This is a genomic window from Pseudomonas sp. SAS7, from assembly GCF_052112345.1.
In the GTDB taxonomy this organism is placed as follows: domain Bacteria; phylum Pseudomonadota; class Gammaproteobacteria; order Pseudomonadales; family Pseudomonadaceae; genus Aquipseudomonas; species Aquipseudomonas putida_Q.
On sequence record NZ_JBEGGO010000014.1, the window covers coordinates 1 to 57,671 of the forward strand.

Below are 57,671 nucleotides of genomic sequence, written 5' to 3' on the forward strand. Positions count from 1 at the left end.
ACTTAATTTCAAGAAATTGAAATATGAGGGGAAAAGACCCTATGAAGGCCACCAGGTGTCCGCCACAACACATTCGGCGCCTGTGAGATCGAGCGCCGCGCGGGCGGCGCTCGATCTCACAGGCGCTGAAAGACCCAAGGCGAACACCCCCAAAAACAAAGCGGGGAGGCCTTTCGGCCTCCCCGCTTTTAGTTACCTGCCTTAAAGGCTAGGGAACGCAAACTGCGACGCTTCATGGCTGGCACGCTGTGGCCAGCGCTGGGTAATCGCCTTGCGACGGGTATAGAAGCGCACGCCGTCCGGGCCATAGGCATGCAGGTCACCGAACAGCGAACGCTTCCAGCCACCAAAGCTGTGATAAGCCACCGGCACCGGCAGCGGCACGTTCACACCCACCATGCCCACTTCGATCTCGTCGCAGAACAGGCGCGCCGCCTCACCGTCACGGGTGAAGATGCAGGTACCGTTGCCATATTCGTGATCATTGATCAGCTGCATGGCCTGCTCCAGGCTGTTTACACGCACCACGCACAGCACCGGGCCGAAGATCTCTTCTTTATAGATGCGCATCTGCGGGGTCACCTTGTCGAACAGGGTGCCGCCCACGAAGTAGCCATCTTCATTACCGGCCACACGCAAACCACGGCCATCCACCACCAGCTTGGCGCCAGCAGCAACACCGTCATCGATGTAACCCACTACCTTGTCACGGGCAGCAGCCGTTACCAGCGGGCCCATGTCCAGGCCGCACGAAGTGCCGGCACCAATCTTCAGTGCCTTGATCTGCGGTTCCAGCTTGGCAATCAGGGCATCGGCCACCTGGTCGCCCACGCATACCGCCACCGAAATGGCCATGCAGCGCTCGCCGCACGAACCATAGGCCGCGCCCATCAGTGCGCTGACGGCGTTGTCCAGGTCGGCGTCCGGCATCAGTACCGCGTGGTTCTTCGCGCCACCCAAGGCTTGCACGCGCTTGCCGCGCTTGGTGCCTTCGGCATAGATGTACTCGGCGATCGGCGTTGAACCAACAAAGCTCAGTGCTTTTACTTCTGGCGCTTCGATCAGCGCATCCACCGCTTCCTTGTCACCGTGCACCACGTTCAGGATGCCTTTCGGCAGGCCGGCTTCCAGCAACAGCTGGGCGATGTACAGGGTCGAGCTCGGGTCACGCTCGGAAGGCTTGAGGATGAAAGCGTTGCCGCAGGCGATGGCCAGCGGGTACATCCACAGCGGCACCATGGCCGGGAAGTTGAACGGGGTAATGCCAGCGACCACGCCCAGCGGCTGGAAGTCGGACCAGGCATCGATGTTCGGGCCGACGTTGCGGCTGTACTCGCCTTTCAATACTTCTGGCGCTGCGCAGGCGAACTCGACGTTCTCGATGCCGCGCTTCAGTTCGCCCGCTGCGTCTTCCAGGGTCTTGCCATGCTCTTCGCTGATCATTTGCGAGATCTTGGCTTCGTTCTGCTCCAGCAGTTGCTTGAAGCGGAACATTACCTGGGCGCGCTTGGCCGGTGGGGTGTTGCGCCAGGCCGGGAAGGCCGCCTTGGCGGAGTCGATCGCTTCCTGCACGGTCGCGCGACTGGCCAGCTCGACCTTGCGTACAGCCTGGCCGGTGGACGGGTTGAAGACATCGGCGGTGCGCTCACCTTTGGAAACCAGCTCGCCATGGATCAGGTGCTGAACAATGCTCATGCAAAACTCCGGATATAAAAGGTAGAAGCAGGCGCGCTATCTATATATGCGCGCGCCTGGCATCAAAATCGGAAAGATCAGTCGATCAGGTTCAGGTTTTCGCCGACGGCGTCGAACAGGCGATCCAGTTCCTGCGGCGTGGTGTTGAACGTTGGGCCGAACTGCAGGGTGTCGCCACCGAAGCGTACATAGAAGCCTGCCTTCCACAACTTCATCGCCACTTCGTACGGGCGGACGATGGCATCACCGTCACGGGCGGCGATCTGGATGGCGCCGGCCAGGCCGTAGTTACGGATATCGACAACGTTCCTGGTGCCCTTCACGCCGTGCAGCAGCTTCTCGAAGTGCGGCGCCAGCTCGGCGGCGGACTGCACCAGGTTTTCCTTCTGCAGCAGGTCCAGCGCGGCGATACCGGCAGCGCAGGCCACCGGGTGGGCCGAATAGGTGTAGCCGTGCGGGAATTCCACGGCGTATTCCGGCGTCGGCTGGTTCATGAAGGTGTGGTAGATCTCGCTGCTGGCAATCACCGCGCCCATGGGGATGGCGCCGTTGGTTACCTGCTTGGCGATGCACATCAGGTCCGGGGTCACGCCGAAGGCTTCAGCACCGGTCATCGCGCCCATGCGGCCAAAGCCGGTGATCACTTCGTCGAAGATCAGCAGGATGTTGTGCTGGGTGCAGATTTCACGCAGGCGTTTCAAGTAACCCTTAGGCGGCGGCAGTACACCGGCAGACCCCGCCAGCGGCTCGACGATCACCGCAGCGATGTTGGAGGCATCGTGCAGCTCGATCAGCTTGAGCATTTCGTCCGCCAGGGCAATACCGCCCTCCTCCGGCATGCCCTTGGAGAAGGCGTTCACCGGCAGCACGGTGTGAGGCAGGTGGTCGACATCCAGCAACTGGCCGAACATCTTGCGGTTACCGTTCACGCCACCCAGGCTGGTACCGGCGATGTTCACGCCATGGTAGCCGCGGGCACGCCCGATGATCTTGGTCTTGGTCGCCTGGCCTTTCAGGCGCCAGTACGCACGCACCATCTTCAGCGCGGTGTCGGCGCACTCGGAACCGGAGTTGGTATAGAAGACGTGGTTCAGATCGCCTGGAACCAGATCGGCAATCTTTTCCGCCAGCTGGAACGACAGCGGATGGCCAAACTGGAACGCAGGGGAATAGTCCAGGGTACTCAGCTGACGGGTCACCGCGTCGGTGATTTCCTTGCGGGTGTGCCCGGCGCCGCAGGTCCACAGGCCAGACAGCGCATCAAAGATCTTGCGCCCTTGGTCATCGACCAGGTAGTTGCCTTCGGCCGCCACGATCAACCGTGGGTCGCGGTGGAAGTTGCGGTTGGCGGTGTAAGGCATCCAGTGGGCATCCAGCTTGAGCTGGCTGGCGATACCGGCGGGAGCGGTTTCGGGCATGTTCATCGGCGGTTCCTCGAAAGACGATTAGGCAACGATGTATGTTGTTGCAGCTAAATTGGCACGGCGATAAAGTCTGAAAAAGCCAACATTTCTAATCTTCAGACAGGCCGTGACTAAACTGATGAGCCGACGCCCCGATCCACTCGCCCAAGTCAGCGATTTCGACATCCGCCTGCTGAAGATCTACCGCAGCGTGGTCGAGTGCGGTGGCTTTTCGGCCGCCGAGAATGTGCTGGGCATTGGCCGCTCGGCCATCAGCCAGCAAATGAACGACCTGGAGCAACGCCTTGGCCTGCGCCTGTGCCAGCGCGGCCGCGCCGGTTTCTCGCTGACAGAGGAAGGCCGCGAGGTCTACCATTCGGCACTGCAACTGCTCAGCGCCCTGGAAAGCTTTCGCACCGAAGTCAACGGCCTGCACCAGCACTTGCGTGGCGAATTGAACATCGGCCTGACCGACAACCTGGTCACCCTGCCGCACATGCGCATCACCCATGCCCTGGCCGAACTCAAGGACCGCGGGCCCGATGTGCGTATCCAGATCCGCATGATCGCACCCAGCCAGGTCGAACACGGCGTGCTCGACGGCAGCCTGCATGTCGGTGTGGTACCTCAAACCAGCCCGCTGTCGGGCCTTGAGTACCAGCCCTTGTACAGCGAACGCTCGCTGCTGTACTGCGCCGTCGGCCACCCGCTGTTCTATGCCGATGACCAGCAGGTCGACGACGACCGCCTCAACAGCCAGGAAGCCATCACCCCCACCTTCCGCCTGCCCGCCGACATCCAGGCCCATTATCAGGCGCTGAACTGCACGGCCAGTGCTTCGGACCGCGAAGGCATGGCGTTTCTCATCCTCACCGGGCGCTACATTGGCTACCTGCCCGACCACTACGCCACATTCTGGGTGCAACAAGGCCGCTTGCGCGCCCTCAAGCCCCAGCAGCGCTTCTATGACCTGAGCCTGAGCTGGGTAACCCGCAAGGGCCGACGACCCAACCTGGTACTGGAAAGCTTCCTCGACAGCCTGGCTGCGACACGTTGATGCCAGTCTGTGCCGCAAACGCTTGTCACTTCGGCGCAGGCAGGTAATCTTGTCCGACAGCCGCAGCCACAGTCCCGTACGGAATCGTCCATGACCCTAGAAGTCCCTGCGCACCGCCTCTCCGCCTCGGGCAAGCCCGCGGGCCGCATCCGCCAGAAAAACGAACAGGCCATTATCCAGGCCGCTGAGGACGAGTTCGCTCGCCATGGGTTCAAGGGCACCAGCATGAACACCATCGCCCTCAAGGCGGAATTGCCCAAGGCCAACCTGCACTACTACTTCACCAACAAGCTGGGCCTGTACATTGCCGTGCTCAGCAACATCATCGAGTTGTGGGACAGCACCTTCAACGCCTTGAGCGTCGAGGACGACCCGGGGCAAGCCCTGAGCCAGTACATCCGCACCAAGATGGAGTTCTCGCGGCGCAACCCACAGGCTTCGCGGATTTTCGCCATGGAAGTGATCAGCGGCGGCACCTGCCTGACCGAATACTTCAGTGCCGACTACCGCGAGTGGTTCCGTGGCCGGGCTGCCGTGTTCCAGGCCTGGATCGAAGCCGGCAAGATGGACCCGGTAGATCCGGTGCACCTGATCTTCCTGCTCTGGGGCAGCACCCAGCACTACGCCGACTTCGCCACCCAGATCTGCCAGGTGACCGGCCGCAGCCGGCTGACCAAGCAGGACATGGAAGACGCAAGCAACAACCTTATCCACATCATTCTGAAAGGCTGCGGCATCAAGCCGGCTGTGTAACCGTCATTTATGCCTTCTACCCTGCTCGACCTCTGCGAATACCGCGAGGACATTCGCAAAAGCCGCTTCATCACCCTCGCCGGGCCGATCAGCAGTGCCGCCGATGCGATGAGTTTCATCGAACGCCACAACGACCTGGCCGCCACTCACAACTGCTGGGCCTGGAAGCTCGGCGGGCAATACCGCAGCAACGATGACGGCGAACCCGGCGGCACCGCAGGCCGGCCTATCCTGGCAGCCATCGAAGCGCAGGACTGCGACCAGGTCGTGGTGCTGGTGATCCGCTGGTACGGCGGTATCCAGCTGGGTACCGGCGGCCTGGCAAGGGCCTATGGCGGCGGTGCCAACAAGTGCTTGCAACAGGCGCCCAAGCGGCTACTGGTGCAACGCAGCGAATTCACCTGCAGTTGCAGTTTCAGCGAACTTGCGTTGGTTAAACTGCGCCTGGCGGAGGTGGACGGCCTGGTACTGGATGAACAGTTCACCGCCAATGGCGTAGACCTGCTGATCGCGCTTGGTGATGCCCACAGGGCGCCACTGCAGCAGCAACTGGCCGACCTGAGCCGCGGGCGCATCCTGCTCGAAGCCTGCTGAACATTGCCCACAACAACTGTGGGCCCGCCTGTGGATAAGCTTGGGGCAGTCGCTTGCAGGCTATTGTTTTCATGGCCTCCAGAGCTTTGATCATATTTTGATCACTGTTTGATGACAGCCGCAAACTGCTGAAAGCTCACGAGTTATCCCCAGCCCGCGGCCAGGCGAGGCTGCCTGCGAGGTACTGGGCTTGCACACAATAACTGTGGATCAGCTTGTGGATAACCCGTGCGCCAACAGGCGAAGCGCCCGGCCGGGCAAGGCCCCGGTGCAGTTGATCGTTTTTTATACAGTCATCGGCAAGGCAGTGAGTGCCGCTGTGGATTATTCTCAAATACCTTTCTCTTTCACCGACCACGGAGCGCGTTCACATGGCTATCGCAAAAACCGCACTTATCATCGGCGCCTCGCGCGGGCTTGGCCTGGGCCTGGTGCAACGCCTGAATGAAGACGGCTGGAACATCACTGCCACCGTGCGCAATCCGCAGCAACCCGGCGCCCTGGCCGATGTAACCGGCGTGCGCATCGAACAGCTGGAAATGAACGACACCGCCCAACTCGATCAGCTGAAACAACGCCTGCAAGGCCAGGTGTTCGACCTGGTATTCGTCAATGCGGGCGTCATGGGCCCCCTGCCGCAAGACCTGGAGACGGTTCAGAACAAGGACATCGGCGACCTGTTCATGACCAATGCCGTGGCGCCGATACGCGTGGCCCGCCGCCTGGTCGGCCAGGTGCGCGAGGGCAGCGGCGTGCTGGCCTTCATGAGTTCGATCCTGGGCAGCGTAACCATCCCCGACGGGGGCGAAATCAGCCTGTACAAGGCCAGCAAGGCAGCGCTTAACTCGATGATCAACAGCTTCGTGGTTGAACAACAGCGCCCCGACCTGTGCGTGCTGGCCATGCACCCGGGCTGGGTGAAAACCGACATGGGCGGCGAAAACGCCGAAATCGACGTGTTCACCAGCACCCGCGGCATGCTCGACCAGATCAATGCACAAAGCGGCAACGGCGGCCTGCGTTTCATCAACTACAAGGGCGAACCCTTGGTCTGGTGATTCACCGGGTCGCAGCCTGGCCGGGCGCAATGCCCGGCCAGCCCCTGTAGAATGGCGGCAACCGTACCTGATTGAGATGCCCCACTATGTATGACTGGTTGAACGCCCTGCCCAAGGCCGAACTGCACCTGCACCTGGAAGGCTCGCTGGAGCCCGAGCTGCTGTTCGCCCTGGCCGAGCGCAACAAGATCGCCCTGCCCTGGGCCGATGTGGAGACCCTGCGCGGTGCCTATGCCTTCAACAACCTCCAGGAGTTCCTCGACCTGTATTACCAGGGCGCGGATGTGCTGCGTACCGAGCAGGACTTCTACGACCTGACCTGGGCCTACCTGCAACGCTGCAAAGCCCAGAACGTGATCCACACCGAACCGTTTTTTGACCCGCAAACCCACACCGACCGAGGCATCCCTTTCGAAGTGGTGCTCAATGGCATCAACCAGGCGCTGAACGACGGCCGCAAGCAACTGGGCATCAGCAGTGGCCTGATCCTCAGCTTCCTGCGCCACCTCAGTGAAGAGGAAGCGCAAAAAACCCTCGACCAGGCCCTGCCGTTCCGCGACGCGTTCATCGCCGTCGGCCTGGACAGCTCGGAAATGGGTCACCCGCCAAGCAAGTTCAAGCGCGTGTTCGACCGCGCCCGCAGCGAAGGCTTTGTTGCCGTTGCCCATGCCGGCGAAGAAGGCCCGCCCGAGTACATCTGGGAAGCGCTCGACCTGTTGCAGATCAAGCGTATCGACCACGGTGTTCGCGCCATCGAGGACGAGCGCCTGATGCAACGCATCATCGATGAGCAGATCCCGCTCACCGTGTGCCCGCTGTCCAACACCAAGCTCTGCGTGTTCGACCACATGAGCCAGCACAACATCCTGGACATGCTCGAACGCGGCGTGAAGGTTACGGTCAACTCGGACGACCCGGCCTACTTCGGCGGCTACGTGACGGAAAACTTCCACGCCCTGCACACTCACCTGGGCATGACCGAAGACCAGGCACGTCGGCTGGCGCAGAACAGCCTGGATGCCCGGCTGGTCTGATTGACCGACGCCGTTGCGCTCAGCCGACCTGCAACGTCGCCACGCGGGCTATGCGATTGATCTGCTGGATACCCAGCGCCGAGATATGCAATGCCCGCGTGTCCTCGGCCTCGCGCATCCAGCCAGATTGCAGAAACAGCCGGAACAAGGCCTGGCCCAGCACGCCACCCAGGTGCGGGGCCTGGTCGTTCCACTCGGTGCAACGGCAGATCACGCAACCACGTTGCTGGTGTGGCGCCAGGGCATCGATGTAGACCCCGACCAAGGCCAACTGCGCCCGCCCCTCGTCACTTACCATCAACTGTCGGCCGCTGCCTTCCAGCCAGCCGGCCACCACCAGGCGATGGTACAGCTCACTGGCCAGCTCCCCACCCAGGTGATCGCCACAACGGCGTGCCCGGCGCATCGACATGGGCAACGGTGATACCGGCGCCTTGGCCTGCTCCCCCCTGGCGCTCTCCAGCTGAACGCTGGCCAAGGCCTCCACGGCGGCCCCGACCTGCGGTGTCGCCAGGCGGAAATAGCGCTTGCGGCCACGTGCTTCATGCCTGAGCAAACCGGCCGATGACAGCAACGAAAGGTGCGCGCAGGCCGATGAAGAAGTCAGGCCGGTCATAATCGCGAGCTCATTGGCCAGCCGTGGCGTGCCGTCGATCAATGCCCACAACATGGCACTGCGCTTCGGGTCGGCCATCAGGCTGGCAATCTGGCTGATACTGCTGGCTGCGTTCATATCCCTGTAACTCCCTGCAAGTTCACGGTGTGGATGCGATGGCCAACCCTGGCAGGGAAGCACCTCTCGCTGCCACTGGCCTGGTTCGCCAGTATAAGCCGCAGAAAACGCCATCCAGGCGGCCACGTGCCGACGTACCAGCGGCGAAAAACCACTGGGTATACCTACCCTTGGAAATTAATGAAGCAACCTGGGAAAACGACCCGGAACCCGGTCAGCAAAGCGCCGACACAGGTTTACAGCAGCGCAGAAATATCTTGATGAAAAATTACTTGCTGCAATTTCAGATACGGCCCACAGCCATGTTCCACAAATAGCGCGCTACGAAGCGAAGGTTCTGCGGGTTTGCGGGCATTACGCCCAAAGCGGGAAACAAAGAGAGGAAATGCGCCTGTCGACCGTCAGTCAGGACACTGATGCAGCCCGTGGCAGCCACGAGGGGCGGCGCTACACTTGAGCGGCTCCCCCTTCTGGAGGTTTGCCGCGATGAAAATTGTCGTCAGTGCATCGAGCCGAAACCCTGCCTGCCCCTGGCAGGTCCAGCTCGATCAACACGTGGTCAGTTTCCGCAGCGAGGCCGAGGCGCGGGCCTTCGTCGCCACGCTCGAAACCCGCCTGCAGGCACCTCACCCGCTTATGCGGGACGCCTGGCCTGCAAGCGTCGGGTCAGCAGCGCGACACTGACTGCCAATGCACCGCACAAGCTGATCACCATCGCCATCGGTACCGCGCTGCCATCATGCAGCAGGCCGACCAATGCCGCCGCCCCTGCGGCGACGCTGAACTGCAGGCAGCCCATCAGTGCCGAGGCGCTGCCAGCCCGTGCGCCCTGCCCGCTCATGGCGCAGGCAGAGGCGTTGGGGATGATGCAGCCCAGGCTGGCGATGCAGATGAACAGCGGTACCAGCAGCGGCCACAACTGTGTCGGCTGCAAGGCTGCCACGCCCAACAGCGCCAGGCCTGCCGCCAGGTACACCCACACCCCGCGCGCCAGCAGGAACGCCGGGCCACGCTTGGTCAGTAGGCGTGCATTCACCTGTGCCACCAGGATGAAGCCGGCGGCGTTGGTACCGAACAGCCAGCCGTAGTGCTCGGCCGGCACGTCATAGAGCTTGATGAACACGAAAGGCGAACCGGCGATGTAGGCAAACATGCCGGCAATGGCGATACCACCGGTCAAGGCATGGCCAAGGAACACACGGTCTGCAAGCAAACGCAGGTATTGGCGCAAAGCCCCAGACAGCGGCTGACGCGGCATGTGCTCAGGCAGGCTTTCCGGCAGGCCGAGGCTGACCGCCAGCAGGCAGGCGGCACTGAACAGGCTCAAGGCCAGGAAGATCGACTGCCAGCCCGCCAGGTTCACCAGCACTCCGCCCAGCATCGGTGCCAGGATCGGCGCCAGGCCCATGACCAGCATCAGTTGCGAAAACACCTTGGCCGAGGCCACCGGGTCACACTTGTCGCTGACGATGGCCCGCGACAGCACCATGCCGGCACAACCGCCCAATGCCTGTACGAAGCGCGCCAGCACCAGGGTGTCGAGGTTGGGGGCATAGGCACAGGCCAGCGACGCCAACGTGAACAGCGTCACCCCGAACATCAGCGGTATGCGCCGGCCAAAGCGGTCGGCTACCGGGCCATAGGCCAGCTGGCCGATGGACAGGCCGAGGAAGTAGGCGGCCAAAGTGGCCTGGATGTGTTTTTCATCGGTGGCGAACGCCTGCGCCATGGCCGGGAAGGCGGGCAGGTAGAAGTCGATCGCCAAGGGCCCGAACGCACTGAGTGCGCCCAGGATGAGCACCATTCGCAGGTTCATCAGGAATCCATAGCAGGCTAAGCAAGTGATTGATTCTACCTGCTGTGGACCCTATCGGTATGAAAACATTTGCAACAATCCCAAGGGCTGGCGCGATCCCTGTAGGAGCGGCCTTGTGCCGCGATGGGGCGCGAAGCGGCCCCGGCAATTTCGGCGGCGAAGCTGAAACCCCGGGGCCGCTCCGCGGCCCATCGCGACACAAGGCCGCTCCTACAGGTGCACTGCCAAGTCTTCAGGCGAGTTCGGCCTGATAACCTTCATCCCGAATGGCCGTAAGGATCTGCTCCTGCCCCAGCTCACTCTGCACCCGTACCTGCCTGGCTGCCAGGTCGATCTCGACCTTGGCCGCTGCATCCTGCTCCTGCACCGCCCGGGTCACGGCTTTCACGCAATGGCCGCAGGTCATGCCTTGTACATTGAACACTTGCATGGGGGTTGCCTCCTTCAGGTTTTCAACGAGTCTCAAGCTTGCCATCGGGGCAAGGTCAAGCCCTGCCAGCACCACCTGGGGTGGAAATCCGCGCCCGCGTCGGCCAAGCTTCGCGTTTGACGATCAGGCAAGCAGGAGATTTTTCATGTTCAGGGCAGCATTGGGCGTCGTCGGGCTATTGAGCGCGCTGGCTGCGGTGCCACCGGCCAGCGCCGAGGGCAACTCGGACTACAGCGTACTGATCATTTCCCGGGAACGCCTGGAAGTGGCCACCAACTGCGAAATCGGTGTCTACCTCAACGATCAGCTTTCCGGGCGTGTGTTCCAGGAGCAATCCACCTCGTTCAACCTGCCGCCCGGCCCGGTAGATGTGCGCCTGCGCCTGCTGCCGGGGCAGATGCCAGGCTGCGCAGCGGGCATCGAAGACCAACGCAGCACACGCTTGAACCTGCAGGCGGGCCAGATCAACAAATACCGCATCGCCATGGGGCAATATGGGCTGGAGTTGAAGCGAGCCGGCCTGGGCTATTGACCTTACCTGCATGGCAAGGTTGATGCTGGAGGCCTGTCCAAGGAGGAGAGCCATGCCCGCATCCACCACTTATGACCTGCCGATCTCCGGCATGACCTGCGCCAGCTGTGCCGGCCGGGTCGAGCGCGCCCTGCGCAAGGTCACCGGCGCTGAACAGGTCAGCGTCAACCTCGCCACCGAACAGGCCCGGGTCCAGGCCCCGGCCGACAGCCTGCCGGCCCTGCTCGACGCCGTGCGCGAAGCCGGTTACGGGGTGCCCAGCCGTACCGTCGAACTGCAGATTGGCGGCATGACCTGCGCCAGCTGCGTCGGCCGCGTAGAGCGCGCCCTGGGCAAGCTGCCAGGGGTCGAGCAGGTCAGCGTCAATCTCGCCAGCGTACGCGCGCACCTCAAGGTGCTCGCGGCCGTCGACGACAACCTGCTGATCGACGCCGTGCACAAGGCCGGCTACAGCGCCAGCCTGCCGCAAACGGACAATCACGACCAAAGCGTTGCCCAGCGCCGGTTACGCAACGAGCGCCTGGCAGTCGGCGCAGCCTTGCTGTTAGCCCTTCCGCTGGTTTTGCCAATGCTGGTGCAGCCGTTCGGCCTGCACTGGATGTTGCCCGCATGGGCGCAGTTCCTGCTGGCCACGCCGGTGCAGTTCATTCTCGGTGCGCGCTTTTACGTAGCCGCCTGGAAGGCCGTACGCGCCGGTGCCGGCAACATGGACCTGCTGGTGGCCCTGGGCACCAGCGCTGGCTATGGCTTGAGCCTGTACCAGTGGGCGCAGGCGCCCGCCGGCATGGCCCCACACCTGTACTTTGAAGCGTCGGCCGTGGTGATTGCCCTGGTGTTGCTGGGCAAGTACCTGGAAAGCCGTGCCAAGCGCCAGACCGCCAGTGCCATCCGCGCCCTTGAGGCACTGCGCCCGGAGCGCGCCCTGCGTGTAGTCGACGGCCAGGAGCAAGACGTGGCCATCGCCCAGTTGGTGCTGGGCGACCTGGTACTGGTCAAGCCCGGCGAGCGGTTCCCGGTCGACGGTGTGGTCGAAGACGGCAGCAGCCATGCCGATGAAGCACTGATCAGCGGCGAGAGCCTACCGGTGCCCAAGCAACCCGGCGAAAGTGTCACCGGTGGTGCCATCAACGGCGAAGGCCGGTTGCTGGTGCGCACCCAGGCGCTGGGCACCGAAACCGTGCTGGCCCGTATCATCCGCCTGGTGGAAGACGCCCAGGCTGCCAAGGCGCCGATCCAGAAGCTGGTCGACCGGGTCAGCCAAGTGTTCGTCCCGGCCGTGCTGGTACTGGCCCTGATCACCCTGATCGGCTGGTGGCTGGCCGGCGCACCATTGGAAACCGCACTGATCAACGCCGTTGCCGTGTTGGTCATCGCCTGCCCCTGTGCCCTCGGCCTGGCCACGCCTGCAGCAATCATGGCCGGCACCGGGGTTGCCGCCCGCCACGGTATCCTGATCAAGGACGCCGAAGCCCTGGAGCGTGCCCATGCGGTGAACCGCGTGGTCTTCGACAAGACCGGCACGCTTACCTCTGGCAGCCCGCGGGTGGTCCACAGCCAGGCGCAAGTGGGCAGCAGCGCCGACCTGCATCGCCTGGCCGGTGCCCTGCAGCGCGGCAGTGAGCACCCACTGGCCAAGGCGGTGCTGGATGCCTGCGCCGAACAGAAGCTGGACGTGCCAAGCGTTACCGACAGCCAGTCGCTGACCGGTCGCGGTATTGCTGGGCGTGTAGAAGGCCGCGAGCTGGCCCTGGGCAACCGCCGCCTGCTCGACGAAAGCGCCCTGCAGCCCGGTGACCTGGCCGCCAAGGCCCAGGCCTGGGAAGCCGAGGGTCGCACCCTGTCGTGGCTCATCGAACGCGGCACGCAACCTCGTGTTCTGGGCCTGTTCGCCTTTGGTGACAGCCTCAAGCCCGGCGCCGCACAGGCGATCGACACCCTGCACGCACAGCACATCAGCAGCCACCTGCTGACCGGCGACAACCGCGGCAGCGCCAAAGTGGTGGCCGACGCCCTGGGTATCGACGATGTGCATGCCGAAGTGCTGCCTGCCGACAAGGCCGCCACCGTGGCCGCACTCAAGCGCAATGGCGTGGTTGCCATGGTCGGCGATGGCATCAACGACGCCCCGGCCCTGGCTGCCGCCGATATCGGCATTGCCATGGGTGGCGGTACCGACGTGGCCATGCAGGCCGCCGGCATCACACTGATGCGAGGTGACCCACGCCTGGTGCCGGCCGCCCTGGAGATCAGCCGCAAGACCTACGCCAAGATCCGCCAGAACCTGTTCTGGGCGTTCATCTATAACCTGATCGGCATCCCGCTGGCGGCGCTGGGTTACCTCAACCCGGTACTGGCCGGCGCCGCCATGGCCCTGTCCAGCGTCAGCGTGGTCAGCAACGCGCTGTGGCTCAAGGCGTGGAAACCCACCAGCACCACCGAGGAAGCGCCATGAACATCGGCCAGGCCGCCCGCCGCAGCGGGCTTAGCACCAAGATGATCCGTTATTACGAGTCCATCGGCCTGCTCAAACCTGCCACGCGCAGCGACAGCGGCTACCGCCTGTACCAGGCAGAAGACTTGCACAGCCTGGCCTTCATCAAGCGCTCCCGCGACTTGGGCTTTTCGCTAGAAGAGGTCGGCAAGCTGCTGACCCTGTGGCAGGACCGCCAACGTGCCAGCGCCGATGTGAAGGCGCTGGCCATGCAGCACATCGATGAACTGAACCGGCGTATCGAGGAACTGGTGAGCCTGCGCGACACCCTTGGCGAGCTGGTTTCGCATTGCCAGGGGGACGACCGCCCGGACTGCCCGATCCTCAAGGACCTGGCCAACGGTGCTGCTGGAAGTTGCTGTCACTGATCGGTCAACCGCGTTTGGTATGCCAAAAGCGTCCAAACGCGACCGAATAGTCACCAACCGCGACTTTATCCAATAAATACGGGCGTTTTCCTACATAAAACCCGGATGCTGCCGATGCACTGGCTACCTGCCTCGTGGGTCGACAATAAAAATTCCGGGAGCGTCGATGAGCATCAAACAGAAACTGACCTGGGCATTCGCGGTCATCGCCGGCTTGCCCATCGTCCTCGTGGCCACCCTGGTGGTCCTCAACCTGCGCGGCGAAGCCCGCGACGGATTCCTCGACGGCAGCAGCCGGGAAATCCGCCAGGTCAGCAACGCGATGAACATCTTCTTCCAGGGCATCAACCAGAACGTCGAGTACATGGCTTCGCAGCCAATGGTCGCCGCCACCGGCAGCGAGCTGAACAAGTACATGAGCGCCGCGCCGTCCTACGAACTGGGCGAGCAAGCCAGCAAGCTCCTCGAGTTCATGACCCGCCTGGCCAACTCACATCCCTCCTATGCCTACCTCTCCTACGGGGTGAACGACGGCGGCTACACGGGCTGGCCGGCCGGGCAGAAGTTCGTCAATTACGACCCACGTACCCGCCCCTGGTACCAACTGGCCATGGCCAACCCAGGCAAGACCGTGCGCACCGGTGCCTACTACTGGGCCGCCGACGACGCGGTGCTGGTGAGTACCGTGCGGGCCGTGGCGAACCAGCTTGGCAACCCCGGCGGCGTAGTCAACATCGACGTGTCGCTCAAAGGCCTGACCGAGATCGTCAAACAGATCAAGCTGGGTGAAAGCGGCTACCTGATGCTGGTGGAAAGCAACGGCAACGTCATGGTCGACCCACGCGACGCCGCTCACAACTTCAAGCAGCTGGCCAGCTTCGGCGACGGTTATGCCGCGCTGGCCAAGGCCGGCAAGGGCCTGGTCGAGGTCGAGCTCAATGGCGTGCGCTACATGGCCAACGTCTACCCCGACGAGCAACTGGGCTGGACTTTCATCGGCCTGATCGAACAAAGCGAAGTGATGCAGACCACCACCCGGCTGACCTGGCTGATCGGCGTCATCGCCGTGGTGCTGGCAGCGTTTTTCGCCGTGGTCGGTGCAGGCTTCGCCAAGCTGATCGTGCGCCCGATCAACAGCGTCACCAGCGGCCTGGAAGACATTGCCCAGGGTGAGGGTGACCTGACCCGCAACCTGGAAATCCGTGGCCGCGACGAAACCGCGCAGCTGGCCAGCTGGTTCAACCAGTTCCTCGGCGCCATTCGCAGCCTGATCCAGCACATCGGCGCCGCTGCCGGCAAAATCCTCAGCACCTCCAGCAGCTCGACCCGTGTGTCCAGCGACATGGCCGAAGCCGCTGGCCGCCAGCGTGAAGCCGTGGACATGGTGTCCACCGCCTTCCACGAAATGGTCGCCACCGCCAACGAAGTGGCCCGTTCCTGTAGCCAGGCGGCGCAGTCGGCCGACAGCGGTCAGCAGCAAGCCCGCGAAGGCCAGCAGCAGATCGATGCCGCCGTACAAAGCGTCGACCGCCTGAGCCACGAGATCGAACAGTCCGCGCAGTCGATCCAGCAGCTGGAGCGTGACAGCAACGCTATCCAGTCAATCCTCGGCACCATTCGCTCGATTGCCGAACAGACCAACCTGCTGGCCCTCAATGCTGCCATCGAAGCCGCCCGTGCCGGTGAGCAGGGCCGTGGCTTTGCCGTGGTGGCCGATGAAGTGCGGGCCCTGGCCAAGCGCACTGCCGACTCCACGGCCGAAATCGACGGCCTGCTGGGCAACCTGGCCAGCCGCACAGCCGAAGTGGCCGACCAGATGCATGCCAGCCTGGAAGTGTCGCAGCAGTCGGTGAGCCGTATCGGCCTGGCCCGCGACAGCTTCGGGCAAATCCGTGAGTCGGTGGATGTGATCCGCGACATGAACACGCAGATCGCCACGGCGGCCGAGGAACAGCACCAGGTGGCCGAGGACATCAACCGACACATCAGCCAGATCCACGGTGATGCGCAGCTGGTGGCCGAATTGGCCCAGGCGGCGCGCCAGGACTCCGAGAGCCTGGCAGGGTTGTCCAATGAGCTGGATTCGCTGGTGCGCAGGTTCCGCACCTGATGTGTTGCCTGTACCGGCCTCTTCGCGGGTAAACCCGCTCCCACAGGTACAGCGCTGCCCTGAGCCTTGCGCTGTACCTGTGGGAGCGGGTTTACCCGCGAAGAGGCCGGTTCAGGCAACCAGGCACTACAGTTTCAACTCCCCCGGCGTCGCCCCGAACAACTGCTTGAATGCGGCAATGTAAGCCGAGGTGGAGTCATACCCACACCCCAACGCCGCTTCGGTCACATTCTCCCCCGCCTCCAGCAGCGCCAGCGACGACAGCAGCCGCATGCGCTGGCGCCAGTTGCGAAAGCTCAACCCCGTCTCCCGCTGGAACAGCCGCATCAGCGTCTTCTCCGAACACCCCAGCTCCCGTGCCCATTGCTGCAAGGTCTGGGGCTGGTCCGGTGCGGCGATCAAGCCGTTGCACAGGGCCAGCAACCCCGGGTGGCGTGGCAACGGCAGCGAAAACCCGACTTCCGGCAAGGTGCGCAACTGGTCGAGCAGCACCGCCACCAGACGCGCCTCGGCACTGTCATATTCCGGGTAGTCCGCCGGGAACAGGCAGAACTGCTTGATCAGCTCGCGTGCCAGTGGCGTCACCTCCAGCACCCGGCATTGCTCCGGTGCCCATGGGCAGGCATCGCGGCGCACATACAGGCTACGCATCTCGGCCTGCATCGAGGTCAGCACTTCGTGTTCGGCATCGGCAGGGATCCACACACCCCACTGCGGTGGGGCAAAGTAACTGCCGTCCCGGGTGTACACGGCCAGTACGCCGCTGATGGCGTAGGAAAACTGCACCCAGTCGTGCTGGTGGCGGGTGGTCCAGGAGCCGGCACCGAGGCTTTCGGCACGGGCATAGAGGGGCCTGGGCAAGTGGTCCAGCGCAGGAATAGCGCGAGGATGTCCGATGATCGGCATGGCGGTTTCTTGTAGTTCTGAGCAGACAAGCCTAACAGCTGGTGGACACCACGGGGACATCTGCACTGTCCTGTGGGAGCGGGTTTACCCGCGAAGCAGGCGACGCGGTATTGCAGAAAATCAACGCTCGACGATAACGGTCACCCCCTGCCCACCCGCCGCACAAATCGAAATCAGCCCACGCCCCTTCCCCGCCGTCGCCAGCAACTTGGCCAGGTTGGCCAATATCCGCCCCCCGGTCGCCGCGAACGGGTGCCCAGCTGCCAGCGAGCTGCCCTTGACGTTGAGCTTGCTGCGGTCAATCGCCCCAAGCGGCGCCTCCAGCCCCAACTGTTCGCGGCAATAGTCGGCATCTTCCCAGGCCTTGAGGGTGCACAGCACCTGGGCGGCAAAGGCTTCGTGGATCTCGTAATAGTCGAAGTCCTGCAGGGTCAGGCCATTGCGGGCCAGCAAACGTGGCACGGCATACACCGGCGCCATTAACAGCCCTTCGCGGCCGGTGACGAAATCCACCGCAGCGGTTTCGCCATCGACCAGATAAGCCAACACCTCAAACCCCTGCTGCGCAGCCCATTCCTCCGTGCCCAACAACACCACCGAGGCGCCGTCGGTCAGCGGCGTGGAGTTACCCGCCGTCAGCGTGCCCTGGCCACTGCGGTCGAAGGCGGGCTTGAGCTTGGCCAACTGCTCGAGGGTCAAGTCGGGACGCAAGTTGTTGTCCCGCGTCAGCGACAGAAAAGGGGTCAGCAAGTCATCCTGCCAGCCCTCGGCGTACGCGGCGGCCAGGTTCTGGTGGCTGAGCAACGCCAGCTCGTCCTGCTCTGCACGGCCAATGCGCCAGGCCTGGGCCATGCGCTCGCAATGCTCGCCCATCGACAACCCGGTGCGCGGTTCGCCATTGCGTGGTAATTCGGGTTTCAGATGGTGAGGCCGCAGCTTGAGGAAAGGCTTGAGTCGCTCGCCCAGGCTTTTGCCACGGTTGGCCTGCAGCAGGATGTGACGCAGGCCTTCGTTGACGGCAATCGGTGCATCGGAGGTGCTATCCACACCACCGGCAATACCGCAATCGATCTGCCCCAGAGCAATCTTGTTGGCCACCAGCAGCGCAGCTTCCAGCCCGGTGCCACAGGCTTGCTGGATGTCATAGGCCGGGGTCTGCGGCGACAGGCGCGAACCCAGCACACATTCACGGGTCAGGTTCATGTCACGTGAATGCTTGAGCACCGCGCCAGCCACCACCTCCCCCAACCGCAACCCATGCAGGCGATAACGCTCGATCAGGCCTTCGAGGGCGACGGTGAGCATCGCCTGGTTGCTGGCCGTGGCATAGGCGCCATTGGAGCGGGCAAAGGGAATTCGGTTGCCGCCCAGGATCGCGACCCGGCGAGGTAAACGCATGTGCTTGTTCCTCCTGAAACAATTTGATCCGTACAGCCTAGGTGTTTTTACCGCTTTCGAACGACCTTGCCACAAAGTTGGTCCACACTTTCAAGCTTGCCTTTGCGGAGACCCACTCATGAGCGATCGCTACCTCGGTTTTGCCAACTCCAACCTCGGCCGCCGCCTCGTGGATGCCCTCGGCCTGCCGCGCCCGGCACCGCTGGAGCGCTGGCAAGCCGGCCGCCTGCGCCCGGTAGAAGGGGCCCTGGTACTGGGTGGCGGGCCGCTGGCAGGCCAGGTCGAAGCCATCGCCCCGCGCCTGACCGACGCGCTTTACAGCTTCAATGCCGACCACCTGCAGGCCGAAGCCTGGGTGGCCGGCCTGGGGCCGAAAATCAAAGCCGTGGTGTTCGATGCCAGTCATTTGTCCGACAGCGATGCGCTGAAGCAGTTGCGCGAATTTTTCCAGCCACTGCTGCGCAGCCTGGCCCCGTGCGCCCATGTCGTGGTACTGGGGCGCGCGCCGGAAAGCCTCGACGACCCGTTGGCCAGCGTTGCCCAACGGGCCCTCGAAGGCTTCAGCCGCTCGCTGGCCAAGGAACTGCACAACGGTGCGACCGCCCAGCTGCTGTATGTCGCACCCGGCGCCGAAGACCAGCTGGAAGGCGCCTTGCGGTTCTTCCTCTCGCCCAAGAGTGCCTTTATTTCTGGCCAGGTACTGCGCCTGGAAGCCTGCACCAGCCAGGTAAGCGACTGGACCCGCCCGCTGGGTGGTCGCCGCGCCCTGGTCACGGGTGCGGCGCGGGGCATCGGCGCCGCCATTGCCGAAACCCTGGCGCGGGACGGCGCCGAGGTGCTGCTGCTGGATGTGCCGCAGGCCAGCCAGGACCTCGACGCCCTCGCCGCACGCCTGGGTGGCAAGGCGCTGCCACTGGATATCTGCGCCAGTGACGCGGCAACGCAACTGCTCGCAGCCCTGCCCGACGGCATCGACATCGTGGTGCACAACGCCGGCATCACCCGCGACAAGACCTTGGCCAACATGACCCCGGAATACTGGGACGCGGTGATGGCGGTCAACCTCAAGGCACCGCAAGTACTGACCCAGGCGCTGTATGACAACGGCGCACTGGGGGAAAACGCGCGCATCACTTTGCTGGCCTCGGTCAGTGGCATCGCCGGCAACCGCGGGCAGGCCAACTACGCCGCGAGCAAGGCCGGGCTGATCGGCCTGGCCCAAGCCTGGGCGCCCCGGCTCGCCGAACACGGCGGCAGCATCAACGCTGTCGCCCCCGGTTTCATCGAAACCCACATGACCGCGGCCATGCCCATGGGCCTGCGTGAGGCCGGGCGGCGCTTGAGCTCGCTGGGCCAGGGCGGCCGCCCGCAGGACGTCGCCGAGGCCATCGCCTGGCTCAGCCAGCCAGGCTCCGGGGCAGTCAACGGCCAGGTGCTGCGCGTGTGCGGCCAGGCCTTGATGGGAGCGTGAACATGAGCAGAAACTGGCACGACCTGCAAAGCCCGGCTGCCCGCGCCAGCCTGTACCTGCGTGCAGCCAGCAAGCGCAGCATCAGCGGTGACCGCTTGCCGGACGATGGCCTGCGCTGTTTCATCCCGGTTCAGCAGGGCAACCTGGCAGCCTATCGACGGCTTTGCCACTTTACCGACGATGGCCGCCTGCCAGGCACTTATCCCCACGTCATGGCGTTCACGCTGCAGTTGCAGCTGATGACCGCGCCCAACTTCCCTTACCCGCTACTCGGGCTGGTGCACCTGCACAACCGCATCGAGGTGCTGCGGCCGCTTGGCGGGCTCGAAGGGCTGTGCTTTGCGGTGTACGCACACAACCTGCAGCCGCATGCCAAGGGCGGCACCTTCGACCTGGTGACCGAGGCAGACGACGGCATTGGCCTGCTCTGGCGCGAGACCAGCCGCATGCTGGTGCGCGGGCTGAAGCTGGAGGGCCAGACAGGCGAGCCGACCGACGATGAACCAGCGCCATTGCCCGAGGCCACCCGCTGGTACGCCGACAGTGATATCGGCCGACGTTATGCGAAGGTGTGCGGGGACTACAACCCTATCCACCTCAGTGCCGCCAGCGCGCGGCTGTTCGGCTTCCCCACGGCCATTGCCCATGGCATGTGGAGCAAGGCCATGGCCCTGGCGGCACTGCGTGGGCACCTGCCGCACAGCGGCTACGCCTTTGAAGTGGATTTCCGCAAACCGGTGCGATTGCCGTCGGAGGTGGTACTCAGTGCCAGTGAGGCGGGGCCTGAGGGTGCGTTGCGGCTGGATGGGCATGGGGACGTGCTGCATATGGTCGGAGGGTGGAGTCCCCTGTAGGAGCGGCCTTGTGTCGCGATAGGGACGCGCAGCGGCCCCACACTGTCAGCTTCGCCGCTGATATCGCCGGGGCCGCTTTGCGGCCCTATCGCGACGCAAGGCCGCTCCTACAAGGACCGTGTCGTAGTGGGATGCGCTTGCTTTGCATCGGGCCTGGGCCGAAGCTATGCAGCATTAGGAGACCCCCGATGAACCTGCAAGAACTTACCCAACGCCTGCACCAGATTCGCGACAACAATGACTGGCGCGGCTTCCACAGCCCGAAGAACCTGGCCATGGCCGCCAGCGTCGAAATGGCCGAGCTGGTGGAAATCTTCCAATGGCTGAGCGAAGACCAATCGCGCCAGCTGCCTGCCGACAAACTCGCCCACGCCGGCCAGGAAGTTGGTGATGTGGTGCTCTACCTGTTGCTGCTGTGCAGCGAGCTGGGCCTGGACATGGACCAGGTAGTGCGGGCCAAGCTGGCCGACAGCGAGAGGCGCTTCGCCCGATGAACGACCGTCACTTCGATGAGCTGGCCACCCGCTTTGCCGAGAAGATCTACGGCGGCGCCAAGGGCGCGATCCGCCTGGCCGTGCTGCAGGCCGACCTGGCCGAGGCACTGCCCGATCGCCCGCTGCGCATCCTCGACATCGGCGCCGGGCTGGGTCACATGGCCTTGTGGCTGGCCCAGCGCGGCCACCACCTGACCCTGGCCGAGCCCGCCGCCCCCATGCTCGACGGCGCCCGGGCGCGCTTTGCCGAGGCCGGCCAAACTGCCACGTTCATCCAGGCCCCCTGGCAAGACCTGCTCGGCCAACTGACCGAGCCCTACGACCTGGTGCTCTGCCATGCCGTGCTCGAATGGCTGGCAGAGCCCGAAAGCATCCTGCCCGTGCTGCACCAGCTCACGGCCCCTTCCGGGTGGCTGTCACTGGCCTTCTACAACCGCGACGCGCTGGTTTACCGCAACCTGCTCAAAGGCCATTTCCGCAAATTGCGCAGCAACCGGCTGGAAGGTGAAAAGCAGAGCTTGACCCCACAGAAACCGCTTGATCCACGCGAGCTCAAGGCGCAACTTGATCCTATGTGGCAGGTTGAAACCGAGAGCGGTGTGCGGGTGTTCCACGATTACATGCCCAAAGAGTTCCAAGCCAAGGCCGAGCTGCTCGACCTGCTGGAAATGGAACTGGCCTACCGCCGCCACCCCGGCTTCGCCGGGCTTGGCCGCTACCTGCACTGGGTGTGCCGCCCCCGTTGACCCGCCCGCCGGGAGGAATACATGCCGTACCGTCTGTTGTGCCTGGCCCTGCTGCCGCTTGCCTTGGCTGCCTGCCAAGGCAGCAACCCGTATGTGGCCAGCAGCCGCCCGCTGCCCCCGGCCCCCGCCCAGGCGGCCACCACCTTCGACGCCAGCGCCTACCCCGCGCCCGCGCGGGATTATGGGCACTACCGCAGCTGGAGCTGGCGCGACGGGCAGTTGCCCAGCGGCTCGGCCAATGCCGACCCGGCGCAACTGGCCGATGCCGTCAGCGGCGCACTCGACCAGCATGGCCTGCGCCCTGCCCGAGGGAGCGCCGGCGACTTACTGGTGAGCGCCGACATACGCCTGGAAAAACGCCTGCGCCAGGTACGTGACTACGACACCTACGACCCCTACTACGGCCCCTACCCCTACGGGGGTGTCGGCTATGGCGGCTACCGAAATGGCTACGGGGGCTATGCCAGCGTGCCCATCGTGCGTACCTACGAGGTGGAGGTGATGGTGGTGCGCATCGACCTATACGACGCCCGCAACGGCCAGCCGGTGTGGAGCGCCAGCGCCGAAAGCGGCAGCGACAAGGACTCGCCGCGTGAACGCGAAAGCGCCTTGCGCGATTCTGTGCACAAGGCACTCAGCGGCTATCCTCCCAGTTAATAGCTAACGGAGAACCATCATGTTGCGCCGTCTCGTTCTACTGTCATTCGCGTTACTGCTTGCCGCCTGCTCCAGCAATAACGTGCAGCAGGATTTCGATGCCAGCCGTGATTTTGCCGCCTACCGCAGCTGGGCTTGGCAAGAGCCGGGCCTGCAGTACCGCCCGGATGACCCTCGGATCAAGAGTGACCTCACCGAGCAGCGCATTCGCCAGGCGGTGGCAGACCAGCTCGACCAGCGCGGCCTGCGCCCGGTCCAGGCTGGCGCGCGGCCTGACCTAGGCGTGCGGGCGTACCTGATTGTCGAGCAGCGCCAGCAACAGATCACCACCAACTACGGCGGTGGTTGGGGTGGTTACTGGGGCGGCTACTGGGGCGGTCCGATGTACAACGAAACCCGCAGTGTCGACTACAAGGTCGCCACCATCCAGATCGACATGTTCGACGGGCGTGACGGCAAGCTGGTGTGGCGAGGCAGTGCCGAGCAGATCATGAACAACTACCCGCCAAGCCCGGAAGAACGCAACAGCGCCATTCACAAAACCGTAAGCCAGGTGCTGGCCAACTACCCGCCGGGCAGCAAGAAGTAACATTCAAACGCGGCTTTTATAGGCGCCGCGGACTCTGTGGGAGCGGGTTCACCCGCGAAGCAAGCGACACGGTGCATGGCACCGGCTTCGCCGGTGTTCGCGGGTGAACCCGCTCCCACAGAGATCGCGATTCTGAACACGGCTGCACCACCTGCCAGGTCTGTGACAGCTACGACAAAATCCATTCCAGCCACGCCTTTTTCCCCATCCCGCCCACTCGTGCGCAGGTTCTTGTCTATCTTCACTAAAGGAAACCTGACTGACCGGGTAGATGTGTTCAACATTTGGGAAAGGCGACCTGCCAATGCAAAGCATTGTTCTCCTGCTGTGGCTTGCCTTGTGCTCCGAACAGGATGTGCGTCAACGCCAGATATCCAACCTGCTGACCCTGGGCGTGGCTGCCGGCGCCCTGGTCTGGCTGTTCGCCACCGGTCACAGCTGGATCGGCGCCGATGCCAGCGATGCCGGCTGGGCGCTGGCCATCGTCATGTTGCTGACCCTGCCCGGCTACATGCTGGGCCGGTTCGGTGCGGATGACGTCAAGCTGATGGGCGCCCTGGCCTTGGCCACCAGCCCGCAATACGTGCTCGGCACGTTCATCGGCGCCGGTGTCAGTGTGCTGGTCTGGCTACTCACCCGTCGGCGCTTATGGACCCTGCTCAATCCCAAGGTGAAGAAGCGTTTGCAGGTCCTGACCGAGCAAATGGGGGACAAGCAGGCGTTTGTGCCCTATGTGTTAGCAGGTTTTCTTCTAACGGCCGTATGGATCCAATAATCCCTCTTGTGGTCCCATGACTTGTACATAACTTGTACATAACCGCAAAGTGCGACTATTTTTAAGCTGCCAGAGTGTCTGGCACGGGAGCAGGGCCGCATACGAACAGGGAGTTGATCGTGTCCAGACCATTCAGTGAAGTGAAGCTTTTGGTGGTCGATGACCAACCAGTCATCGTCGAACAGTTGTGTGAATTTCTCGAAACCCAGGGTTACCACTGCCTACCGGCCCATTCCACCGACGAAGCGATCCAGCGCTACCTGGCCGACGAGGCCATCGGCCTGATTATCTGCGACCTGCACATGCCCGAGCGTGACGGCATCGAACTGGTCCGCGCGCTCAAGGAAATCACCGGGCAACGCATGTTTGAAGCCATCATGCTGACCGGGCGCGCGGACAAGCAGGACGTGATCCGAGCCCTGCGCGAAGGGTTTGCCGACTATTACCAGAAGCCCATGAACCTCGATGAACTGCTGGAGGGCGTGCGCCGCCAGGAACAGGCCCTGCAAGAGCGCCAGCGCAACTTCCGCGCCCTGGGCGGGTTGAACCAGCGTTTGCAGGACCTGGCCGACTCGGTGGACGAGCTGTACCAGGATCTGGAAAAAGCCCGCGGCCAGGGTACCCATCGGCGTGCCAGCGATGTGGAAGAGACCGAAAGCGAGCTGCCAGCTGCCTTCGAGAAGCTGTCGCCACGCCAACTGGAAGTCGCACGGCTGGTGAGCAAGGGCAAGACCAATTACCAGATCGCCTGTGAGCTGGGCATTACCGAAAACACCGTCAAGTTGTATGTGTCGCAGGTGTTGCGTTTGACCCACATGCACAACCGTACCCAGCTGGCATTGGCGCTGACGCCCAGCTCGTCGCCGGTGCATCTGAGGTTTACTACCCATTGAGGGTTTGCCTGGAGATTGCCGGGGCTGCTTTGCAGCCCATCGCGACACAAGGCCGCTCCTACAAGGGACCGCGTAACCTGTAGGAGCGGCCTTGTGTCGCGAAAGGGGCGCAAAGCGCCCCCTACATTTGAAAAGCCAAACTCAGGGTCAGCCGGGGTGCACGGTCCAGGCTATCCAACGCCACATCCGCCAAAGGCTTCGCCACCTCCAGCGCAACGTTGAAGTAGCGCCCGTCCCCCAACCGCACACCCAATGCCGCCGAAGCCAAGTGGGCATCGTCCACCGGCCCCCGGTTATGCCAGGCCTGCGCCATATCCACTGCCGCATAGGGCTGAACCAGCGCCAGCCCGCTACCTCGCAGGCTGTAGTTCAGTTCGTAAGCCACACCCCATCCCTTGTCCCCGTCCGCCTGATCACGCGGGTAGCCACGGCCAAAATGCTGCCCACCAAAGCCCGCCCGTTCGCTGTCGGGTAGCCGGTCATCACTCCAGTACAACGCGCCCGAAGCCACCCCCTGCCAGGCGCCAGCCAGCGTGTCACTCTGCAATCCGGAAAGCCGCAACCGCAGGAAATCCAGATCGTAGTCAGCATCGCTACGCGCGCCCAGGTAATCCAGCCCCTGGTAAACCCCAGCACTGACAATACGCAAGCGACCACCTTCCATTTTGCGCCAGTCACCCTCGAAGGACAGCGCGCGCACGGAAGTGTCGTAGTCCCGTCGTGAAGGCTCCCCGTCCAGTTGGTCTTCGACGTGCTCGCTGACCGCATACAAATGACCTTGCACGGCCATCCATTCGTTCGGCCTGACAACCACTGGCTGGCGCAGGCCCACTGCATACCGTTCACTGTTGCGCTCGCGGGTCATGTCACGGCCATCATCCAGGCGTATGCGCGTGCCCGGATCACTGCGGTAGCGCGAAGCCGACAGCAGCAACTGGCTGCCGGCAGCGTCCAGGTACTGGCTGTAGTCCAGCCGCTGGTAATGCACCTGGTCATCCCCCGGAGGCAGCAGCAGGCTGGCCTTGAACTCTTCGGCAAAGCGGGTCTGGGCCTTGCTGGTGGCCGTCAGCAGTGCCTGCGCATCGTCGCGACTGGAATCGGCCAGGGTAACAGCGGCGCTGAACGGCTTGCGCTGCGCACGCACGGTCAAGCGGGCGGCACCGTCAGCGGTTTGCGCCATCGCCAGCTCAGCCTCAATCGACACACCCGGCAGGCGTTCGGCAAGCCCCAGGTAGCGCTCCAGGGTTTCACGTGTCAGCGGGCGTTCGGCTTCAAGTTGCGTCAGCAGCTGCTGCAAATAGCCATCCGCCGGGCCGATGTCACCCTCCACGCGGTAATCCCGGATGTAACCTTCGACCAGCACCACATTCACCCGGCCTTCGGCGACATCCTGAGGTGGCAGGTAGGCGTAGGAAAGCAGGTAACCGTCCTGCCGGTAGCGCTCGGTCAGGCGCTGGGTGTACTGCTGCAGCTCGCCTAATGTGATGCTGTGCCCGATCAACGGCTGGTAGTGCTCGCGCAAGTCGCTCAAGGGGAACACCGTACCGCCTTCGAAACGCACCTTGTGCAGCACGATGCGCGTATCCGCAGTTGCCCAGGCCTGGCTTTCGGCGTTTGGCCGGGGCATTCGCAGATTGGGGCTGGGGGGCCGATAGGTGTCTACCGGCAGGTTGGTGTCGGGCAGGCGCCGTTCGTACTCATGGCTGTCGAGAAAACCCGGCAACGACTCGGCCTGGGCCAAAACCGCCCAAGGCAGCAACAACAGGGGCACGGCCAGAGGACGCATAGGGCGCTCCATGTTCCCATGGGTTGCGGGGCACCAGCCGGTCACACCCGTCACTTGCAAGCGTAGGTGCTGGCCCGGCTGCCGTCGAACGCCTACTCGCTGACCTGGAACGCCACCCGCGCGGTCTCGCCGCTTTCATCCAGCGCGCTGAGCTCGGCCTGCCCGGCCTGCGGCAAGCGCACCAACAGGCTGTCCTGCCCTTGTGTCTCGCCCAGTGGCTGGCCATTGAGGAACCACCAGCGCCGCCCGCCACCGCCCAGGGCCGACACGTGCAGTTGCAACGGCTCGCTGCTGGTCGCCGGGCGGCGCAGGTTGTCACCCGGCCGTACGCCCACTATCGACAGCGGTGGCGCGCTGGCCGGCACCTGCGGTGGGCAGGACGGGTCGATGGCCGGCAGCCGCGCGGCGCGCCGCTCCACGCGGGGCAGCCAAGGCTCCAGCGGGGCCGGCCACAAGGCAATGTCGCGGGCCTTGGCGCTTGGGCAGCTGCCATCCACTCGCAGCCCCTGGTCGTTGACCCACACACTTTCGCGCAAGCCCAGGCCCAGCGGCTGGTCGGCGGCTTGCAGCGTCGGCGGCGTGGTGCCGTCCAGGGTCCAGGCAAAACGCTGGCGCCGGCAGTTGGGGTCCTGTTTGCTCATCGGCTGGCCCAGCGGCCAACAGATCGCCGCCACACCGACATTCGCCGGCACCCGCTCCACCGGCACGCTGATGCCACGCTGGCTGTCGCGGTTGCTCAGCAGGTCGTGCACCTGCAGCATCAACGGCGCCGCCGAGGCCAGGCCGAACTGGCCGGGCACCGGCGTGCCATCGGGGCGACCGATCCACACGCCGATCAGGTGGCGCGGGCCCACGCCAATCGACCAGGCATCGCGAAAGCCATAGCTGGTGCCCGTCTTCCAGGCCAGTTGCGGGCGCTGTACCAGTTCGGCATGCGGGTCGCGGTCGGGGCGCGCCTGGCCACTAAGGATGCGCCGGATGATCCACGCCGCCCCTGGTGACAGCAGCCGGCGCTCCACCAGCGGGTCCTGCGGCTGCAAGCGCACCCGCGCACTGTTGCCTCCCCGCGCCAGCGCCGCGTAGCCACCCACCAGGTCTTCCAGCCGGCTGCCGGCACCGCCCAGGATCAGCGACAGGTTGGGTTCGGCCAAGGGCGGCAAAGCCAGTGGCACGCCCGCCATGCGCAGTTGCGCGGCAAAGCGTTTCGGGCCGTAGGCCTCCAGCAACTGCACTGCCGGCAGGTTGAGTGACAGGGCCAGCGCCGAGCTGGCCGACACCGGCCCACTGAAGCCCATGGAGAAGTTGCCGGGGCGGTAGTCGCCATAGCGGCGCGGCACATCCTGCAACAACGATTCGGAATGGATCAGGCCATCGTCCAGCGCCATGCCGTAAAGGAACGGTTTGAGGGTGGAGCCGGGCGAACGCAGCGAGCGCACCATGTCGACATGCCCGAAGCGGCGCGCGTCGGCCAGCTCGATCGAGCCAAGGTAGGCACGCACCGCCATGCTCTGCGCCTCGACCACCAGGATGGCGGCAGAGGTGCGCTCCGGCAGCCGCGCGCGCCAGCCCAGCAGCAAGTCTTCAAGGCGCCGCTGCAACGCTGCATCCAGCGTGGTGCGGATCAGCGGCGGGCTGTCGGCGCTGTTCAGGCGCCGGGCGAGCAAAGGTGCCAAGGCTGGCTCCTGGCGGGGTGCCAGCACCAGCGGATCTTCGGCTGCCTCGCGGATTTGCTGCGCAGGCCACACCTGGTATTCGGCCAGGCGCTGCAACACTTTGTCGCGGGCACGCTGGGCACGCTCGGGGTGGCGATCCGGGCGCAGCCGGCTAGGTGCCTGGGGCAGCACGGCCAGCAGCGCTGCTTCGGCCGGGGTCAGGTGCATCGGCGACTTGCCCAGGTACGCCCAGCTGGCGGCGGCCACGCCCTGCAAGGTGCCGCCGAAGGGCGCGCGGTCCAGGTAGACCTGCAGGATTTCGCGCTTGGACAGGTGCCACTCCAACTGCGCCGTACGCCACAGCTGGCGCAGCTTGCCGGCCAGGGTGCGGTCATGCGGGTCTAGCAGCCGTGCCACCTGCATCGACAGCGTGCTGCCGCCCGACACCACGCGCCCACCCCGCAGGTTCAGCCAGGCCGCACGTGCCAACGCCAACGGGTTGACCCCGGGGTGGTGGTAGAACCAGCGGTCCTCGTACGTCAGCAAGGCCTGCAGGTACAACGGCGAAACCTGGTCCGGGCTGACCGGGTAGCGCCATACCCCCTCGGCATCGGCAAAGCGCCACAAGGGTGTACCGTCTTCGGCCAGCACTACCCGCGCCAGGTCGTCGCCGGGCAGCGGCAGTGGCCACAGGCGGTCAGCCAGCCACAACAGGCCGCACAGCACCAGCAGGCCAATCAGCGTGGCGCGCATCAGCTTGCCCGTACGCGCTAAGCTTGGCATCGGGAACCGACCTGGCCAGGTAATGGCCAAAGGCTTGGGAACGGCAACCTCGCCAATTCGTTCATCAGGAAGCAACTATGCATGTAGAAGGTTTTTTCGAGTGGCTGGGCCAGGCACTGGGGTCTGTGATCCGCTTCATCGTCGACGCTTTGAGCGGGCTGTTCAACCTGCTGGCCAATGCCGGTGGCAATTTTATCGACGGCCTGGCGCGCACCCTGGGCACGGACACCTCGCTGATCAGCATCCTGGCCGTGATCATCGGCCTGATGCTGCTGTACTCGGCAATCCGCGCATTCATGCGCGCCTCGATCATCCTCGGGATCATCTGGCTGGTGCTGGGGTTGTGGGTGATGAGCTGGGTGATTCACTAGGCACTGCGCCATTCCTGTAGGAGCGGCCTTGCGTCGCGATCGGGCGCGCAGCGGCCGCAAAACCTGGCGACGCGGTATAACAGTTGCTCCGCGCGTTCAGGTTTGGGGCCGCTTTGCGGCCCGATCGCGACACAAGGCCGCTCCTACAACAGACCGCGTTGCCTCAGCGGGCTTTTACGGTCATTTCACCTTGCCCATCCCCCACAGCCTGCAGGTTCGGCCGGTACATCGACTCGACCTGCGGCGGCGGTACGCGGTAAGTGCCTGGGGTTACTGCCCGCGCCAGGTACAGCAGGTGGGTGGTGCCGTAGCTGTCGAGCTTGAGCGCGGCAACATAACGGTCATCACGGTACTCCTGGTGCACCACGCTGGCGTTCTGCATCGACTCGCGCCATTCCTTCACGGCGCTGCTGGCGTTGTCCAGGCTGGCGGCGCTTTGCGCCAGGTTCTGGTTTTCCAGCTCCAGGCCGGCCGGTAGCAGGTCTACCACCAGTGCATCCGGCACACGGTCTTCAGCCTTGAGCGCCAGGTGCACTAACACCAGGTCGCCGCTGCGCAGGTTGTGCAGGTCCAGCGGCTGGCCGTTCATACCCAGGTATTCACGACGAATCTGCATGCCATTGCCGCCGGCCGCAGGTGCCTGGCGTGGGTAACCGGACAAGGTCAGTTGCTGGTATAGCGTGTCGCTGCCTTCGTTCTGCACACTCAGTGGCGAGGCCAGCAACGGGCCTTCCAGCTTCATGCCGGCTTCGGCGTTGTTGAACTCGCGGACCTCGCCCGCACTGTCCAGGCGTGCCTGCCACTTGCCTTCCGGCTTGCCCAGCAGGCCACGGCCCGCCAGGAACAGTGCATTGCGCTCCTGGGTCGACAGCCAGCGGTTGGCCGCCAGTTCATCCGACAAGGCGAACAAACGCTGGTCGACCTGGCTGCTGGCCAGGTTGCTCTCCTGCAGCAATGCCAGTATCAGCGCCTGGTCACGCAGGGCGCTGCCGTAATCGGCCATCCAGCCTTTGCCACGGCTGATACCCAAGCCCGCCTGCAAGGCTTGCTCGGCACGCGGTTTGTCGCCCATCTTGTCCAGCGCCACCGCCAGTTGTACCAACGGCAGGCCGGAGCGGGCATCGGCGCGGCGCTCGAACAGGCCACGCAGCGCGCCCAACGGCGCCTGCTGGCTGCGCGACAACACCAGCGCCGCGTATGCCTGCACGGCAAAGCGGGTGTGGTCGGCGTTTTCGCTGTAGTCGACTTCGATCAGGTTGCGCTCCTGCAGGTAGCGCAACAGGCGCTCGCTGGCCTTCTTCAGCGCTTCAGCCGGCACGCCATAACCCTGGTCACGGGCACGCAACAGGAAGTCGGTAACGTAGGCGGTCAGCCAGTACTCTTCTTCGCTGTCCGAACTCCACAGGCCAAAGCTGCCGTTGTACCGCTGCATGCCCAGCAGGTGCTCGATACCCATTTCAATCTTGCGCTTGCGCACATCCGCCGGCTCGCCCTTGATGCCCAGGCGCTTGAGGCTGTCGGCATCGGCGTACAGCGATGGGTAGAGGCCGCTGGTGGTCTGCTCCAGGCAGCCGTAAGGGTAAGCCTCCAGCGCACGGATCTGCTCGGCCAGGTTCAACGGCGGCCGGCTCGACAAGGCCAGGCTGGCCTCCAGGCCAGCGGGTTCGAACGCGGCCAGGTCTGCTTCGGGCAGGGTCCATGGCTGGTCCTTCAAGGCCACGCGGTAGTGCTTGAGCATTGCCGGGTAGGCCGGGCGCACGCCCAGCGTCCACTCACGTTCGAACGCGGTGGTCGGCTCGTTCGGCAGCGCCAGGCCGGTAACGCGCACATGCACCTTGCCCTGCCCCAGGCCGCCCTCGGCCTGCACCGGGATCATCAGCGTCGAGCGCTGGCCTTCGGCCAGGGCAACGTTCTGCACGGCACTGGCTGCCAGGCTCAGTTGCCCTTCTGTGGTGATTTCAATGTTCAGTTGCTGGGCGCGGCCCGACAGGTTGGCCAGGTCCAGTGCCAGGCTGGTGCGGTCGCCTCCGGCCAGGAAGCGCGGGGCCGAAAGCTCGGCAATCAGCGGCGCGGCAACCACGGTCTTGCCTTCGGCCATGCCGAAGTGTTCTTCGGTCCAGGCCTGGGCCATCAGCCGCAGTTCGCCGTTGAAGTCGGGGATGTCGACCGTGGCCTGGCCCTCACCCTTGTCGTCCAGGGTCACCGGCAGGCTCTGCTGGGCAACGATGGTGACCGTGGTGTTAGGGCGCTTGCCGCCCTTGGCCATTGCCGCATCACCACCAAACGCCAGGCTGGCCAGGCGGCCCCGCCCGGCTTCGATCAGCTGGCCGTAGATGTCCAGTTGGTCGGCGCCATAGGCCTTGCGCCCGAACAGGCTGGCAAACGGATCCGGGGTTTTGAAATCGGTGATGTTGAGGATGCCCACATCCACCGCCGACAACAGCACATGCACCTGCTTGGGCACGCTGCCATCAGCATTCGCGGCCTTGACCTTCACGGTCAGCGGCTGTTTCGGGCGCATTTTCTCCGGCGCCTGCAGGCTCACCGCCAACTTGCGCTCGGCGCGGTCCAGTGGCAGGTGCAGCACGCCTACCGAACGTTTGGGCGTGGCGTTGGCCTTGCGCTCACCCGGGCGGATCACCAGCGCGCTGATGTACAGGTCGTGGCGGGCCCAGGCTTTGTCCAGTTGCACATCGAAGGTCTTGCCCTCGGCGGGCACTTCGATCTCCTGCCACCACAGCGGGCCATCGCTGGATTCAATCATCAGGTAGCCGCTGCCAGCGGCAGGCGGGGTGACGGTGACCTTGGCCGTGGCGCCGTCGGCGTAGGACGGTTTGTCCAGCGCCAGCTTGACCTGGTCGGGGCGCACGGCACCGCCTTCGGCGTTGTCCTGGGCGCGGTAGCCGGCCCAGAAGCGCTCGCTGGACACCAGGCCGGTCTGCGGGTCTTCCACCTCGACGCGATACGGGCCCCATTCAACCTGGAAGTTCAGCTTGGCGGTGGAGCCCGCTTTGACGCTGACTGTCTCTTCGTTCTGGGTCAGGAATTTCTCGTTGTAGGCGTAGCTCCAGCCGTCGCTCTGCGAGTAGTTCCAGTAGTAGTCGCGGCGCTCGCGGATCAACCGCACCTTGAGGTCGTTGGCCGCCAGTTTGTTGCCATCGCGGTCGGCTACCAGGAACTCGAATTCCACCGGCCCGTCGCTATCGGTTTCCTCGCCATCGAACAGGCCACGCAGGCCCGGCAGGCGCTCGGCTGGCCAGATCGGTTGCTCCAGGCGCCGGGTAATCGGCCGGCCACCGGACTCCTGCAGGCTGGCCTGCACGGTCAGTTGCAGCGGCGAGCGGGCTTCGGCCCAGCGGCTTTCGATGTCGACCACCGCCTTGCCAGCCTGGTCGAGCGTGACTTCGTCCAGCTCCAGGTCCTGGTTCAGCTCGGTTTCGGTGACCGAGCCAAACTGGTAGCCCGGCAGCGCAGGCACCGCCTCGCGAAGGGGACGCACATAGGCCTGGCCACTCAGGCGATTACCGGCAGCCGGGGCGCCATAGAGGTAACGGCCATTGACCTGGATGCGCGCATCCTCCTCCGGCGACAGCGGCTTGCTGCTGCCCTTCAGCTCCAGCGCCAGGCGCTCGGGCAGGAAGTCTTCGACCAAAAATTCATACACCTGCTTGCGCCCGCCGCCCAGGTCGAGCAGCAGTTGCCAACGGCCAGTCGGGGCCTCGGTGGCCAGTTGCAACTGGTATTGGTACAAGCCATTGCTGTCGGCTTCCCACACGAACTTGCGGCTCACCTGTTCATCCGGGCGACGTACTTCCACGCTTACCGGCTGGGCTTTCACCGGCTTGCCGTCCTGGTCGCGCAGCAGGCCGTTAAGCAGCACGGTTTCACCTGGGCGATACAAGTCACGCGGGCCGAAGATGAAAAACTGCAACGGGTTGGCCTGGGGCCCGGTGATGTCGAATTCGGCCAGGTCCAGGGCAGCGGTGTTCAGGCGCAGCAAGGTGGTGTGCACACCTTGGGTAGCGATCAGGGTATCGGCTTTGGGCGTGATCGGCAGCTGGGCATGGCCCTTGCCATCGGTGCTGGCCTGGGCGAGCAGCTTGCCCTTCTCGTCATGGATTTCGAGGTTGACGCCGTTCAGCGCCTTGCCGCCTTCCAGCGCCTGGGCGAACACGTCAATGCGGTCGCGGTACCGGTGCGCCGACACGCCGATGTCGCTGAGGGTGAACAGGGTCGCTGGCTGCGAGTAGTCATAGGTGCCCGAGGCACGCATCACCGCCAGGTACACGCCCGGGTCCTGCAGCGGCTTGATGCCGGCGATGGGCAGCAGCACCGTTTCGCGGGTGTTGCGGGCGGGGTTGAGGTCGAAGCGGCCGCTGTAGACCAGCTCGGCCATGTCCAGGGTTTCCTTGGACTGGTAGTAGTACAGGCTGCTGTTGCGCCCCCAGCTGGCGAGGAAGGTCGAGAGCATTTCCGGCTTCACCCGGAAGAACTCGACATCGACCTTGTCGACGTTCAGGGCAATCACCGGCAGGCCCTCGGCCAGGCGCGTGGGCAGCAGCGAACCGCGGCTGGCAAAGCCGATGGTCGGCTGCATGTCGCGGGTTTCCAGCTGGGTGATCGACTCTCTGTCCAGTTGCTTGCCGTTGACTGCGAGCAGGCCCTTGTCGACGGTCAGCACCAGCTTGCGCTGCGGCTCCAGGTGGCGCAGGCGCAGCTCCATCTGGTTGTCGGAGAGTTCCCAGGCGCCATCGAGCTTACCCTTGACGGTATCGACCAGGTGCACCTTGGTGGCGAAGTCCTGCTTGGCATCCAGCGGTGCTGAAAAGCTGATCGACAGCGTTGCTGCGCCATCGAGCTGCACTTCCGAAACATCCAGCACCGAAAGCTCACGGCCCTCGTAGCGCTTGGCGAGCACAGCCGGGTCTTCGCGCTTGGGCGCCTGGGTTTCGACGGGCGCTGTAGCTACGGGTTTCTCGACCGGCACCGGTTTGTCCGGCGTCGAAGAGTCACAGGCACTGAGCAAAGCCAGCGCGCAGGCCAGCAACAATCCTTTGTTGAACATGGAGTAGGAACTCTTAGGCAGCGTGTACGTGAGGGCAGCAACTATAGCTCAACGTCAGGTGCAGCACCCGGGCGTTGCGCGGCAAGTGAGACCATGGTCGCGCTAAATGGTTGCCTGGCCGTTACACTGTGGCCACTCAAAAAAGCGGGGGCGCTTTGCGCCCCTTTCGCGACACGAGGCCGCTCCTACACAGACCGCGTTACACCTGTAGGAGCGGCCTTGTGTCGCGAAAGGGCTGCAAAGCAGCCCCAGATTGCCCAGGACCCCCGATGCCCTCACTGACCACCGACTGGCGCCACAGCCCCACCCATCACAAGGTCTGGGCGCTGGCCGCGCCGATGATCCTGTCCAACATCTCCGTGCCGCTGGTGGCGCTGGTCGACAGCACGGTCATCGGCCACCTCCCCCACGCCCACCAGCTGGGCGCCGTGGCGGTGGGCGCCACGCTGTTCACCTTCATGGTCGGCCTGATGGGCTTCCTGCGCATGGGCTCCACCGGTTTCGCCGCCCAGGCCGCCGGCCGTGGCGATGGCGCGGCGTTGCGCCAGGTGCTGGTGCAAGGGCTGTTGCTGGCGGTCGCCTTCGCCGTGTTGATCGGCCTGCTGGCCCTGCCGTTCAGTCAGCTTGCACTTCATGCGATGCAACCCAGCGCAGCCCTGCAGCAGTCCACCGAAGACTTCTTCCACACCCGCCTGCTGGGTCTGCCCGCAGCACTGGCCAGCTACGCGCTGGTTGGCTGGTTTCTGGGCACCCAGAACGCCCGGGCACCGCTGGCCATCCTGCTGACCACCAACCTGCTGAACATCGTCTTGAACCTGTGGTTTGTCCTGGGGCTGGATTGGGGTGTACTGGGCTCGGCGCGGGCCTCGGTGATTGCCGAGTGGAGTGCCGCCCTGCTGGGCCTGGCCCTGACCCGCCCGGCCCTGCGGGCCTACCCGGGGCAAGTGGCGTGGGCGGCGCTCAAACGCTGGCAGGCCTGGCGCCCGCTGCTGGCGGTGAACCGCGATATTTTCCTGCGTAGCCTGGCGCTACAACTGGTGTTTCTGCTGATTACCGTACAAGGCGCACGCTTGGGCGAGTCCACCGTGGCGGCCAACGCCCTGCTGCTCAACGGCCTGCTGTTGACCGCCTATGCCCTCGACGGGCTGGCGCACGCAGTGGAAGCACTGTGCGGCCATGCCATCGGCGCCCGTGATCGCGACACCCTGCGCCGTTCGCTGGTGGTCGCCTGCGGCTGGTCGCTGATCACCAGCCTGGGCTTTGCCGGGTTGTTCCTGCTGGGTGGGCACCTGTTCATCGACTTGCAGACCGACATCGACAGTGTGCGGGCGGCGGCCTACCCATATTTGCCCTATTTGGCGTTGCTACCGTTGATTGCAGTGTGGAGCTATTTGCTGGACGGCCTGTTCATCGGCGCCACCCGGGCGCGGGAGATGCGCAATGCGATGTTGGTGTCGGTGCTGATTGCACTGCCGGTGGCGGTCGCCATGAGCGGGTTCGGCAACCATGGGTTGTGGTTGGCGTTTCTCGGGTTCATGGGGTTGCGGGCGGTGACGCTGGGGTGGGTGGGGTGGCGGTTGCAGCAGAAGGGTGAGTGGATCGCGTAACGGCTTGGTATCGGGGTCCCCTGTAGGAGCGGCCTTGTGTCGCGAAATGAGGGCAAAGCCCTCACCTGCTGACTCATAGCCACACACAATCCCAATGCGGATACTCGCCCGCTCGCCGGACCAGGCCAGCCCGAATCGGGTTGGCGATGATGTAGCGGGCAGCGGCCTTTACATCCTCTTCCTTGCGCAATGCCCGGTCATAAAAGCCAGGTTGCCAGATGTGCCGGCGCTCAATGCCTTTACGGTAAAGCGCGCAGCTGCTTCGCGACTTGAAGGCACACATGAGATTGCCCAAGCTGGTTGGCCCCAGTTCGATCAGCCAATGCAGATGATCCGGCATCAAGACCCAAGCCAGAGAGCGGCAGCCCCCTTCATGATCACTAAGGCGCAACTGCTGGATTACCGTCCGCGCAAACAAGAGTTTCCTGAACAACGGAAGGCGATCGCGCGTGATGGTGGTTAGCAGGTAGAGCCTGCCTGGCTCCGAGAAGCGCCCTTGGCGCAAGCGGTGATTGCCGTGACGATCCATGTCTACTTCCTTTGAACATTGCGTTCAAGGGTAGGTGTCGCGATGAAGGGCACCGTAGGCGAATCATTACCGCGTATGACGCGGTGAGGGCTGCGCCCTCAGATCGCGACACAAGGCCGCTCCTACAAGAGGTCGCGACCCCATGTGATATCGCTGTCTCTGTAAGAGCGGCCTTGTGTCGCGATGGGCCGCAAAGCGGCCCCGGCAATTACGACGACAGGTACGAAGACCGGGTCAGCCCGAGGCGCAACGCATCCAGGTATTGCGTGCGCTCGCGCGCAGTGATCTTGGCGCTGGCGACCTTGTCGCGGTAGTGGGTCATCAACTCCTCCGGCGACAGGTGCACGTAGCGCAGCATGTCTTCGATGGTGTCGTGGGTCTCGATGCCGGCGTGGTACACGCTGCCATCGGCGTTCTGGTAGATGTTCACCGAGTCGGTGTCACCGAACAGGTTGTGCATGTCACCCAGGATTTCCTGGTAGGCACCGACCAGGAACACGCCCAGCAGGTAGTCCTCGCCGTCCTTCAGCGCATGCACCGGCATGCTGGTCTCGATGCTCTGCTCGTCGACGTACTGGTTGATCTTGCCGTCCGAGTCGCAGGTCAGGTCCTGCAGTACGGCGCGGCGCAGCGGCTCTTCGTCCAGGCGGTGTAGCGGGATGATCGGCAGCACCTGGCCAATGGCCCAGGTGTCCGGCAGGCTCTGGAACACCGAGAAGTTGCAGATGTACTTGTCGGCCAGCTTGTCGTTCAGCTCGTCCAGCACCTGGCGGTGCGAGCGCTGGCGGGCTTTCAGCGAGTTATGCAGGCGGCGGCACACGGCAAAGTAGCACTGCTCGGCCAAGGCCTTCTCGCTCAGGCTGATCTTGCCATCGGCGTACTGCGCGGCCACGTCACCCATGTAGTGGGTGGCGCGCCAGTAAGTCTCGGTCACCATCTCGATGTCGGTCGGGCCAAGCAGGTCGGCCAGCCATTGCACGGTCTCGGGCAGGGCTTCCTTGTTCTCGATGGTGGGCACGTCGTCGTTGTGCTTCTCGACGTCGGTGACCTGGATCACCAGCATGGCGTGGTGCGCGGTCAGCGAGCGGCCACTCTCGGAGAAGATGTGCGGGTGCGGCAGGCCCTGCGCGTCGCAGAACTCCTTGAGCATGCCCACCACCACGCCGGCGTAGTCGTCCATGTCGTAGTTGATCGAGCTGGCATTGCGCGAGTGGGTGCCGTCGTAGTCCACGCCCAGGCCGCCGCCAACGTCGATGTGGTCGACCGGCAGGCCCAGCGCACGCAGCTCGCCGTAGTAACGGATGGCTTCCTTGAAGCCGTGCTGGTAGTCGGCCAGGTTTGCAATCTGCGAGCCCATGTGGAAGTGCAACAGGCGGATGCCCTGGTCCAGGCCGGCATCGCGGAAGCGCTGCACCACCGAGATCAGCTGGGCAGCAGACAACCCGAACTTGGACTTCTCGCCACCGGTGTCGGCCCATTTGCTGGAGGCCAGCGACGACAGGCGCACGCGCAGGCCGACCTGCGGTTTCACCTTGAGCTCGGCGGCCTCGTCGATCACCAGAGCCACTTCCGACTCTTTCTCGATGACGATAAATACGTTGTGGCCAAGCTTCTGGCCCATCAGCGCCAGGCGAATGAACTCACGGTCCTTGTAGCCGTTGCACACGATGGTGCCGCCCTTCGGCGCCAGCGCCAGCACGGCCAGCAGCTCGGGCTTGGAGCCGGCTTCCAGGCCGATGGAAACGTTTTGCGTGGCGATGATGTTCTCCACCACCGCTTCCTGCTGGTTGACCTTGATCGGGTACAGCGCGGTGTACTGGCTCTGGTACTCCAGGCGCGCGATATTGGCATCGAACGCACCGGTCAGCTGGCGTACGCGGTCCTGCAGAATGTCGGGGAAGCGCACCAGCAAGGGCAGCGACAGGCCGCTCTGGCGCAATTCGTCAACCTGCTCGTACAGGTCGATCGGCGCGCTGTCGGGGCCGTTGGGGCGCACTTCGACGCGCCCGGCTTCATTGATGGCGAAATAACCAGCGCCCCAATGGCGGATGCCATAAACACTGCGGCTGTCGGCCACGGTCCACTGGCTACCATCGTCTTTGCGTGTGCGTCGTACGGACATTCAAGTCCCCTATAGATAAGTCGAAGACACTGCCCCGCAGGCAGCGGAGCGAGTGTAAAAGCTGTAAATGACGATTCATCCGTGCTTAGGCATAGACCCTGAGCACAGGAACGAGTTTAGAAAGCGCTGGGCAAAAAATCGCGCGATGGCCTCAGCCGCCGGACTTTTTCGCCTTGAAACCCTGTTTGGTCAGCTCGCCGATCAACAGCTCGACATGGTCGCCCTGGATCTCGATAACCCCGTCCTTCAGGGCGCCGCCAGTACCGCAGCGGCGCTTGAGGGTGGTCGCCAGGTCTTTGAGCTGGTCGGGCGGCAGCGGCACACCGGTGACGGTGGTCACGGTCTTGCCGCCACGGCCTTTGCTCTCACGGCGCACACGGGCAATGCCGTCGCCTTCGGGGATGATTTGCTGCTTGCAGCTGCAGGCATCCACCGGCTGGCCACAGTCGGGGCAGTGCCGACCAGCGTCGGTGGAGTAAACGAGACCGCCAAGGGCGGAAAAGGAAGAAGCTTTCTTGGCCACTTTTGTTCCTCTGTGCTGAGGACAAAAACTGGTCGTGCCTTGGGGTTGAGGCCGACCGCGAAGCCCCACTCTGGCAGGGGCGGCGCTACTGCCGCAAGATCCTGCGACAGCCCGAAAAGGGCGCGCAGTGTAACGATAAATCCGGCTGTTGCTAAGTACAGGATTGCGGCATTTTACGAATGTTTTGCGACTATTCGCGGGCACGCCCGCTCCCACAGGTACAGCGCGGCCCTCGAACACTTCACAATCCCTGTGGGAGCGGGCGTGCCCGCGAAAGGGCCCGTATTGAAACAACTATCCCTGGCTGACTTTATATCGCTGCAACGCCGCCAATGAGTCCGGGCAATACGGCTTGCTCAGGCTCTCTTGCTCAGCCTGCTCCAAGCCAATGAACCGCGCCTCGATTACCTCTTCCGGCTGCAGGCGCAACGGCGCATCGGACACCGCTGAATACACCGCACACCACAACCGGTTGTCGGGCTGGTCAAAATAGAACCGTTCATGAAAGCGTAACTCAACCCCTTCAATTCCCAGTTCCTCGGCCAGCTCACGCGCCGCCGAGTCAGCGTAACCCTCCCCGGCCGTCACCATGCCACCCGCCGCCACATCCCAGTACCCCGGGTACAGCGCCTTGCTCAGGGTACGCCGGTGCACACACAACTCACCGGCACTGTTGAACAGCAGAATGAAGGTGCAACGGCCGATCAGGCCACGCTCGCGCAACTCGGCGCGGGGCAATGCCCCCAGCACCTGATCGGCCTCGTCCACCCAGCTAACCAGTTCGCGGTCGGAGGCCGCCCGGTGGGCGGCCTCGTTCGGGCTGATGGCCATTCTCAACCCTGCGACAGCAGCTGACGCAGGTCGATCACGGCAGCGTTGGCCCGCGAAATGTAGTTGGCCATGACCAGCGAGTGGTTGGCCCACATGCCGAAGCCGCTGCCGTTGAGCACCATCGGGCTCCACAGCGGCTCTTGCGATGCCTCCAGTTCACGAATGATTTGACGCACGCTGACGGTGGCATTCTTCTTCGCCAGCACGTCGGCGAAGTCCACCTCGATGGCACGCAGCAGGTGCGACAGCGCCCAGGCCTGGCCGCGGGCTTCGTAGAACACGTTGTCGATCTGCAGCCATGGGGTTTCCACCAGCTCCTCGTCCACCTGCGGCGCCTGACCGGCAACTACCGACTCGGTCTTCAGCGTGGTGTTGAGCTTGACCCGGCCAACGCTGGCCGACAGGCGCTGCGACAGCGATCCCAGGCGAGTGGCCACGTCACCCAGCCAGTTGTTCAGGTTGTCGGCGCGGGTGTAGAAGATCGCGCCCTTGTCGCCAGCAGCCAGACGGGTCTGGTAACGGCTCAGCGACTTGATGCCCTCTTCGAACTCCGACTCGCTCGACGGCAGGATCCAGCTCTTGTTGTCGAAGTTGAAGCGCGGCTCGGCCTTGGCCAGGTCGGCGTCTTCGGTGGACTGCGACTGCGAGCGGGCGAAGTCCTTGCGCAGGGCGCGGGACAGGTCGCGTACCTGGACCAGCACGCCGTATTCCCAGCTCGGCATGTTGTCCATCCACAGCCCTGGCGGGAAGCGGTCGTTGGAGATGTAGCCGCCCGGCTTGTTCAGCAAGGTGCCGGCCACAGTCTTGAGGGTTTCGATGGTGGTGTAGCCCACCACCATCTGCTGGCCACCGCGCTCAGCGGCAGACTGGGCATTCTGCTGCACCGGGAACAGTTCCGGCTCCTGGCTCCAGTACCAGCCCAGGCCGATGCACACCAGCAGGTACAACCCGATCAGGGTCCCCAGGGCACGGCTCCACAGGCCGCCAAGGTAGCTACGGGCGGCAGCGCCGCGGCCGTCGACACGCTCACGGGGCTCGGCTTTGGCCTCGCGGTTTTTCCAGTCCAGCATGGCTTTGTCCTTAATCAGTCACGACGGTTCTAGGGCTTTGACCACAGGCCTGCGCCAGGGTGCCACGGCAAGCCCGCATGGCAGCACTATAAAGCAGACACCACCGTACGCATAAGCGACCAATCAGTCAGCAACTGAATATTCGTTCTGGCCGCTTTGTTGATACAGGGCAGTCACGTATTTGCAAAGAGCTGCCAGCATAGAGCCATCATTGCCCCTGCACATCCCAACCTATAAGTAGCCAGGACATGAGCCAAGCAGTTGAGCCGAGCCCGCAGTGCCCCACCCAACAGGTGACGCGTAGCGGCCTGCGCAAGGACGACCCGCTCGACCCGCTGCTGCTACCCCTGCGCAAGCCGGTGTACATCCTGCTGCAGGACCATGAGCGTGCCCAGCGCCTGGCCCAGCAACTGGAGTTCTTTGGCCTGGTGGTGCAAGCGCTGCCCAGCGCTGCGGCGTTTCTCGCCTCGATCAACGAATACCCGCCTTCGGCCATCATCATGGATGTGGACTTCACCGGTGCCGGCCAAGGCCTGCTGCTGGCCGCCAAGGTGCAGCAGGGGCTGGCGCTACCTGTTCCGCTGCTGTTCTTCAGCCACCACGAAGCCGACACCCCGACCCGCCTCGCCGCTGTGCGCGCGGGTGGCCAGGACTTTCTCACCGGCAGCCTCGAGGCTTCCAGCCTGCTGGAAAAGGTCGAACTGCTGACCAACGCCACCCCGCACGACCCGCTGCGCGTGCTGATCATCGACGACTCGCGCACCCAGGCGCTGCACACCGAGCGCGTGCTGGCCAGCGCCGGCATGGTCACCCGCAGCCTGACCGACCCCATCCGCACCATGGCCGAGCTTGCCGACTTCCAGCCCGACCTGATCATCCTCGACCTGTACATGCCTGCCTGCACCGGCCCGGAGCTGGCCAAGGTGATCCGCCACAGCGACCGCTATGTGAGCGTGCCGATCATCTACCTGTCTGCCGAAGACGACCTGGACAAGCAGCTGGATGCGATGAGCGAAGGCGGTGATGATTTTTTGACCAAGCCGTTTCGCTCTCGCCACCTGATCACCACCGTGCGCAACCGCGCCGCCCGCGCCCGGCACCTGAAGGCGCGCATGGTGCGCGACAGCCTGACCGGGCTGTACAACCACACCCACATCCTGCAACTGCTGGAAGACTGCAGCTTCCGCGCCCGCCGCGAACAGCAGCCGTTGAGCTTTGCCATGCTCGACATCGACCATTTCAAGAAGATCAACGACCGCCACGGCCACCCCATGGGCGACAGGGTGATCAAGAGCCTGGCGCTGTTCCTCAAGCAACGCTTGCGCAAAACTGATTTCATTGGCCGTTATGGGGGTGAAGAGTTCGCCATCGTCATGCCCAATACCGCGCTGGACGCAGCGCACAAGGTGCTGGACGAGATTCGCCGGCGCTTTGCAGAAATCCTCTACCCGGCGCAGCCGCGGGATTTGCAGTGCACGTTCAGTGCCGGGGTGGTGCAGCTGGATGATGTGCTGGATGCATTGACCATGGCCAGTGCGGCGGACGAGGCGCTGTACCGGGCCAAGCACGCGGGGCGTAATTGCGTCGTTCGTGTGGAACCTTGAGTTATTTATAGGCTGTACCGGCTTCTTCGCAGCACAAGGCTGCTCCTACAGGGAGCACGCTGAATGTAGGAGCAGCCTTGAGCTGCGAAGAGGCCAGAGCAGGCCACACCGATAGCGGCACTGTGCCACTTTTTTTCTGGCACCAAGCCCCTGTCGTCATCACCCGGTCACAAAATCGCAATAACTTCAGGCGCCTACCTCTCCCCTGCGCAGGAAGTTCGCAGCTATGCGCCTGAAGTGGCTGACCAATTTCAACACCCTGTTGCTGGTAACGGTGTGTCTCGCCCTGGGCGTCACCCTGTGGTGGTCGCAGCGTGCCCTGGAACGCCCCTACCAGATGATGGAGCGCTACCTGGGCCTGTCCCAGCAGTTCCAGAACCAGGCAGCACGCAATATCCAGGCTTACCTGGGCAGCGGCGATGCCCTGCGCCATGCCGCCGCCATGGAGGCCAACCAGCAATTGCAGGCCAGCCTTGACGAGTGGCCCACAGAACTGGCCGGCAAGCTGCGCCCCAGCCTCGACAACCTGCAGGCCTTCACTGCCAACGAACTGCTGGCCGCCGGTAAACTGGCCGGCGATCCGCAAGCCCTGCTGCTGCAGGCCGAGCGGGAACTGGGGGCCAACTTCGAACAACTGGCCGGCTACGCCCGCGACAGCGGCAGCGCCGATGCCAACCGCTACCTGTTGCCGTTGCTCGATGCCAGTGTGCACCTGGGCCGCCTGTCGCTGGCAAGGGACAAGCTGGTCAGCAGCGGCCGCCCGGAGCTGGCCGACGAAGTGGAGCGTGAACTGCAACTGATCCGCACCCAGGCGCAGGCCATCGACAGTTTGCCGTTGCTGGGCGTAACCCGCGCAGCCGAATCCGGTGCCGACGACTTCGCCGCCATGATGGGCCTGGAAACCCAGGCCAGCGCCCAGCAGGAAGACATTGCGGTGGGCCTGAAGCGTGAACTGCAAACTCTGCTCAGCCGCTACCCGGCCGAACTGCAACGCACCCGCGAACAGATCGAACGCCGCGTCGCCCTTGCCGCCAGCACCCGTCAGCGCCTGGAGGCGGTGCAGCAGGCCATCGCCGCGCTGGAACCCGAAGTACGCGGCGAACATGCCAAGATCGCCGCTGAGGTGCGCATCATCCAGGGCCTGATGATCGGCCTGATCCTGCTCATCGCCCTGCTGATCGACACTTTGCAGCGGCGCCTGACCCGCACCCTCACCAGCCTTGCCCCAGCCTTGTCACGTTGGGCCGAGGGCGACTTTGCCCAGGCCATCTCCCTGGGCAAGACCAACCGCGAACTGCACGACATCCAGGAGTCGCTCAACCGCCTGCGCCAGTACCTGGTGGAGCTGGTCGGCACCATCCGCCACAACGCCGAGCAGGTGGCTGGCAGCAGCCACGCCCTGGCCGGGATGAGCGCCGCCCTGCACGACGGCGCCGAGCGCCAGGCCGGCGATACCGGCCAGATCCGCGATGCCTTGGGCGAGCTGGAAGCGACCATTCAGCAAGTGGCGGGCGATGCCAGCGCCGCTGCCGATGCCAGCCGCGATGCCGGGCGCGCAGTGGAACAGGGCCAGGCGGTCATTGGCCAGAGCTTGTCGGGCTTGCGCGAGCTGGTCGATGAAGTGCAAGGCAACGCCCGCATGATCGAGCAATTGGCGGAAGAATCGGCGACCATCGGCGGGGTGCTGACAGTGATCCGTTCGATTGCCGAACAGACCAACCTGCTGGCGCTGAATGCCGCGATCGAAGCCGCCCGTGCAGGTGAAATGGGCCGTGGCTTTGCCGTGGTGGCCGATGAAGTGCGTTCGCTGGCGCAGCGCACCACGGGGGCTACCGGCGAGATTCAGGCACTGATCGACCGCCTGCAGCAAGCCGCGAAAGGTTCGGTGGCGGGGATGCGTGCGCAGCTTGAGCATGCCGAGGCCACGGCCAGCCAGGCCCAGGCTGCGGATGGCGCGCTGGACGAGATTGTCTGTGCCATCCGCACCATTGCCGACACAGCGGTGCGCATTGCCGATGTCACGGCCCAGCAGAGTGGCGCGGTGAGTGAAATTCGTGACCACAGCGAGCGGATTCACGCGCTGGGCGAAGATAACCTGCAGCGCATAGGTGAAGGGCGCGAGCAAGGCGAGCAGTTGCTGAGCCTGGGCGGTGAGCTGAACCGGGCGGTGCGGGCGTTCAGGGTTTGAGTTGAGCCTTTCAGCGCCTGAGAGATCGAGCGCCAAACATGTCATGGCAAGCGCTACTGGCCCCAACCCGCACCAACTCCGCTATCATGCCCGGCACGTTCCACCTCGCGAGTCCGCCATGCGCCGCCTGTTTTTCCTGCTGTTCCTGCTGCTGGCCAGCCCTGCGTTCGCCACGGGCCTGCTCGACAACCGCCCCAGCGCCACCCTCGGCGCCGCTTCGCTGGCCAACAACGCCGACTTCCTGCCGGTACACGAAGCCTTCAAGCTCAGCCTGGTCCAGGCCGATGCGCAAACCGTCAAGCTGCGCTTCGTCGCCACCGAGGGCTATTACCTCTACCGCCACCGCTTCCAGTTCCGCACCGAGTCGGCCGACATTGCCCTGGGCACCCCGAACATCCCCAAGGGCGAGGCCAAGCACGATGAATTCTTCGGCGACGTCGAGGTGTACCACGGCGTACTCGACATCGAGCTGCCACGCACCGACCCGCGAGCCTTCACCCTGCTGGTGGGCTACCAGGGCTGTGCCGACAAAGGCCTGTGCTACCCACCTGAAACCGCACGCCTGAGCATCGATGGCGAAGGCGGCGCCAACGCCCCCGCAACCGCCGAACGCGGCTGGAACTGGAAATCGCTGCTGTTGTTCTTCCTCGCCGGGGTCGGCCTGACCTTTACCCCGTGCGTACTGCCGATGCTGCCGATCCTGTCTGGCGTAGTGCTGCGCGGCCAGGTCGGTGGCCTGCGCGGGCTGTCGCTGTCGCTGGCCTACGTGCTGCCGATGGCGGCCAGTTTCGCGGCGCTCGGCGCGCTGATGGGCCTGTTCGGCGCCGGCCTGAACCTGCAGGCGCGCCTGCAGTCGGCCTGGGTGCTGGTGCCCTTCGCACTGTTTTTCGTGCTGTTCGCCCTGGCCATGTTCGGCCTGTTCGAGCTGAAGCTGCCCCAGGCACTCAGCAACCGCCTGAACAACGTCGCCAACCATACCCGGGGTGGCTCGCTACTGGGCGCGGCAGTGCTGGGCGTGCTCTCCAGCCTGCTGGTTTCGCCGTGTGTGTCGGCACCTCTGGCCGGCGCGCTGCTGTATATCAGCGCCAGTGGCGATGCCCTGGGCGGCGCACTCAAGCTGTTCGCCCTGGGCCTGGGCATGGGTGCCCCCTTGTTGCTGGTGGCCACCGGTGGCGCAGCATGGCTGCCGAAAAGCGGCCCATGGATGAACACGGTGAAAAACGCCATCGGCGTACTGCTGCTGGGCCTGGCCATCGGCTTGCTCAGCCGCGTGCTGCCGGGGCCGGTGACCTTGCTGCTGGTGGGTTTCCTCGCCGCTGGCGTGGCACTGTTCCTCGGCGCCCTGGAATTCGTCGTCAAGGATGCACGCCAGCGCCTGGCCCAACTGCTAGGCCTGGCCTTGCTGGTATACGCCCTGGCCTGCTGGTACGGCGCCCTGAGCGGCCAGGGCGACCCGCTTCGCCCGCTGCCCGTTGCAACACTGGCGGCCACCGGCAGCAGCCAGGCGGCACAGGCAGATGCCTGGCAGACCATCACCACCCCCAGCGCACTGGACGCCGCACTGGCCCAGGCCAAGGCGGCCGGCCAGCCAGTGCTGCTGGACTGGTACGCCGACTGGTGCATCAGTTGCAAGGTGATCGAGCATGAAGTGCTCAATGCGCCGCAGGTGCAAACGCAGTTGGCCGGCTTCAAGCTGCTGCGTTTCGACATCACCGAGAGCAGTGCCGAGCAACGCAAGCTGCTCGACCGCTACCAGCTGTTCGGCCCACCCGCCCTGCTGTTCTTTGCCGCGAACGGCGGCGAAATTACCGCTGATCGGGTGATTGGCGAGATAAACGCCGGTGATTTTGCGCAAATTCTGACACGCGTGCGCGGCAAAGTCGGTCTATAACTTCCCGCGTGCCGGGAAAAATCCTGTAATAGGTGACCAGATTTAATTATTTGGTCACATACTTCGCGCGAATCTCGGACATCGTGCTGGCTATTGCCGGGAACTGGACACTTGCCGTCGCTTTACGGCACACTCGCCGCGCTGTGTCGAATTGCCCTACAAATCCAAGGAATCCGCAGATGGCAACGCTACTGGTGCTCCACGGCCCAAACCTCAACCTGCTCGGTACTCGCGAGCCTGGCCATTACGGCGCCGTGACCCTGGCCCAGATCAACCAGGACCTGGAGCAACGTGCCCGCGCCGCAGGCCACCATCTGCAGTACCTGCAGAGCAATGCCGAATACGAACTGATCGACCGCATTCACGCCGCACGCAACGAGGGTGTGGACTTCATCCTGATCAATCCGGCTGCTTTCACCCACACAAGCGTCGCATTACGTGACGCATTGCTTGCGGTGAGCATCCCATTCATCGAAGTGCACCTGTCCAACGTGCACAAACGCGAACCGTTCCGTCACCACTCCTACTTTTCCGATGTTGCCGTAGGGGTGATCTGCGGCCTGGGCGCCAGCGGTTATCGCCTGGCCCTGGAGTCCGCGCTGGAACAACTGGCTGCCAACGCACAGCCCAAATGATGAAAACCCTGGCCTAAGTGGGCCGGGGTTCGAGAGAAACGTTTCCGATACGTTTTTTTGTATTTCGCCCCCTGACCGAACCTTTGGGAGTTGATGATTAATGGATATCCGTAAAGTCAAGAAACTGATCGAACTGCTGGAAGAGTCTGGCATCGACGAACTGGAGATCAAGGAAGGCGAAGAGTCGGTCCGTATCAGCCGTCACAGCAAGACCCCAGCTGCCCAACAGTTCTACGCACCAGCACCGATGGCCGCTGCCCCTGCTGCTGCCCCGGTTGCCGCTGCTGCTCCAGTCGCCGAAGCCGCTGCCGCTGCCCCGGCCCTGAAAGGCACCGTGATCCGCTCGCCAATGGTAGGTACCTTCTACCGCAAGCCTTCGCCGACCTCGCCGAACTTCGCTGAAGTGGGCCAGTCCGTGAAGAAAGGCGACACCCTGTGCATCGTTGAAGCCATGAAGATGATGAACCACATCGAAGCCGATGTTGGCGGTGTCATCGACGCCATTCTGGTAGAAGACGGCCAGCCGGTTGAGTTCGACCAGCCGCTGTTCACCGTCGTTTGATTCGCGGAGAGCCAACGATGTCTGGGAAGCTGGAAAAAGTCCTGATCGCCAACCGCGGGGAAATTGCCCTGCGGATCCTGCGTGCCTGCAAAGAGCTGGGCATCAAGACCGTCGCCGTGCACTCCACGGCCGACCGCGAACTGATGCACCTGGGCCTGGCAGACGAGTCGGTCTGCATTGGTCCTGCTTCGTCCAAAGATTCCTACCTGCACATCCCGGCGATCATCGCTGCGGCCGAAGTGACAGGCGCTACCGCCATTCACCCGGGTTACGGGTTCCTGGCGGAAAACGCTGACTTCGCCGAGCAGGTGGAAAAGTCCGGCTTTGCCTTCATCGGCCCGAAAGCCGACACCATTCGCCTGATGGGCGACAAGGTGTCGGCCAAGGACGCGATGATCAAGTCGGGCGTACCGACCGTACCGGGCTCCGATGGCCCGCTGCCGGAAGACGAAGAAGTCGCCCTGGCGATTGCCCGTGACGTCGGCTACCCGGTGATCATCAAGGCCGCCGGTGGCGGTGGTGGTCGCGGCATGCGCGTGGTGCACAAGGAAGAGGACCTGATTTCCTCGGCCAAACTCACCCGTACCGAAGCCGGTGCTGCCTTCGGCAACCCGATGGTCTACCTGGAGAAGTTCCTGACCAACCCACGCCACGTGGAAGTGCAGGTACTGTCCGACGGCCAGGGCAACGCCATCCATCTGGGCGACCGCGACTGCTCGCTGCAGCGCCGTCACCAGAAGGTCCTGGAAGAAGCACCAGCCCCGGGTATCGATGAGAAAGCCCGTCAGGAAGTGTTCAAGCGTTGCGTAGATGCGTGCATCGAGATCGGCTACCGTGGTGCCGGTACTTTCGAGTTCCTGTACGAGAACGGCCGCTTCTACTTCATCGAGATGAACACCCGCGTGCAGGTTGAGCACCCGGTGTCGGAGATGGTTACCGGTATCGACATCGTCAAGGAGATGCTGAGCATCGCCGCTGGCAACAAGCTGTCGTTCCGCCAGGAAGACGTGGTTATCCGTGGCCACTCGCTGGAGTGCCGGATCAACGCCGAAGACCCGAAGAAATTCATCCCGAGCCCAGGCAAGGTCAAGCACTTCCACGCCCCAGGCGGCAACGGCGTTCGCGTCGATTCGCACCTGTACAGCGGTTATTCGGTTCCGCCGAACTACGACTCGCTGATCGGCAAGCTGATCACCTACGGCAAGGACCGCGACGAAGCCATGGCGCGCATGCGCAATGCCCTGGACGAGATCGTCGTCGACGGCATCAAGACCAACATCCCGCTGCACCGCGACCTGGTGCGTGATGAAGGCTTCTGCAAAGGCGGCGTCAACATTCACTACCTCGAACACAAGCTGGCAAACGAGCATTGATCGAATAGTGTGATGTACCAGAACCCCGGACTTGTTCCGGGGTTTTTTATTGCCTGCCGGGGCCCTACCCCTTCATCCGCGGCATCTCGATGCGGTGCTCGTGCACACGCCGATACAAGGTAGCCCGCGAAATACCCAACGCCCGCGCTGCATCGGCCGGCTTCCAGCGATGGCGGATCAGTGCATCCAGCAACAACTGCCGGGCCGGGCAGGACACGCCGCTTTCAGCCGAAACAACCGCATCACCGCGCACCTCTTGCGGCAAATCCTGCAACTGCACCTGCCCGCCTTCACTCACCGCACAGGCATAACGCAACACCTGCCGCAGTTGGCGCAGGTTGCCCGGCCAGCAGTAAAGCAGCAGCGACTGCAACGCAGCATCCGCCAACACCACCTCGACCGCACACGCTTGCGCCTCCTCGGCCAGCAGTTGGTGAATCAGCCCCAAGCGATCCTCGCGCTCACGCAGCGGCGGCAGCTCGAACCGGGCATTGGCCAGACGGAAGTACAGGTCCTCGCGAAAACGGCCCTCCGCCACCATCTTCGCCAAGTCGCGGTGAGTCGCGCAGATCACCTGAATGTCCACGCGTTCGCGCCGTGCTGCCCCCAGCGGCGCCACTTCGCCTTCGGCCAGCACACGCAGCAGGCGGGTTTGCAGGTTCAGCGGCATGTCGCCGATTTCGTCAAGGAACAGGGTGCCGCCATCGGCCTGCTGCAACAGCCCCTGCATGCCTTTGCTGGAAGCCCCGGTAAAGGCCCCGGCTACATAGCCAAACAGTTCGCTCTCGATCAGGTTTTCCGGGATGGCGGCGCAGTTCAGCGTGACAAATGGCCCGTCGCGGCGCTGGCTTTGCTGGTGCAGCTGGCGGGCAAACACCTCTTTGCCGGCCCCGGTTTCACCTTGTACCAGCACCGCCAGGTTGCAGTCCTTGACCCGCGTGGCCAGCCGCAAATGCTGCTCGATACGGGCGTCCTGCGCCTGCTGCAAGGGCTGCGCGCGCTGGCGTTGCTGCGGGGCGCTGACCCGGCCATACAGCCCACCCAGGCCCGGCAGGCGCTGGGCGGACGACGTGTTGACGCGCCGTAGCTGGCCCATGTCGAACAGTTCGCCAATGTGCTCGGGCAAGCGCCCCAGGTGCTGCACCAGCCGTTGCCGCGCCAGGCTGTTGATGGCCTGCAAGCGGCCATCGGCATCCCAGGCCAGCAGGTAATCGGGCTGGCTCTCCACATAACCCGGGGTGCCATGGGCGCGCATTACCCAGTGGCCTTGGGCACTGTGCATGAAGAAGGCGTTTTCGATTTCACGGGCAGTCTGCTCGACCAACTGGCGGATCAGGTGCTGGCTGCGGCGGTCGTCCGGTGACTGCAAGGCCGATACATCCACCACCCCCAGCAACTCGCCCTGTGGGTCGAACACCGGCGCTGCAGTGCAGGTCAGGCCGATGAAGGCTGCGCGGAAGTGATCGCGCTTGTGCACCGTGACCGGGGCCTTGCTGGTCAGCACCGCCGCTACACCGCAGGTGCCCTCCTCGCCCTCCGACCAGCAGGTGCCCAGGTACAGCCCGGCCTTGCGGCAGTCATTGCGGATGGCCGATTCGACCCGGTAATCGATGGTGCGCCCCTGGGCATCGGTCAGCAGCACGCAGTAGTCGGCGCCGCGCACCCGCTCGTGCAGGCGCGCCACGGCATCGCTGGCGATGCGCAGAAACAGCTCGGCGCGTTCGCGGCATTCGTTGAGCAGGCTTTGGGACAGGATACGCGGCCCCTGCTGGGAGCCGGGGTCGAGGCGGTACAGCTCCATGGAGCGGCGCCATGAATCGAGGATCAGCGCTGGCACCGGCGCCTGTGGCAGGCGGTCGGCGTTCTTCAGCACCCGGCTGACGCAGTCGACATGGGCTCGGGAGTTCGCGGCAAGCATTCAGGCCCTCCGGTTCTCGTTGCTGTTTTTATCGTTGTGCGGCCATTAAGCGCTTCCCGGCATGCCCCGACAAGCACTGTGTGATTACCGGCTGGCTTGAGACGCTGCGTCTCAGCGTCTCGCCAACCCAGGCCCCGCGCTGGCACCCGGCGTCTCGCCAGCAGCGCAATGAGCACTTGCCTGAGCGCAACAAAACCGCTCTGGCGCGGCCATTTCAGCCACGCCATGAAAAGCTGGCACCGCGCTTGCTCCTGCCCTTGCAAACAAAAATACGAGGTGCGCCATGCCGCTACCCGCCCCGACCGTCGGGATCATTGCCAACCCTGCCTCTGGCCGCGACCTGCGCCGCCTGACCGCCAATGCCGGGCTCTATTCGAGCACCGACAAGGCCTCGGCGATCCAGCGCCTGCTGGCGGCCTTCGGTGCCACTGGCATCGGCCAGGTGCTACTGCCCAGCGACATGACCGGCATCGCCGCCGCCGTGCTCAAGGCCAGCCAGGGCCCGGGCGCCCGTGACCAGCACTGGCCGGCCATCGAAATACTCGACCTGCCGCTGACCCAGACCGTTGCCGATACCCGCCTGGCCACCCGGCGCATGGTCGAGCGTGGTGTGGCGATGATCGCCGTGCTCGGTGGCGACGGCACTCACAAGGCAGTCGCTGCCGAGGCCGGTGACATACCGCTGCTGACGCTGTCCACCGGCACCAACAATGCCTTCCCCGAACTGCGTGAAGCCACCAGTGCCGGCCTGGCCGGCGGCCTGCTCGCCAGCGGCCAGGTACCGGCCAGCATCGGCCTGCGCCGCAACAAGCGCCTGCTGGTGAAGGTGCCCGAGCAACAGCTTGCCGAATGGGCCCTGGTGGAAGTGGCGGTATCGCCCCAGCGCTTCATCGGTGCCCGTGCACTCAGCCGCAGCGAAGACTTGAGCGAAGTCTTTGCCTGCTTCGCCGAGCCCCATGCCATTGGCCTGTCAGCCTTGTGCGGGCTGTGGTGCCCGGTGTCGCGCCAGGACCCGCACGGCGCCTGGGTACGCCTGAACCCCGCTGCCGAACAGGCGCTGCTCGCGCCCCTGGCGCCCGGCCTGCTGCAAGGTTGCGGCATCACCGCCAGCGGCCCGCTGACGCCCGGCGTCGCCCATCGCCTGAGCCTGGCCAGCGGCACCCTGGCCCTGGACGGCGAGCGCGAAATCGAATTCGCCGAGCACGACACGCCCACCATCACCCTCGACCACCAAGGCCCGCTGAGCGTGGATGTCGAGGCCGTCCTGGCGCATGCCGCCCGCCATCACCTGCTGGCCGTGCCGCGCGGCCACCGGCTGCACCCTGCAAACCCGCGTTGAGACAACCCTGGAGAACAACAAGATGTCCAATCAACTCAGTACCGAACAACTGCTGCATGCCTATGAAGTGATGCGCACCATCCGCGCCTTTGAAGAACGCCTGCACGTGGAATTCGCCACTGGCGAGATCCCCGGCTTCGTCCACCTGTACGCCGGCGAAGAAGCCTCAGCCGCCGGGGTAATGGCCCACCTGCGCGACAGCGACTGCATCGCCTCGACCCACCGCGGCCATGGCCACTGCATCGCCAAGGGGGTGGATGTGTACGGCATGATGGCCGAGATCTATGGCAAGAAAACCGGCGTGTGCGGCGGCAAAGGCGGCTCGATGCACATTGCCGACCTGGAAAAAGGCATGCTCGGCGCCAATGGCATCGTCGGCGCCGGTGCACCGCTGGTGGCCGGGGCAGCATTGGCAGCCAAACTCAAGGGCCGTGACGACGTGTCGGTGGCCTTCTTCGGCGATGGCGCTTCCAACGAAGGCGCCGTGTTCGAGGCCATGAACATGGCGTCGATCATGAACCTGCCGTGCATCTTCGTGGCCGAAAACAACGGCTACGCCGAGGCCACCGCCTCCAACTGGTCCGTCGCCTGCGACCACATTGCCGACCGCGCAGCCGGCTTCGGCATGCCGGGCGTCACCATCGACGGCTTCGACTTCTTTGCCGTGTACGAGGCCGCCGGGGCCGCCATCGAGCGTGCCCGTGCCGGGCAAGGGCCGTCGCTGATCGAGGTCAAGCTCAGCCGCTACTACGGCCACTTCGAAGGCGATGCGCAAACCTACCGCGCCCCGGATGAAGTGAAGAACCTGCGCGAATCCCGCGACTGCCTGATGCAGTTCCGCAACAAGACCACCCGCGCCGGCCTGCTCACTGCCGAGCAACTGGACGCCATCGACGCGCGCATCGAGGACCTGATCGAAGACGCCGTGCGCCGCGCCAAGTCCGATCCCAAGCCACAGCCCGCCGACCTGCTCACCGACGTCTACGTCAGCTACCCCTGAGCCGCGGATTACAAGAACAACAGGAGAACCACCATGGCAAGAAAGATCAGCTACCAGCAGGCCATCAACGAAGCCCTGGCCCAGGAAATGCGCCGCGACAGCACGGTGTTCATCATTGGCGAAGACGTTGCCGGCGGTGCCGGTGCACCCGGCGAGGAGGACGCCTGGGGTGGCGTACTGGGCGTGACCAAGGGCCTGTACCACCAGTTCCCCGGCCGCGTGCTGGACGCACCGCTGTCGGAAATCGGCTACGTCGGCGCCGCCGTCGGTGCCGCCACCCAGGGCCTGCGCCCGGTGTGCGAACTGATGTTCGTCGACTTTGCCGGCTGCTGCCTGGACCAGATCCTCAACCAGGCCGCCAAATTCCGCTACATGTTCGGCGGCAAGGCGGTCACCCCGCTGGTGATGCGCACCATGTACGGCGCCGGCCTGCGTGCGGCCGCCCAGCACTCGCAGATGCTCACCTCGCTGTGGACGCACATCCCCGGCCTGAAGGTGGTGTGCCCTTCTTCCCCTTACGATGCCAAGGGCCTGCTGATTCAGGCGATCCGCGACAACGACCCGGTGATCTTCTGTGAGCACAAGCTGCTGTACAGCATGCAGGGCGAGGTGCCGGAAGAGGTGTACACCGTGCCGTTCGGCGAGGCCAACTTCCTGCGTGATGGCGACGACGTGACCCTGGTCACCTATGGCCGCATGGTCCACGTAGCACTTGAAGCCGCCAACAACCTGGCCCGCCAGGGCATCGACTGCGAAGTGCTGGACCTGCGCACCACCAGCCCGCTGGACGAAGACAGCATTCTTGAAAGTGTGGAAAAAACCGGCCGCCTGGTGGTGATCGACGAAGCCACCCCGCGCTGCTCGATGGCCACCGACATCAGCGCGCTGGTGGCGCAGAAGGCCTTCGACGCACTCAAGGGCCCGATTGAAATGGTCACCGCACCACACACCCCGGTGCCGTTCTCCGATGCCCTGGAAGACCTGTACATCCCTGACGCGGCGAAGATCGAAGCGGCCGTGCGCAAGGTGATCGAAGCCGCAAGGAGTGCCGCATGAGCCAGATCCATACACTGACCATGCCCAAGTGGGGCCTGTCGATGACCGAAGGCCGGGTGGACACCTGGCTCAAGCAGGAAGGTGACCAAATCACCAAGGGCGACGAGGTGCTGGACGTCGAGACCGACAAGATCAGCAGCAGCGTCGAAGCCCCGTTCAGTGGCGTGTTGCGCCGCCAGGTGGCCAAGCCGGATGAAACCCTGCCAGTGGGCGCGTTGCTGGCCGTGGTGGTGGAAGGCGAAGCCGAAGAAGCCGAAATCGATGCGCTGGTGCAGCGCTTCCAGGCCGAGTTCGTCGCCGAGGGGGGCGCGGATCAGGCCCAGGGGCCGGCCCCACAGAAGGCAGAGGTTGGCGGCCGCCTGCTGCGCTGGTTCGAGCTGGGCGAAGGTGGCACGCCGTTGGTGCTGGTGCACGGTTTTGGCGGCGACCTCAACAACTGGCTGTTCAACCACCCGGCATTGGCCGCTGAACGCCGCGTGATCGCCCTCGACCTGCCGGGGCACGGCGAATCGGCCAAGGCGCTGCAACGCGGCGACCTGGATGAACTGAGCGAAACCGTGCTGGCCCTGCTCGACCACCTGGACATCGCCAAGGCCCACCTGGCGGGCCATTCCATGGGTGGCGCGGTAAGCCTCAACGTGGCGCGCCTGGCGCCGCAGCGGGTGGCCAGCCTGAGCCTGGTGGCCAGTGCCGGCCTGGGCGAAGCGATCAACGGGCAGTACCTGCAAGGCTTTGTCACCGCCGCCAACCGCAATGCGCTCAAACCGCAGATGGTGCAATTGTTTGCCGACCCGGCGCTGGTCACCCGGCAAATGCTGGAGGACATGCTCAAGTTCAAGCGCCTGGAAGGTGTTGATGACGCCTTGCGCCAGCTGGCATCGGCCATCGCCGACGGCGACCGCCAGCGCCACGACCTGCGCGGGGTACTGGGGCAGCATCCGGCGCTGGTGGTGTGGGGCGGCAAGGACGCGATCATCCCGGCCAGCCATGCCGAAGGCCTGGAGGCAGAAGTACTGGTGCTGCCCGAGGCTGGGCATATGGTGCAGATGGAGGCGGCTGAAGAGGTGAACCGCAGGATGGTGGAGTTTTTGCGGGGGCATTGAAGGGTATGACTTGAGCTCTTGCGCGCCTGTGAGATCGAGCGCCGCCCGCGCGGCGCTTCGCAGCACAAGGCTGCTCCTACATTTGTTTCGGGCCAGTCACTCCTGCACCCTAGGCGCGCGCCCCCCTGGATGTATGACAGGAGATTGATGAAGAGCAGTTGCTTACCCCTCGATATCGAATGGAACAAACAAGGGGCCGCGCGGAAAAGGTTCAGGTATTACTGGCCCGAAACAAATGTAGGAGCAGCCTTGTGCTGCGAAGCGCCGCGCGGGCGGCGCTCGATCTCACAGGCAATGAACAACCCAAGGCATGCGCCTGTCTACCCACCCTCGATCCCCCGACATTCACCTGTCTGCCCACCCTCGATCCCCGACATTCACCTCGCAGCCATCTCGCCGCGCCGGCCTGTTGTCTCATCTGCTTATGCCCTATCTGTCTCGGCCCCTTATTCTGCGTCATACTCGGCAGACCTATTGCCCGGTCCTCGCCATGCGTCCACTGCTCCCCATTACCCTGGTCCTGCTGCTCGCCGCCTGTGGCGATGGCGAATCGCTGCTTGCGCCGGACGCACGCCTGCCCGACGGGGGGCGTTACCGGGGGCAGGTGGTTGATGGCCTGCTGCAGGGCGAGGGCCGTATCGACTACCCCAACGGCAGCTGGTACGCCGGCGGCTTCAAGGACGGTCAGTGGCATGGCCAGGGCGAATGGCATGGCCAGAACGGCGAGGTTTACCGTGGCCAGTTCGCCGAGGGGCTGTTCCAGGGGCTGGGCGACCTGACCACCCCGGGCAGCCACTACAGTGGCACCTTCAAGCACGGCCGCCGCGACGGCGAAGGCACGCTCAAGCAAGCCGACCAGACCTACCGCGGCCAGTTCAAGGACGACCTGTACGAAGGCGCGGGCGAGCTGGAGCTGGCCGACGGCAGCCGCTACCAAGGCCTGTTCGCCAAGGGCAAGCCCAACGGCGCCGGGGTGCGCAGCGATGCCAGCGGCAACCAGTTCAGTGGCCGCTTCGTCAACGGCCAGCTGCAAGGCAGCGGCACGTACGACAGCGTCGACGGCGAGCAGTACATCGGTGAGTTCAAGGACAATCGCCTGGAAGGCCGTGGCCGCTACGAAAACGCCGATGGCGATGTATGGATCGGCGAATTCAAGGACGGCTCGCTGATGGGTGAAGGCGAACTGCTTGGCAGTGACGGCAGCCACTACAAGGGCGAATTCGTCGACTGGCGCCTGTCGGGCCGGGGCAGCCTGCAACTGGCCGACGGCAGCACCTACGTCGGCGGTTTCCTGAACGATGCCTACCATGGCCATGGGCAGCTGACCTTGCCCAGCGGCCAGGTCGAAGGCGGCACCTGGGCCAACGGTGTGCGCGTACGCGACCAGAAAGGCAAGCTGCTGCCCGACCCACTGGACCTGGCCCTGCTCAACCAGGGCCGGCTGCTGGAAGAGTCGCTGGCCCGGGTACCGCGTTCAACGCCGCCCATCCAGCTGTACAGCCTGGTGGTGGCCGGCGATGGCCAGCAAAGCGTGTTCCTGCGCGAAGCCGACTACGTCAGCAACATGCTCAAGGTGCGCTTTGGCGCCCATGGCCAGGTGACGCTGGTCAACCACCGCGACCACATGGCCACCCGCCCCATGGCCACCCGTGAGAACCTCACCCGCGCCGCCAGCACCCTGGCCGAACGCAGCGGCCCCGAAGACCTGGTGTTCATCTACTTCACCAGCCATGGCAGCCAGGACCACCAGTTGGTGCTCGACCAGCCGCGCCTGCAACTGGCCGACCTTTCTGCCGACGAACTGGC

General features: G+C 64.3%; 48 protein-coding genes and 1 pseudogene (1 of these 49 running past the window's edge). 33 read left to right on the top strand and 16 right to left on the bottom strand.

The window, feature by feature from the left end; translation table 11 throughout:
- Positions 1 to 205 (top strand): hypothetical protein (locus tag ABI582_RS20870; protein ID WP_442120165.1); only part of this gene is annotated, 205 nt, incomplete at its 5' end.
- On the opposite strand, the gene ABI582_RS20875 is transcribed toward ABI582_RS20870, so the two are convergent.
- On the bottom strand, positions 202 to 1,695 hold the full coding sequence (locus tag ABI582_RS20875) for a CoA-acylating methylmalonate-semialdehyde dehydrogenase (protein ID WP_012270363.1): 1,494 nt from the start codon (positions 1,693 to 1,695) through the stop codon (positions 202 to 204). The genes ABI582_RS20870 and ABI582_RS20875 overlap by 4 nt on opposite strands.
- A gap of 77 nt (positions 1,696 to 1,772) precedes the next feature.
- A complete protein-coding gene (locus ABI582_RS20880; protein WP_338745993.1) occupies positions 1,773 to 3,119 on the bottom strand; it encodes an aspartate aminotransferase family protein in 1,347 nt (448 codons plus the stop codon).
- Between the two features lie 115 nt (positions 3,120 to 3,234).
- Between ABI582_RS20880 and ABI582_RS20885 the strand changes: the two genes are divergently transcribed.
- From ABI582_RS20885 to ABI582_RS20905, 5 genes are all read left to right on the top strand, one after another.
- The gene (locus ABI582_RS20885; protein ID WP_026034606.1) at positions 3,235 to 4,155 is read left to right on the top strand and encodes a LysR family transcriptional regulator; all 921 of its coding nucleotides are present in this window, start codon (positions 3,235 to 3,237) and stop codon (positions 4,153 to 4,155) included.
- A 90-nt stretch (positions 4,156 to 4,245) separates the two neighbouring features.
- On the top strand, positions 4,246 to 4,908 hold the full coding sequence (locus ABI582_RS20890) for a TetR/AcrR family transcriptional regulator (RefSeq protein ID WP_019472752.1): 663 nt from the start codon (positions 4,246 to 4,248) through the stop codon (positions 4,906 to 4,908).
- 9 nt (positions 4,909 to 4,917) lie between these two features.
- Positions 4,918 to 5,502: an IMPACT family protein gene (locus ABI582_RS20895; protein WP_442120166.1), complete on the top strand. Its 585-nt coding sequence runs from the start codon at positions 4,918 to 4,920 to the stop codon at positions 5,500 to 5,502.
- 371 nt (positions 5,503 to 5,873) lie between these two features.
- Complete coding sequence (locus ABI582_RS20900; RefSeq protein WP_442120167.1) at positions 5,874 to 6,560, top strand: SDR family oxidoreductase; 687 nt, start codon at positions 5,874 to 5,876, stop codon at positions 6,558 to 6,560.
- Positions 6,561 to 6,646: 86 nt separating this feature from the next.
- Positions 6,647 to 7,594, top strand: a complete 948-nt coding sequence (locus tag ABI582_RS20905; protein ID WP_049273703.1) for an adenosine deaminase — start codon at positions 6,647 to 6,649, stop codon at positions 7,592 to 7,594.
- Positions 7,595 to 7,613: 19 nt separating this feature from the next.
- On the opposite strand, the gene ABI582_RS20910 is transcribed toward ABI582_RS20905, so the two are convergent.
- Positions 7,614 to 8,327, bottom strand: a complete 714-nt coding sequence (locus ABI582_RS20910; RefSeq protein WP_019472756.1) for an ArsR/SmtB family transcription factor — start codon at positions 8,325 to 8,327, stop codon at positions 7,614 to 7,616.
- A 486-nt stretch (positions 8,328 to 8,813) separates the two neighbouring features.
- On the opposite strand from ABI582_RS20910, the gene ABI582_RS20915 reads away from it, so the two are divergent.
- Positions 8,814 to 9,011: a hypothetical protein gene (locus ABI582_RS20915; RefSeq protein WP_080642756.1), complete on the top strand. Its 198-nt coding sequence runs from the start codon at positions 8,814 to 8,816 to the stop codon at positions 9,009 to 9,011.
- On the opposite strand, the gene ABI582_RS20920 is transcribed toward ABI582_RS20915, so the two are convergent.
- Entirely contained in the window at positions 8,962 to 10,143 is a 1,182-nt protein-coding gene (locus tag ABI582_RS20920) for a multidrug effflux MFS transporter (protein WP_442120168.1), read from the bottom strand. The two genes, ABI582_RS20915 and ABI582_RS20920, sit on opposite strands and share 50 nt — an antisense overlap.
- Positions 10,144 to 10,375: 232 nt before the next feature.
- Positions 10,376 to 10,573, bottom strand: a complete 198-nt coding sequence (locus ABI582_RS20925) for a heavy-metal-associated domain-containing protein (protein WP_016497884.1) — start codon at positions 10,571 to 10,573, stop codon at positions 10,376 to 10,378.
- A 145-nt stretch (positions 10,574 to 10,718) separates the two neighbouring features.
- Here ABI582_RS20925 and ABI582_RS20930 point away from each other — a divergent pair, with 145 nt between their 5' ends.
- From ABI582_RS20930 to ABI582_RS20950, 5 genes and pseudogenes are all read left to right on the top strand, one after another.
- Positions 10,719 to 11,105, top strand: coding sequence for a hypothetical protein (locus tag ABI582_RS20930; RefSeq protein WP_059395799.1), 387 nt, complete (start codon positions 10,719 to 10,721; stop codon positions 11,103 to 11,105).
- A 52-nt stretch (positions 11,106 to 11,157) separates the two neighbouring features.
- Complete coding sequence (locus ABI582_RS20935) at positions 11,158 to 13,557, top strand: heavy metal translocating P-type ATPase (protein ID WP_442120169.1); 2,400 nt, start codon at positions 11,158 to 11,160, stop codon at positions 13,555 to 13,557.
- A complete protein-coding gene (gene cueR / locus ABI582_RS20940; protein WP_016497881.1) occupies positions 13,554 to 13,964 on the top strand; it encodes a Cu(I)-responsive transcriptional regulator in 411 nt (136 codons plus the stop codon). The genes ABI582_RS20935 and cueR overlap by 4 nt, the downstream gene beginning before the upstream one ends.
- Before the next feature lie 364 nt (positions 13,965 to 14,328).
- Positions 14,329 to 15,216, top strand: a pseudogene (locus ABI582_RS20945) (cache domain-containing sensor histidine kinase); the annotation flags it as partial.
- 129 nt (positions 15,217 to 15,345) lie between these two features.
- The gene (locus tag ABI582_RS20950; RefSeq protein ID WP_370453624.1) at positions 15,346 to 16,074 is read left to right on the top strand and encodes a methyl-accepting chemotaxis protein; all 729 of its coding nucleotides are present in this window, start codon (positions 15,346 to 15,348) and stop codon (positions 16,072 to 16,074) included.
- 126 nt (positions 16,075 to 16,200) lie between these two features.
- On the opposite strand, the gene ABI582_RS20955 is transcribed toward ABI582_RS20950, so the two are convergent.
- Both ABI582_RS20955 and ABI582_RS20960 read right to left on the bottom strand, forming a co-directional pair.
- A complete protein-coding gene (locus tag ABI582_RS20955) occupies positions 16,201 to 16,980 on the bottom strand; it encodes an AraC family transcriptional regulator (protein ID WP_338745985.1) in 780 nt (259 codons plus the stop codon).
- Positions 16,981 to 17,100: 120 nt separating this feature from the next.
- Entirely contained in the window at positions 17,101 to 18,378 is a 1,278-nt protein-coding gene (locus ABI582_RS20960) for an acetyl-CoA C-acetyltransferase (protein WP_442120170.1), read from the bottom strand.
- Positions 18,379 to 18,496: 118 nt separating this feature from the next.
- On the opposite strand from ABI582_RS20960, the gene ABI582_RS20965 reads away from it, so the two are divergent.
- From ABI582_RS20965 to ABI582_RS21000, 8 genes are all read left to right on the top strand, one after another.
- Complete coding sequence (locus ABI582_RS20965) at positions 18,497 to 19,849, top strand: 3-oxoacyl-ACP reductase (RefSeq protein WP_442120171.1); 1,353 nt, start codon at positions 18,497 to 18,499, stop codon at positions 19,847 to 19,849.
- Positions 19,850 to 19,851: 2 nt separating this feature from the next.
- Entirely contained in the window at positions 19,852 to 20,703 is an 852-nt protein-coding gene (locus tag ABI582_RS20970; RefSeq protein WP_442120172.1) for a MaoC family dehydratase, read from the top strand.
- Between the two features lie 188 nt (positions 20,704 to 20,891).
- Entirely contained in the window at positions 20,892 to 21,197 is a 306-nt protein-coding gene (locus ABI582_RS20975; RefSeq protein WP_019470373.1) for a MazG-like family protein, read from the top strand.
- The gene (locus ABI582_RS20980; RefSeq protein ID WP_229609778.1) at positions 21,194 to 21,943 is read left to right on the top strand and encodes a methyltransferase domain-containing protein; all 750 of its coding nucleotides are present in this window, start codon (positions 21,194 to 21,196) and stop codon (positions 21,941 to 21,943) included. The genes ABI582_RS20975 and ABI582_RS20980 overlap by 4 nt, the downstream gene beginning before the upstream one ends.
- A 21-nt stretch (positions 21,944 to 21,964) precedes the next feature.
- Entirely contained in the window at positions 21,965 to 22,600 is a 636-nt protein-coding gene (locus ABI582_RS20985) for a DUF4136 domain-containing protein (protein WP_442120173.1), read from the top strand.
- A gap of 19 nt (positions 22,601 to 22,619) precedes the next feature.
- Positions 22,620 to 23,189 carry a DUF4136 domain-containing protein gene (locus ABI582_RS20990; protein WP_174371051.1) on the top strand — a complete coding sequence of 190 codons (570 nt, stop codon included), beginning with the start codon at positions 22,620 to 22,622 and terminating at the stop codon, positions 23,187 to 23,189.
- Positions 23,190 to 23,493: 304 nt separating this feature from the next.
- Complete coding sequence (locus tag ABI582_RS20995; protein WP_338745980.1) at positions 23,494 to 23,964, top strand: A24 family peptidase; 471 nt, start codon at positions 23,494 to 23,496, stop codon at positions 23,962 to 23,964.
- Positions 23,965 to 24,083: 119 nt separating this feature from the next.
- On the top strand, positions 24,084 to 24,857 hold the full coding sequence (locus tag ABI582_RS21000) for a response regulator (protein WP_442120174.1): 774 nt from the start codon (positions 24,084 to 24,086) through the stop codon (positions 24,855 to 24,857).
- 121 nt (positions 24,858 to 24,978) lie between these two features.
- Here ABI582_RS21000 and ABI582_RS21005 read toward each other — a convergent pair whose 3' ends face one another.
- Both ABI582_RS21005 and pbpC read right to left on the bottom strand, forming a co-directional pair.
- Positions 24,979 to 26,643: a ShlB/FhaC/HecB family hemolysin secretion/activation protein gene (locus tag ABI582_RS21005; protein WP_442120175.1), complete on the bottom strand. Its 1,665-nt coding sequence runs from the start codon at positions 26,641 to 26,643 to the stop codon at positions 24,979 to 24,981.
- Positions 26,644 to 26,735: 92 nt separating this feature from the next.
- Positions 26,736 to 29,078 (bottom strand): peptidoglycan glycosyltransferase PbpC, encoded by a 2,343-nt coding sequence (gene pbpC, locus ABI582_RS21010; protein WP_442120176.1) that lies wholly within the window; start codon positions 29,076 to 29,078, stop codon positions 26,736 to 26,738.
- 77 nt (positions 29,079 to 29,155) lie between these two features.
- Here pbpC and ABI582_RS21015 point away from each other — a divergent pair, with 77 nt between their 5' ends.
- On the top strand, positions 29,156 to 29,449 hold the full coding sequence (locus ABI582_RS21015) for a hypothetical protein (RefSeq protein WP_016497866.1): 294 nt from the start codon (positions 29,156 to 29,158) through the stop codon (positions 29,447 to 29,449).
- A gap of 163 nt (positions 29,450 to 29,612) precedes the next feature.
- On the opposite strand, the gene ABI582_RS21020 is transcribed toward ABI582_RS21015, so the two are convergent.
- The gene (locus ABI582_RS21020; protein WP_442120177.1) at positions 29,613 to 34,514 is read right to left on the bottom strand and encodes an alpha-2-macroglobulin family protein; all 4,902 of its coding nucleotides are present in this window, start codon (positions 34,512 to 34,514) and stop codon (positions 29,613 to 29,615) included.
- Positions 34,515 to 34,783: 269 nt separating this feature from the next.
- Here ABI582_RS21020 and ABI582_RS21025 point away from each other — a divergent pair, with 269 nt between their 5' ends.
- Entirely contained in the window at positions 34,784 to 36,121 is a 1,338-nt protein-coding gene (locus ABI582_RS21025) for an MATE family efflux transporter (protein WP_442120178.1), read from the top strand.
- 73 nt (positions 36,122 to 36,194) lie between these two features.
- On the opposite strand, the gene ABI582_RS21030 is transcribed toward ABI582_RS21025, so the two are convergent.
- The 5 genes from ABI582_RS21030 to ABI582_RS21050 form a co-directional block, all read right to left on the bottom strand.
- A complete protein-coding gene (locus ABI582_RS21030) occupies positions 36,195 to 36,650 on the bottom strand; it encodes an REP-associated tyrosine transposase (RefSeq protein WP_442120179.1) in 456 nt (151 codons plus the stop codon).
- A 208-nt stretch (positions 36,651 to 36,858) separates the two neighbouring features.
- Positions 36,859 to 38,772, bottom strand: a complete 1,914-nt coding sequence (gene speA / locus ABI582_RS21035; protein ID WP_016497862.1) for an arginine decarboxylase — start codon at positions 38,770 to 38,772, stop codon at positions 36,859 to 36,861.
- A gap of 151 nt (positions 38,773 to 38,923) precedes the next feature.
- Positions 38,924 to 39,295, bottom strand: coding sequence for a translation initiation factor Sui1 (locus ABI582_RS21040; RefSeq protein ID WP_016497861.1), 372 nt, complete (start codon positions 39,293 to 39,295; stop codon positions 38,924 to 38,926).
- 294 nt (positions 39,296 to 39,589) lie between these two features.
- Positions 39,590 to 40,126 carry an NUDIX hydrolase gene (locus tag ABI582_RS21045; protein WP_016497860.1) on the bottom strand — a complete coding sequence of 179 codons (537 nt, stop codon included), beginning with the start codon at positions 40,124 to 40,126 and terminating at the stop codon, positions 39,590 to 39,592.
- Between the two features lie 2 nt (positions 40,127 to 40,128).
- A complete protein-coding gene (locus ABI582_RS21050) occupies positions 40,129 to 41,196 on the bottom strand; it encodes a DUF2333 family protein (protein ID WP_016497859.1) in 1,068 nt (355 codons plus the stop codon).
- Between the two features lie 248 nt (positions 41,197 to 41,444).
- On the opposite strand from ABI582_RS21050, the gene ABI582_RS21055 reads away from it, so the two are divergent.
- The 6 genes from ABI582_RS21055 to accC all read left to right on the top strand — a co-directional run bounded on the left by ABI582_RS21055 (position 41,445) and on the right by accC (position 49,449).
- On the top strand, positions 41,445 to 42,800 hold the full coding sequence (locus ABI582_RS21055; protein WP_442120180.1) for a diguanylate cyclase: 1,356 nt from the start codon (positions 41,445 to 41,447) through the stop codon (positions 42,798 to 42,800).
- Between the two features lie 226 nt (positions 42,801 to 43,026).
- Entirely contained in the window at positions 43,027 to 44,988 is a 1,962-nt protein-coding gene (locus ABI582_RS21060; protein WP_442120181.1) for a methyl-accepting chemotaxis protein, read from the top strand.
- Between the two features lie 118 nt (positions 44,989 to 45,106).
- Entirely contained in the window at positions 45,107 to 46,879 is a 1,773-nt protein-coding gene (locus tag ABI582_RS21065; protein WP_442120182.1) for a protein-disulfide reductase DsbD, read from the top strand.
- A gap of 179 nt (positions 46,880 to 47,058) precedes the next feature.
- Positions 47,059 to 47,514, top strand: a complete 456-nt coding sequence (gene aroQ, locus ABI582_RS21070) for a type II 3-dehydroquinate dehydratase (protein ID WP_003255330.1) — start codon at positions 47,059 to 47,061, stop codon at positions 47,512 to 47,514.
- A 100-nt stretch (positions 47,515 to 47,614) separates the two neighbouring features.
- Entirely contained in the window at positions 47,615 to 48,076 is a 462-nt protein-coding gene (gene accB, locus ABI582_RS21075) for an acetyl-CoA carboxylase biotin carboxyl carrier protein (RefSeq protein ID WP_016497855.1), read from the top strand.
- A 17-nt stretch (positions 48,077 to 48,093) separates the two neighbouring features.
- Entirely contained in the window at positions 48,094 to 49,449 is a 1,356-nt protein-coding gene (accC, locus tag ABI582_RS21080) for an acetyl-CoA carboxylase biotin carboxylase subunit (RefSeq protein ID WP_012270325.1), read from the top strand.
- Positions 49,450 to 49,513: 64 nt separating this feature from the next.
- Here accC and ABI582_RS21085 read toward each other — a convergent pair whose 3' ends face one another.
- A complete protein-coding gene (locus tag ABI582_RS21085) occupies positions 49,514 to 51,367 on the bottom strand; it encodes a sigma-54-dependent Fis family transcriptional regulator (protein ID WP_442120183.1) in 1,854 nt (617 codons plus the stop codon).
- Between the two features lie 283 nt (positions 51,368 to 51,650).
- Here ABI582_RS21085 and ABI582_RS21090 point away from each other — a divergent pair, with 283 nt between their 5' ends.
- The 5 genes from ABI582_RS21090 to ABI582_RS21110 form a co-directional block, all read left to right on the top strand.
- Entirely contained in the window at positions 51,651 to 52,706 is a 1,056-nt protein-coding gene (locus ABI582_RS21090) for an ATP-NAD kinase family protein (protein ID WP_442120184.1), read from the top strand.
- Positions 52,707 to 52,728: 22 nt separating this feature from the next.
- Positions 52,729 to 53,706, top strand: a complete 978-nt coding sequence (locus ABI582_RS21095) for a thiamine pyrophosphate-dependent dehydrogenase E1 component subunit alpha (RefSeq protein WP_016497852.1) — start codon at positions 52,729 to 52,731, stop codon at positions 53,704 to 53,706.
- 33 nt (positions 53,707 to 53,739) lie between these two features.
- The gene (locus ABI582_RS21100) at positions 53,740 to 54,762 is read left to right on the top strand and encodes an alpha-ketoacid dehydrogenase subunit beta (RefSeq protein ID WP_442120185.1); all 1,023 of its coding nucleotides are present in this window, start codon (positions 53,740 to 53,742) and stop codon (positions 54,760 to 54,762) included.
- Complete coding sequence (locus ABI582_RS21105; RefSeq protein ID WP_442120186.1) at positions 54,759 to 55,865, top strand: acetoin dehydrogenase dihydrolipoyllysine-residue acetyltransferase subunit; 1,107 nt, start codon at positions 54,759 to 54,761, stop codon at positions 55,863 to 55,865. Before ABI582_RS21100 ends, ABI582_RS21105 begins: the two co-directional genes overlap by 4 nt.
- Before the next feature lie 490 nt (positions 55,866 to 56,355).
- Positions 56,356 to 57,671: the 5' portion of a C13 family peptidase gene (locus ABI582_RS21110; protein ID WP_442120187.1), read on the top strand. Its footprint extends 418 nt past the window's final position; 1,316 of the gene's 1,734 nt are visible here — the first part of the coding sequence; it begins with the start codon at positions 56,356 to 56,358; its stop codon lies off the right edge, out of view.

Bases quoted from the DNA above. Each gene is read 5' to 3' on its own strand.
- ABI582_RS20980 (WP_229609778.1), top strand. From the start codon at position 21,194: ATGAACGACCGTCACTTCGATGAGCTGGCCACCCGCTTTGCCGAGAAG.
- ABI582_RS21095 (WP_016497852.1), top strand. From the start codon at position 52,729: ATGTCCAATCAACTCAGTACCGAACAACTGCTGCATGCCTATGAAGTG.
- ABI582_RS20950 (WP_370453624.1), top strand. From the start codon at position 15,346: ATGGTGTCCACCGCCTTCCACGAAATGGTCGCCACCGCCAACGAAGTG.
- ABI582_RS20895 (WP_442120166.1), top strand. From the start codon at position 4,918: ATGCCTTCTACCCTGCTCGACCTCTGCGAATACCGCGAGGACATTCGC.
- ABI582_RS20930 (WP_059395799.1), top strand. From the start codon at position 10,719: ATGTTCAGGGCAGCATTGGGCGTCGTCGGGCTATTGAGCGCGCTGGCT.
- ABI582_RS20975 (WP_019470373.1), top strand. From the start codon at position 20,892: ATGAACCTGCAAGAACTTACCCAACGCCTGCACCAGATTCGCGACAAC.
- ABI582_RS20900 (WP_442120167.1), top strand. From the start codon at position 5,874: ATGGCTATCGCAAAAACCGCACTTATCATCGGCGCCTCGCGCGGGCTT.
- ABI582_RS21060 (WP_442120181.1), top strand. From the start codon at position 43,027: ATGCGCCTGAAGTGGCTGACCAATTTCAACACCCTGTTGCTGGTAACG.
- speA (WP_016497862.1), bottom strand. From the start codon at position 38,772: ATGTCCGTACGACGCACACGCAAAGACGATGGTAGCCAGTGGACCGTG.
- ABI582_RS21020 (WP_442120177.1), bottom strand. From the start codon at position 34,514: ATGTTCAACAAAGGATTGTTGCTGGCCTGCGCGCTGGCTTTGCTCAGT.
- ABI582_RS21090 (WP_442120184.1), top strand. From the start codon at position 51,651: ATGCCGCTACCCGCCCCGACCGTCGGGATCATTGCCAACCCTGCCTCT.
- ABI582_RS20965 (WP_442120171.1), top strand. From the start codon at position 18,497: ATGAGCGATCGCTACCTCGGTTTTGCCAACTCCAACCTCGGCCGCCGC.
- ABI582_RS20890 (WP_019472752.1), top strand. From the start codon at position 4,246: ATGACCCTAGAAGTCCCTGCGCACCGCCTCTCCGCCTCGGGCAAGCCC.
- ABI582_RS21045 (WP_016497860.1), bottom strand. From the start codon at position 40,126: ATGGCCATCAGCCCGAACGAGGCCGCCCACCGGGCGGCCTCCGACCGC.
- pbpC (WP_442120176.1), bottom strand. From the start codon at position 29,078: ATGCCAAGCTTAGCGCGTACGGGCAAGCTGATGCGCGCCACGCTGATT.
- ABI582_RS20910 (WP_019472756.1), bottom strand. From the start codon at position 8,327: ATGAACGCAGCCAGCAGTATCAGCCAGATTGCCAGCCTGATGGCCGAC.
- cueR (WP_016497881.1), top strand. From the start codon at position 13,554: ATGAACATCGGCCAGGCCGCCCGCCGCAGCGGGCTTAGCACCAAGATG.
- ABI582_RS21100 (WP_442120185.1), top strand. From the start codon at position 53,740: ATGGCAAGAAAGATCAGCTACCAGCAGGCCATCAACGAAGCCCTGGCC.
- ABI582_RS20875 (WP_012270363.1), bottom strand. From the start codon at position 1,695: ATGAGCATTGTTCAGCACCTGATCCATGGCGAGCTGGTTTCCAAAGGT.
- ABI582_RS20960 (WP_442120170.1), bottom strand. From the start codon at position 18,378: ATGCGTTTACCTCGCCGGGTCGCGATCCTGGGCGGCAACCGAATTCCC.
- ABI582_RS21050 (WP_016497859.1), bottom strand. From the start codon at position 41,196: ATGCTGGACTGGAAAAACCGCGAGGCCAAAGCCGAGCCCCGTGAGCGT.
- ABI582_RS21005 (WP_442120175.1), bottom strand. From the start codon at position 26,643: ATGCGTCCTCTGGCCGTGCCCCTGTTGTTGCTGCCTTGGGCGGTTTTG.
- ABI582_RS20995 (WP_338745980.1), top strand. From the start codon at position 23,494: ATGCAAAGCATTGTTCTCCTGCTGTGGCTTGCCTTGTGCTCCGAACAG.
- ABI582_RS20955 (WP_338745985.1), bottom strand. From the start codon at position 16,980: ATGCCGATCATCGGACATCCTCGCGCTATTCCTGCGCTGGACCACTTG.
- ABI582_RS21085 (WP_442120183.1), bottom strand. From the start codon at position 51,367: ATGCTTGCCGCGAACTCCCGAGCCCATGTCGACTGCGTCAGCCGGGTG.
- ABI582_RS20905 (WP_049273703.1), top strand. From the start codon at position 6,647: ATGTATGACTGGTTGAACGCCCTGCCCAAGGCCGAACTGCACCTGCAC.
- ABI582_RS20925 (WP_016497884.1), bottom strand. From the start codon at position 10,573: ATGCAAGTGTTCAATGTACAAGGCATGACCTGCGGCCATTGCGTGAAA.
- ABI582_RS20920 (WP_442120168.1), bottom strand. From the start codon at position 10,143: ATGAACCTGCGAATGGTGCTCATCCTGGGCGCACTCAGTGCGTTCGGG.
- ABI582_RS21055 (WP_442120180.1), top strand. From the start codon at position 41,445: ATGAGCCAAGCAGTTGAGCCGAGCCCGCAGTGCCCCACCCAACAGGTG.
- ABI582_RS20915 (WP_080642756.1), top strand. From the start codon at position 8,814: ATGAAAATTGTCGTCAGTGCATCGAGCCGAAACCCTGCCTGCCCCTGG.
- ABI582_RS21025 (WP_442120178.1), top strand. From the start codon at position 34,784: ATGCCCTCACTGACCACCGACTGGCGCCACAGCCCCACCCATCACAAG.
- aroQ (WP_003255330.1), top strand. From the start codon at position 47,059: ATGGCAACGCTACTGGTGCTCCACGGCCCAAACCTCAACCTGCTCGGT.
- ABI582_RS20880 (WP_338745993.1), bottom strand. From the start codon at position 3,119: ATGAACATGCCCGAAACCGCTCCCGCCGGTATCGCCAGCCAGCTCAAG.
- ABI582_RS21065 (WP_442120182.1), top strand. From the start codon at position 45,107: ATGCGCCGCCTGTTTTTCCTGCTGTTCCTGCTGCTGGCCAGCCCTGCG.
- ABI582_RS21105 (WP_442120186.1), top strand. From the start codon at position 54,759: ATGAGCCAGATCCATACACTGACCATGCCCAAGTGGGGCCTGTCGATG.
- accC (WP_012270325.1), top strand. From the start codon at position 48,094: ATGTCTGGGAAGCTGGAAAAAGTCCTGATCGCCAACCGCGGGGAAATT.
- ABI582_RS21030 (WP_442120179.1), bottom strand. From the start codon at position 36,650: ATGGATCGTCACGGCAATCACCGCTTGCGCCAAGGGCGCTTCTCGGAG.
- ABI582_RS20970 (WP_442120172.1), top strand. From the start codon at position 19,852: ATGAGCAGAAACTGGCACGACCTGCAAAGCCCGGCTGCCCGCGCCAGC.
- accB (WP_016497855.1), top strand. From the start codon at position 47,615: ATGGATATCCGTAAAGTCAAGAAACTGATCGAACTGCTGGAAGAGTCT.
- ABI582_RS21015 (WP_016497866.1), top strand. From the start codon at position 29,156: ATGCATGTAGAAGGTTTTTTCGAGTGGCTGGGCCAGGCACTGGGGTCT.
- ABI582_RS20935 (WP_442120169.1), top strand. From the start codon at position 11,158: ATGCCCGCATCCACCACTTATGACCTGCCGATCTCCGGCATGACCTGC.
- ABI582_RS20990 (WP_174371051.1), top strand. From the start codon at position 22,620: ATGTTGCGCCGTCTCGTTCTACTGTCATTCGCGTTACTGCTTGCCGCC.
- ABI582_RS20985 (WP_442120173.1), top strand. From the start codon at position 21,965: ATGCCGTACCGTCTGTTGTGCCTGGCCCTGCTGCCGCTTGCCTTGGCT.